General features: G+C 45.6%; 39 protein-coding genes (1 of these 39 running past the window's edge). 15 read left to right on the top strand and 24 right to left on the bottom strand.

The genetic code is table 11. The annotated features are described in order from the left end of the window. Positions 1-255, bottom strand: the 5' portion of a protein-coding gene (locus tag R7F67_RS16975) for an FKBP-type peptidyl-prolyl cis-trans isomerase (protein WP_318057283.1). Its footprint begins 219 nt before the window's first position; the window shows 255 of its 474 coding nt (coding positions 1-255); the start codon lies at positions 253-255; its stop codon lies off the left edge, out of view. Positions 256-268: 13 nt separating this feature from the next. Next, a complete protein-coding gene (locus R7F67_RS16970) occupies positions 269-901 on the bottom strand; it encodes a thiol:disulfide interchange protein DsbA/DsbL (RefSeq protein ID WP_054574392.1) in 633 nt (210 codons plus the stop codon). 282 nt (positions 902-1,183) lie between these two features. Between R7F67_RS16970 and R7F67_RS16965 the strand changes: the two genes are divergently transcribed. Beyond that, positions 1,184-1,810 carry an OmpA family protein gene (locus tag R7F67_RS16965; RefSeq protein WP_025768460.1) on the top strand — a complete coding sequence of 209 codons (627 nt, stop codon included), beginning with the start codon at positions 1,184-1,186 and terminating at the stop codon, positions 1,808-1,810. A 191-nt stretch (positions 1,811-2,001) separates the two neighbouring features. Here R7F67_RS16965 and R7F67_RS16960 read toward each other — a convergent pair whose 3' ends face one another. From R7F67_RS16960 to R7F67_RS16945, 4 genes are all read right to left on the bottom strand, one after another. Continuing rightward, a complete protein-coding gene (locus R7F67_RS16960; protein ID WP_054574391.1) occupies positions 2,002-2,361 on the bottom strand; it encodes a glutaredoxin family protein in 360 nt (119 codons plus the stop codon). A gap of 111 nt (positions 2,362-2,472) precedes the next feature. Beyond that, positions 2,473-3,015: a hypothetical protein gene (locus tag R7F67_RS16955; RefSeq protein ID WP_017635869.1), complete on the bottom strand. Its 543-nt coding sequence runs from the start codon at positions 3,013-3,015 to the stop codon at positions 2,473-2,475. Further along, positions 3,002-3,547 carry a YaeQ family protein gene (locus tag R7F67_RS16950; RefSeq protein WP_005375627.1) on the bottom strand — a complete coding sequence of 182 codons (546 nt, stop codon included), beginning with the start codon at positions 3,545-3,547 and terminating at the stop codon, positions 3,002-3,004. Before R7F67_RS16950 ends, R7F67_RS16955 begins: the two co-directional genes overlap by 14 nt. Positions 3,548-3,636: 89 nt before the next feature. Next, complete coding sequence (locus R7F67_RS16945) at positions 3,637-3,846, bottom strand: cold-shock protein (RefSeq protein WP_005375625.1); 210 nt, start codon at positions 3,844-3,846, stop codon at positions 3,637-3,639. 365 nt (positions 3,847-4,211) lie between these two features. On the opposite strand from R7F67_RS16945, the gene R7F67_RS16940 reads away from it, so the two are divergent. The 3 genes from R7F67_RS16940 (at position 4,212) to R7F67_RS16930 (ending at position 7,443) form a co-directional block, all read left to right on the top strand. Continuing rightward, the gene (locus R7F67_RS16940) at positions 4,212-4,499 is read left to right on the top strand and encodes an alternative ribosome-rescue factor A (RefSeq protein WP_017821594.1); all 288 of its coding nucleotides are present in this window, start codon (positions 4,212-4,214) and stop codon (positions 4,497-4,499) included. A 282-nt stretch (positions 4,500-4,781) separates the two neighbouring features. Continuing rightward, positions 4,782-6,224 (top strand): diguanylate cyclase domain-containing protein, encoded by a 1,443-nt coding sequence (locus R7F67_RS16935; RefSeq protein ID WP_017635871.1) that lies wholly within the window; start codon positions 4,782-4,784, stop codon positions 6,222-6,224. Positions 6,225-6,552: 328 nt separating this feature from the next. Beyond that, complete coding sequence (locus R7F67_RS16930; RefSeq protein ID WP_017635872.1) at positions 6,553-7,443, top strand: RNA polymerase sigma factor RpoD/SigA; 891 nt, start codon at positions 6,553-6,555, stop codon at positions 7,441-7,443. A 26-nt stretch (positions 7,444-7,469) separates the two neighbouring features. Here the strand turns inward: R7F67_RS16930 and R7F67_RS16925 are convergent, their stop codons facing one another. The 7 genes from R7F67_RS16925 to R7F67_RS16895 all read right to left on the bottom strand — a co-directional run bounded on the left by R7F67_RS16925 (position 7,470) and on the right by R7F67_RS16895 (position 17,022). Beyond that, on the bottom strand, positions 7,470-7,844 hold the full coding sequence (locus R7F67_RS16925) for a hypothetical protein (RefSeq protein ID WP_054865870.1): 375 nt from the start codon (positions 7,842-7,844) through the stop codon (positions 7,470-7,472). 105 nt (positions 7,845-7,949) lie between these two features. Further along, positions 7,950-10,088, bottom strand: coding sequence for an ATP-binding cassette domain-containing protein (locus tag R7F67_RS16920; protein WP_318057282.1), 2,139 nt, complete (start codon positions 10,086-10,088; stop codon positions 7,950-7,952). Further along, positions 10,085-11,671 carry an ATP-binding cassette domain-containing protein gene (locus tag R7F67_RS16915; RefSeq protein ID WP_041053448.1) on the bottom strand — a complete coding sequence of 529 codons (1,587 nt, stop codon included), beginning with the start codon at positions 11,669-11,671 and terminating at the stop codon, positions 10,085-10,087. Before R7F67_RS16915 ends, R7F67_RS16920 begins: the two co-directional genes overlap by 4 nt. Further along, positions 11,661-13,085 carry a TolC family protein gene (locus R7F67_RS16910; RefSeq protein ID WP_258476143.1) on the bottom strand — a complete coding sequence of 475 codons (1,425 nt, stop codon included), beginning with the start codon at positions 13,083-13,085 and terminating at the stop codon, positions 11,661-11,663. The genes R7F67_RS16915 and R7F67_RS16910 overlap by 11 nt, the downstream gene beginning before the upstream one ends. Further along, positions 13,060-15,291: a response regulator gene (locus tag R7F67_RS16905; RefSeq protein ID WP_258476142.1), complete on the bottom strand. Its 2,232-nt coding sequence runs from the start codon at positions 15,289-15,291 to the stop codon at positions 13,060-13,062. Before R7F67_RS16905 ends, R7F67_RS16910 begins: the two co-directional genes overlap by 26 nt. Positions 15,292-15,294: 3 nt before the next feature. Next, positions 15,295-16,644 (bottom strand): HlyD family type I secretion periplasmic adaptor subunit, encoded by a 1,350-nt coding sequence (locus R7F67_RS16900; RefSeq protein ID WP_005375593.1) that lies wholly within the window; start codon positions 16,642-16,644, stop codon positions 15,295-15,297. 9 nt (positions 16,645-16,653) lie between these two features. Next, positions 16,654-17,022, bottom strand: coding sequence for a hypothetical protein (locus tag R7F67_RS16895; RefSeq protein WP_373921097.1), 369 nt, complete (start codon positions 17,020-17,022; stop codon positions 16,654-16,656). Positions 17,023-17,204: 182 nt separating this feature from the next. On the opposite strand from R7F67_RS16895, the gene R7F67_RS16890 reads away from it, so the two are divergent. The 4 genes from R7F67_RS16890 (at position 17,205) to R7F67_RS16875 (ending at position 40,142) form a co-directional block, all read left to right on the top strand. Then, positions 17,205-36,455, top strand: coding sequence for a tandem-95 repeat protein (locus R7F67_RS16890; protein WP_318057281.1), 19,251 nt, complete (start codon positions 17,205-17,207; stop codon positions 36,453-36,455). A gap of 432 nt (positions 36,456-36,887) precedes the next feature. Further along, positions 36,888-37,241, top strand: a complete 354-nt coding sequence (locus R7F67_RS16885; protein WP_033906832.1) for a hypothetical protein — start codon at positions 36,888-36,890, stop codon at positions 37,239-37,241. 121 nt (positions 37,242-37,362) lie between these two features. Continuing rightward, positions 37,363-39,363 (top strand): methyl-accepting chemotaxis protein, encoded by a 2,001-nt coding sequence (locus R7F67_RS16880; protein WP_053303759.1) that lies wholly within the window; start codon positions 37,363-37,365, stop codon positions 39,361-39,363. A 299-nt stretch (positions 39,364-39,662) separates the two neighbouring features. Continuing rightward, positions 39,663-40,142, top strand: a complete 480-nt coding sequence (locus R7F67_RS16875; protein ID WP_005388254.1) for a Dps family protein — start codon at positions 39,663-39,665, stop codon at positions 40,140-40,142. A gap of 108 nt (positions 40,143-40,250) precedes the next feature. On the opposite strand, the gene R7F67_RS16870 is transcribed toward R7F67_RS16875, so the two are convergent. The 5 genes from R7F67_RS16870 to R7F67_RS16850 form a co-directional block, all read right to left on the bottom strand. Continuing rightward, a complete protein-coding gene (locus tag R7F67_RS16870) occupies positions 40,251-40,865 on the bottom strand; it encodes an HAD family hydrolase (protein WP_005375585.1) in 615 nt (204 codons plus the stop codon). 142 nt (positions 40,866-41,007) lie between these two features. Further along, positions 41,008-42,084 carry a PQQ-dependent sugar dehydrogenase gene (locus tag R7F67_RS16865; RefSeq protein WP_186585193.1) on the bottom strand — a complete coding sequence of 359 codons (1,077 nt, stop codon included), beginning with the start codon at positions 42,082-42,084 and terminating at the stop codon, positions 41,008-41,010. A gap of 149 nt (positions 42,085-42,233) precedes the next feature. After that, positions 42,234-43,382 carry an L-threonine dehydrogenase gene (gene yiaY / locus R7F67_RS16860; RefSeq protein WP_042521463.1) on the bottom strand — a complete coding sequence of 383 codons (1,149 nt, stop codon included), beginning with the start codon at positions 43,380-43,382 and terminating at the stop codon, positions 42,234-42,236. A gap of 333 nt (positions 43,383-43,715) precedes the next feature. Further along, the gene (gene elbB, locus R7F67_RS16855; protein WP_170893319.1) at positions 43,716-44,366 is read right to left on the bottom strand and encodes an isoprenoid biosynthesis glyoxalase ElbB; all 651 of its coding nucleotides are present in this window, start codon (positions 44,364-44,366) and stop codon (positions 43,716-43,718) included. Positions 44,367-44,378: 12 nt separating this feature from the next. After that, on the bottom strand, positions 44,379-44,528 hold the full coding sequence (locus R7F67_RS16850; RefSeq protein WP_017634379.1) for a hypothetical protein: 150 nt from the start codon (positions 44,526-44,528) through the stop codon (positions 44,379-44,381). 120 nt (positions 44,529-44,648) lie between these two features. Between R7F67_RS16850 and yddG the strand changes: the two genes are divergently transcribed. Continuing rightward, positions 44,649-45,551 carry an aromatic amino acid DMT transporter YddG gene (gene yddG, locus R7F67_RS16845; RefSeq protein WP_176311616.1) on the top strand — a complete coding sequence of 301 codons (903 nt, stop codon included), beginning with the start codon at positions 44,649-44,651 and terminating at the stop codon, positions 45,549-45,551. A 151-nt stretch (positions 45,552-45,702) separates the two neighbouring features. Here yddG and R7F67_RS16840 read toward each other — a convergent pair whose 3' ends face one another. Next, positions 45,703-46,596 (bottom strand): cation diffusion facilitator family transporter, encoded by an 894-nt coding sequence (locus R7F67_RS16840; RefSeq protein ID WP_053303754.1) that lies wholly within the window; start codon positions 46,594-46,596, stop codon positions 45,703-45,705. Between the two features lie 176 nt (positions 46,597-46,772). After that, positions 46,773-47,651: a LysR family transcriptional regulator gene (locus R7F67_RS16835; protein WP_005375568.1), complete on the bottom strand. Its 879-nt coding sequence runs from the start codon at positions 47,649-47,651 to the stop codon at positions 46,773-46,775. A gap of 171 nt (positions 47,652-47,822) precedes the next feature. Between R7F67_RS16835 and R7F67_RS16830 the strand changes: the two genes are divergently transcribed. Next, complete coding sequence (locus tag R7F67_RS16830) at positions 47,823-48,398, top strand: class I SAM-dependent DNA methyltransferase (RefSeq protein WP_017821100.1); 576 nt, start codon at positions 47,823-47,825, stop codon at positions 48,396-48,398. Positions 48,399-48,546: 148 nt separating this feature from the next. Here R7F67_RS16830 and R7F67_RS16825 read toward each other — a convergent pair whose 3' ends face one another. Continuing rightward, complete coding sequence (locus R7F67_RS16825; RefSeq protein WP_318057280.1) at positions 48,547-50,520, bottom strand: acetoacetate--CoA ligase; 1,974 nt, start codon at positions 50,518-50,520, stop codon at positions 48,547-48,549. 222 nt (positions 50,521-50,742) lie between these two features. On the opposite strand from R7F67_RS16825, the gene phhA reads away from it, so the two are divergent. Together phhA and R7F67_RS16815 are read left to right on the top strand one after the other, a co-directional pair. After that, positions 50,743-51,537: a phenylalanine 4-monooxygenase gene (gene phhA / locus R7F67_RS16820; RefSeq protein WP_318057279.1), complete on the top strand. Its 795-nt coding sequence runs from the start codon at positions 50,743-50,745 to the stop codon at positions 51,535-51,537. Further along, entirely contained in the window at positions 51,527-51,865 is a 339-nt protein-coding gene (locus tag R7F67_RS16815) for a 4a-hydroxytetrahydrobiopterin dehydratase (protein WP_054577129.1), read from the top strand. The genes phhA and R7F67_RS16815 overlap by 11 nt, the downstream gene beginning before the upstream one ends. A gap of 71 nt (positions 51,866-51,936) precedes the next feature. Here R7F67_RS16815 and R7F67_RS16810 read toward each other — a convergent pair whose 3' ends face one another. After that, the gene (locus tag R7F67_RS16810; protein WP_017634381.1) at positions 51,937-53,706 is read right to left on the bottom strand and encodes a choice-of-anchor I family protein; all 1,770 of its coding nucleotides are present in this window, start codon (positions 53,704-53,706) and stop codon (positions 51,937-51,939) included. 199 nt (positions 53,707-53,905) lie between these two features. Here R7F67_RS16810 and R7F67_RS16805 point away from each other — a divergent pair, with 199 nt between their 5' ends. Further along, on the top strand, positions 53,906-54,250 hold the full coding sequence (locus R7F67_RS16805; RefSeq protein ID WP_017634382.1) for a HopJ type III effector protein: 345 nt from the start codon (positions 53,906-53,908) through the stop codon (positions 54,248-54,250). Between the two features lie 37 nt (positions 54,251-54,287). Here the strand turns inward: R7F67_RS16805 and R7F67_RS16800 are convergent, their stop codons facing one another. Continuing rightward, positions 54,288-54,596 (bottom strand): cysteine-rich CWC family protein, encoded by a 309-nt coding sequence (locus tag R7F67_RS16800; RefSeq protein ID WP_080276966.1) that lies wholly within the window; start codon positions 54,594-54,596, stop codon positions 54,288-54,290. Positions 54,597-54,740: 144 nt separating this feature from the next. Here R7F67_RS16800 and R7F67_RS16795 point away from each other — a divergent pair, with 144 nt between their 5' ends. Both R7F67_RS16795 and R7F67_RS16790 read left to right on the top strand, forming a co-directional pair. Further along, positions 54,741-54,956, top strand: coding sequence for a DUF3820 family protein (locus R7F67_RS16795; RefSeq protein WP_005375557.1), 216 nt, complete (start codon positions 54,741-54,743; stop codon positions 54,954-54,956). Between the two features lie 40 nt (positions 54,957-54,996). Beyond that, positions 54,997-55,242, top strand: coding sequence for a hypothetical protein (locus R7F67_RS16790; RefSeq protein WP_005375556.1), 246 nt, complete (start codon positions 54,997-54,999; stop codon positions 55,240-55,242). Positions 55,243-55,482: 240 nt separating this feature from the next. Here R7F67_RS16790 and R7F67_RS16785 read toward each other — a convergent pair whose 3' ends face one another. Beyond that, positions 55,483-56,877, bottom strand: coding sequence for a BspA family leucine-rich repeat surface protein (locus tag R7F67_RS16785; RefSeq protein WP_053303747.1), 1,395 nt, complete (start codon positions 56,875-56,877; stop codon positions 55,483-55,485). Positions 56,878-57,671 lie beyond the last annotated feature (794 nt).

Below are 57,671 nucleotides of genomic sequence, written 5' to 3'. Positions count from 1 at the left end.
ATCAATCAAGGTGCCGTGGTAGTGTACTTTTACTTTACTTGTTGCAGTTGGGTGAATCTCACCTTCGCCTTTTTCAAGAACCATGTATTGAAGGCCACTTTCTGTTGTGATGACGCCTTCTTTTTTCGCATTTTCTAGTAAGAATGCTTGGCCTTTGGCAAAGTTTTCATCTGCTACTTTATGGTTTGTCCAAGTACGGTAAATGAAAAAGCCCGCCAAAATAAAAATAATAAGAGGAAACAAAAATTTAGACACGTAATCTCCTTGTCTATTTAGGTTGTTTTAGCAAAAATTTGATGGTTTCTGCCATGGCTTCAACGCTGTCATGACCACCAGTAATCACTTGATATTTTCCGTTTACGATAAAGGCTGGAACGGAGTTCATTTGGCCGCGAGTCGTGATCGCTTCTGCCTTAGTGATGTACTCAAACAGCGCTTTTTGCTGTGCTTCATCTAAATGGTAAGGGCTGATAAGGTTGCGAGACTCAAAGGCTTTCTCTACGGCGATTTGGCGTTCCTCAGCCGTTGCATCGGCACCCATTTGCACAGCAGTAAAAAGATCCGCCATAAACGCTTTATCTGGTGTTGATTCAAGCTGCATTACGGCAGTATAGAAGATGATGGCGCTCACTTGTGCACTTTCATTGAACGTTACATGCATTTTTTCAACGCTTTGATCGGTCAATGATTCAATTTGAGGGACAAACTCTTCCATTGAGCGGCAGTGGCCACAAGTTAAAGAGAATGCTTCAGTCAGGGGAGCTAAATCATACTCTTCAAGGGATACTGGCAAAACTTCGTATTGTTTGCCTTGCTGAGGCTGACTCTTGCCGCTATCGCATGCCGACAAAGCCATTACGGCAACAACAACAGCAAAGCCTTTCGATATGGTTTTTAACATAGTAGTGCTCTAAATGAGAAATTTGCGTTAGTTTATCGGTTAACGATAGTGACTAAAACCATTAAATAACAATAAAGTGAGACCATTGGTAACAGACTTTGCCTGACGTATGGACTGTAAGGGTAGGGTATTTTAGTGTTGCGTTTTATTTGAGAGATGATTTTGCATTGACTCCAGTGGCATGAACGCTGCATAGACAAACCAATCGGTGGACAAAAGCGCTAAAGATTCGGCGTGTTTTGTCGACACAATGAACAAGAGTTTTTCTACGTTGGTAATGGTATGAAGCATTGGTTTTTAATTGTTTGTGGCATTCTGGCCGGGTGCAGCAGCCTCGATCAAGATATGGTCCCTGGTGGGAACATTTTAGATACAGCTCCTAAATCAAACACTGAGCTGAGACACCCAGAGTGGGGATACCCGAGCGCATCCAATGTGGCTTCTTCCCCTCGTTCATATCAAACGGCGAGGGCGTCAGTAAAAAAGTCGCAAAACGTGACCTCTCTGGAAATGTTCCTGAGCAGGCATAACATTCCTCACGAGACGCTCAGTGGTGGTCACCTGATGATACGTTTGAAAGAGCAAGTGCATTTTCAAACGGGTTCTGCACGGTTATCTGCTCAATCTCAAGACTGGATTCGAAACATTGGTCACTATCTGGCTGGAAGAACTGATGTTGATGTCGTGATTGATGGTCATGCGGATAGCACGGGAGCTGAAAGCTTTAATGACACGCTATCTGAAAAGCGAGCTCGTGAAGTAGAAAAACAACTATTGGCGACGAGTATTCCACGTCAACGAGTGTTTTCTAGAGGCTTCGGGGAGTATGTACCGAAGTGCAGCAATGCGACAGCGAGTGGTAAAGCTTGCAATCGGCGCGTAGAGCTAACATTGATCGTGGATGAATAACGCAGACGTTAGGCGGTAATCTTCGTTGTGTTGTTCTTGCATACCCGTTATTTGCTTAGTGGAGTTTAAGTTCGGAGTTGAGCAAGAAGACTGAATAAGGAAAGCTCGCACGGCAACATCTAGCTAGAAAAAATAGAAAAGAGGCACCGTTAGGTGCCTCTTTTACATCCGCCAATGTTCATAGGGGGAACTTAGGCAAATTCTTTTTCAACGTAAGCGACGATGTCAGATGACTCGTATAACCACTGTGTCTCGCCATCTTTTTCGATACGAAGACAAGGGACTTTAACTCGCCCACCACATTGCTCTAGTTCAGCTCGATGAGTCGGGTTATTTTTTGCATCACGTAGCTCAATGTTCACCGATTGACGCTTCATTGCACGGCGGACCTTTACACAAAAAGGGCAGGCTTCAAATTGGTAAAGTGCGTATTGTTTCGCTTTTTCATCAATACGTTGCTGTTCTTCTGCGGTGCGCTTAATACCACGAGGTGAGAACACCGCGTTCAGCAATAAGATAACCTTGCCTAAAATCCAACGGATAAACTTCATAATGATCCCTTGATGTTCATTGGGTAATTGTCCTTTAAGAATGCAATCATGATGCTTGTTGCACTGGACGTGAAGTCTATCAGTTGTTTGAAATGGATAAAACCATGTATTTTATGCGGAAAATAGACGTTTAAACCAACCCCAAAAGCCACTTGCTGAAGCCGGACGGGCTTCTTTACCTTGATAAAAACTTTGCATGAGTTCGGTTCTGAATGCATCAACGTCCATGCGTTTCATGACAAGTTCGTGCTGCAATGTATTTTGAGTCTGCTCGGCATGATCGTGCGCCAAGCTGAAATCCATATTTAAATAGCCTTGCGTGTATAACCAAAGGTGGGTGACTAAGATTAGGTCTTCAGCAGATTGGTTAGTAAACTTATCCGCGTGCTCATTACCCAAGGAGTCAGTCAGAACTTGCTGCATACGCTGGGTAGAGTGAGCATGTTGCTCGTAGTTAGCACTTGCTTCAATATGTGATTTGGTCAAAAGGCCAAGCAGGTGAAGAGTAGGTGCTGTTGTGGGTTTGTTCTCACAAACTTTTGTAAATAGTTGTGACTGTTCTTTTAACCAACGCCGCTTTGCTGCTTTATGTTCTTTAACAAAGGGGATTTCTTCAAATCCCATCTCTTGACTCAGTTCACTAAGAGACGTCATGGTTTTTTAGTTCCTTCACCGTTACTTCGATATGTTGATCATTGATATCAACAAAAATTGAGCTGCCAGTAATCATAACAGAAAGGCTAGTACCTCGGTCAAGATGCTGACAAATCAAGTCGATAGCGTCATAGTCAAAGCTCTCTACGTTGACGGGAAGCATTGAGAACTTTCCTGACATTTTGTCCCACCAGACAGCCGCTTTGGTGTTATAAGTGTAAACTTTTACATGCTTTGCGAGGCGAGAAGCTTTCTTAATTCTGTCTGGTTCTGGTTCGCCAATTTCAATCCAGTGAGTAATGCTTTGATCATCGCCAACATGCCATAAATCAGGCTCTTCAATCGTAGAGAGTCCTTTTGTAAACTCCAGATTGCTTTGAGCATTTAAACAGTAAGCTAGAATGCGAGCCAACATTCGTTGCGGCTTTTCAGAAGGATGAAGGGCGATAGTTAGATTTTTAGAATCGTAATAGTCATTATTCATATCGGAAATGGCGATACGAAATTTGTAAATGGTTGGTTTAAGAGCCATAGATTTATATCGTTTTGTTGGCAAAATAAGTTTTAGGCAAAAAAATAGCCAGCTTTAAAAGCTGGCTATCGTATCAAATTCTTTAAGAATTAAAGTACTTTGATTTGCTCTGCTTGAGGGCCTTTTTGACCTTGAGAGATAACAAATTCTACTTTCTGGCCTTCAACTAGAGTACGGAAGCCGTCACCAGTGATTGCAGAGAAGTGAGCAAATACGTCAGGACCGTTTTCTTGTTGAATGAAACCGAAGCCTTTAGTTTCGTTGAACCACTTAACTGTGCCAGTAGCTGTGTTAGACATGTCTATTTCCTAAATATCTAAATAATGTAATCTTTCGCCTCAACGGCGCTTATAGCGTGGAAAAATAAATTGCTATTGCGTACCACAGGACGACGGGTTACAAGTAATCCAACGAAATGTGAAAACAAAGAACTTTCTTTCTAGCCGTGTTTGAGTCTAGGTTAATTCCACGAAGAGTCAACATATATTAGTGCTTTATGGACAAATATTTGTATTTAGTCACTATTTAACCAGCATGTTTTTGATTAAATTTCAAATAAATGACGGTGATGTGAAGTTTTTTAGCATAAAATTCAACTAAATCTATAAATTTGACTTATTTATATAATTATTGTCCAATCTGGTTCGACCATTAAGGAGGATTTATGGCAAAGCGTAAAATCAGTCCTCAACCGAGTGGCTCACAACATGAGACCGACTTCGGCAGAGGTGAAATCAAAGACAACGCGCTAAAAGCGGTTGTTACCAGTCAGCTGTTCCAAACACGAGTCGTTAAAGCGAAAAAAGGTAAAGGTAGCTTCAGCCGTAAAATGAAGCATAGAGGCAAAGAGCCCTATTCAAAGTTCTCCCCAAGGTGGATTTTGAATAGGGCTTTTTTATTGGTACTAGGTGTTTGCAAAACTGATGATATTCAATTTTTTAGTACCAGATAAGTTTTCCTAATTTATCATGTACTGCTTCAACTGCTTCAACTGCTTCAACTGCTTCAACTGCTTCAACTGCTTCAACTGCTTCAACTGCTTCAGCGAACCAAGTGCTTCAGCGAACCAAGTGCTTCAGCGAACCAAGCGTTGAAAGTACCAATTAAGTACTAAAACTTACTAAGTTAGATTCATATCAATAAGAGTCACTTCCTGTCTTATGCAACTCTACTATATCTTTAGTCTAATCAAACAGCCGAGATTATGGTTTAAAAAGACTGGTGAGAAGTAGGTATGTCATCGACGAGTTATGGTACTTATGGTTGCAAATGTAAAAAAGCGTGTGCTTCTTTATTACTACTGTGGCTGTCCATTTGTCCGATGGCGCATGCACACAAGTCAGAGTCTCATTCTTTAATTGTTGCTAACTCCAAAGCGTGGAAGCCGTTCTCTTACCTTAGCCCAGATGGTGAACCTAAAGGTATTTTAATCGACTTTTGGAAAGAGTACGCGGCGAACAACCAAATCGACGTTCAGTTTCTCCTTTTGGATTGGGATGCTTCTTTACAAGCCGTAAAAGAGGGTAAGGCTGATTTTCACGGAGGACTTGTCTACTCGCCCGAAAGAGCGAAGTATATGGACTTTGGCGCAGTCATTATGCCTATCCAAACCAAATTGTACGTAAATAAAGATGTACTTTCGGTTGATATCAGGAGTGTTTTAACTGGCGAAATGACGCTGCCAATTGGCGTTGTTAAAGGAAGTTACGAGTCTGAGTTTGTTCAGACGAATTACCCGAATGCACCTATCGCAGAATACATTAACAATGATTCGATGATACAAGCCGCCGTCGATAAAAAGGTGCTGTACTTCGTTGCAGACCTGCAAGTTGCTAACTTTTATATGGCAACCACGCCGGGAGCGGGTATGTTTGTCCCGACAATTAGCTTATATAGTAAAGATCTTCGGATTGCAGCAGGAATGCACAGTGCAACTTCCATTTTAGAGGTATCACGAGCGTTTGAAAAAGTCATCGATACGGATCGTGAGCGGATCCTCACCCGTTGGAGTGTGGTGAAAACGGTTTATCCACTTTATCTTTTCCCTATTGCTATTTTCATTATGGCGGTCGCAACGCTTTATCATATTTTTGCTCTCAAACGTATGGTTGCTCTTCGGACAAGGCAATTAACGATTGCCAATCAGCAATTGCTGGAGATGACGTTGACGGATTCTCTCACAAAGCTATACAACCGTAGACACCTGATTGAGCAATTGGCGCTACTGAATCATTTGAAGCGAAACTTAACGGTGATGGTGTTTGATATTGATGATTTTAAATCAATCAATGATCGATATGGCCACCTTGCTGGAGACCGAGCAATAGTTGCCATCGCAGAAGCCGCTAAGTCGATGACTGATGACCGAATGACATTGGCGAGAATTGGAGGAGAAGAGTTCGCACTCGTTACGTCTTCTCTGTCAGAGCGAGAAGCGCTCAATTTTGCCAATATGCTTTGTAAAGCCGTTTACGATCAGCCTGTTATACTGGGCGGACAAGCAATTCATTTGAGTATCAGTTTGGGCTGTGCTTACTATCCTGAGTTTACCCACATCGTGAGCTTGCAAGATGCTGACGAGTTGATGTATCAAGGTAAGTCTGAAGGAAAGAATCGTGCAGTTTTCCAAGTTATAACAGACTGTCAGCTTCAACCTGCGCTTCGTCAAGTGAATTAGGCTAATTCAACTGATACTTCAAACCATCCTCAAGCCTCAAAGTTTTAGTCAGAGTAAGGTGGTAAGCGTTGACGATCACGTTGCGTTGTTTTCTTTGAGGCCAATTTGCGTACAAATACTATCACTTTCATATATATAAACCCCCGCCTGCTCACGTTTTTATCATAGAAGCAGTAATTGTTTTAAAGTGATAAGTGATTTCTTGGTAAAGATCAGAACCCCTGTCTACACTCAGTGTAAAGTAATGCATATAAATCATGATGCATAAAGTGTTGTACAAAAACAATTAAAGAAGATAAGAAATAAGTTGGCTTGAGAAGGACGGGGAATGAACAACGAATGCTTTGCTAGGTTCCGAGCTGTCACGGATGAACTGTCAATGAAAGAATCGTTGTCAGTTGGGAAAGACCCTTATGCTCACTATCTCAAAGATATTGTGGGCATTGATTTGTTGTCTCGTGAAGAGGAGTTGCATTACGCCAAACTTAATCGAGCTGGTGATGAAGAAGCGCGCGAAATGTTGATTGAGTCTAATCTTCGACTTGTTGTGAAAATCGCAAAAGGCTACCTCAAACGGCCAGGCAATAACTTTACTCTGCTCGATTTAATAGAAGAAGGTAACATTGGTTTGATAAAAGCGGTCGATAAGTTCGATCCTGAGCCAGGCTACCGTTTTTCTACTTATGCGGTATGGTGGATTCGCGAGAATATAGAAGCGGCATTAATGAACAATGGCCGCACGGTACGTTTACCTGCTCATGTGTGCAAAGAGATAAATAGCCTGGCTTTAAAAAAGCTCGATGCGTCAAAAAGTGAGAGCAAGGAGTTGTCTATTTCTGAACTCTCACGCTGCTCAGGGGTGAAAGCAGAGCGTATAGATGAACTTGTTGCTCTTAGTGGTTTTATTGATGTATCGACCACTGCGGACCTTCATCGTGTTCCATTTGTTCTTGAACTGTGTGAAAGTGAGTATACGCCAGATCCACAACAAGACTGTGAAAACCAGTGCTTTACTCAAGCTATTGAAAATATTATTAAAACCTTGCCAACTAAGTTGCAGAAAGTCTTAATCCATCGATTCGGATTATTTGACCAGAGAGTGAAAACCTTGTCGGAAATAGGCCTGTTGTTAAACGTGTCTAACGAGCGTGTTCGTCAGATGCAGATAGAGGCGGTTGAACGCGTGCAGAAACGTCTCCGATTCGATGGTTGGGTTTAAGGTTTTTGGCCCCTTATCCTAGCCGATTAATTTACTGGCTTGCTACTCTGTTCTTCCGTAAGTAACAGCAGCTCAAGCTGTGCTTTAGCTGCTGACTCCAATCTCCATACACTCAATAATCGGTTAAGTGCTGCGCGATAAGCACGACTTTTGAGTAAAAAAGCGAGCGTACTTGTGTAGTTGTTTACGACTTGCGCTTGTGTCTCGACTAATGCGGTTTTGTTTTCGATGTCGATGTGTTGAAGGTTAAAGTCAGGAAGAAACGCACACTCATACCATACCTCTACAATTTCACGAATTTCGAGTTCTTCTTCAGGCACGTCGAAGTCTTGTAACTGGTAGTTTTCTGGTATCGTTGATAAATAAACCACATCCAATTTGTCTGCAACAAATGTATACATCGGATTCCTTAGTGTACGCGCTTACAGAGTAAATAGTCTCATCGTTTACATTTTTGTCAATGACCGTGCTCAAGTATGAATGATGAACCACACCACATTCCGAACTTAACTTAGACTTTTTAAGTACTTATCGGTTAACCCGAAATATTTCAGGTTGCCATCTGGCTCCAAGACTAAGCTCATGTTGGATGTAGAGATCATGCCCGGATCATTCGTTGAGAAAATAACGGTCTTATTGAGTAGTTTGTCGCTGAATAACCGCTTGAAGTAGTGCGAGTTTTCTTGCTCAGCACCATTAAATGGCTCGTCAATGATAATCAAAGATTGTTCGCAGTTACCTAGCCCTAATGCGAGCCGCAGTCTTTGTTGAATACCATTTGGTAAACTTTTACAGATATCAACGCTCAATTGAGTGTCCAGGCCTTGTGGCAACCATGTATCGAGCTCAAAGAAACTCACCATTTCACGCATTTTTTCTGTTGGGATTAACCCATTATGCAAGATGAAGTTAGTCTTCAAGGAGCCTTCAAAAATATGCAGGTTAAACGGGATGTAGTTAATCGAGGTTCGATAGCGGTAACTGTTGAATTGTTTGATGTTATAACCGTCCACCGAAACTGAGCCTTGATAGCGTTCCTCTAGCCCAGCGATAATAGAAATGAGCGTCGTTTTACCGCAACCTGTTGGTCCACAAATCACAACTTTTGCGCCCGGTGGAATTTTAAAACCAAGATTAGTTAAGCCTGTTGCCGCACCACTATAACGATGGCTCACACCAGAGCCGACGATACTACCTTGAAATAGGCGAATAGGGGGGCTTTTCTCTAACGTTAGCTTATCGTCATTCATCGCCATAAGGTTGTTGATTTGCGCAGAAGACGCCTTAATGGATTGGAACTTAGAAATAGAGTTGTAGATGCCCATAATAGGCCCCAACGCCTTCCAGACTAAAATTACGGTAGCAAGCATTGCACCTGCATCGGAGGTGCCGTCCATCACGCCGATAACGGCCGCGACGATACTTGCGGTACCAATAACCTGAATCAAACTCCCGCCTGCTGCCTGAACCCTGCTATTAGTCACTGAAACATGTTCTGCATCGTTGGTGCTTTGTAAATGCGATGCGCTAAAGCGGGACTGGATAACACGCAACAATGGCAAGCCTTGGATGGTTTTTATACCACGAAGAATCTCATTCCATTGGTAAGAAACCATGGCGTTGGCGCGAGAGCTCTTGGACGTGGCTTGCGAGTAGATGTAACGAGAATAAACACAGAACACCAACATTAGAATCAACCCCGCCATAACGACTAGCGCTGCGGTACCAGACATAAGAGCAATGGCAATAATGAATACGATAACAAACGGCATGTCGAAGTAGCTTAATGTTGACTCTGCGGTTACCAAACGGCGGAACGTGTCGATGTCTTTCAAACGCGCTAACTGAGAAGAGACACCTGCGGTGGATGTCATCGAATACGGAAGCCACAACAGTTTGGATATCACGTTTTGAGAAATATGCACCGCCAAATCCTTCCCTGATGTGGCGATGATGTTGACCCGCATTTTCTTGAAAAAGTATTCCGAGAACCCAACAATCACAGCAAATAACGTGAGCCAATAAAGCGTGGCTTGCGAGCTAGAGGTTAAGGCGAAGTTGTACACACTCATAATAAAAAAGGGCTGGAGTGCGCCGAGAATGCTGACCACGAAGCTGATAATAATCAGGCTTTTGAGTTCATTGTTGTAGCGATAAAACGCGTATTTAATCCAGTTGCTGCGGTCTTGAGATTCAGGTGGCGGTTCTCGGAATAAGCGGGAGTATTCGCTGATCGAGACCAACAAGCACGGCTTCTTGCAGAGCGGGTATTCAATGGTGTTGTTATTTGTGTAATCAAACAGGATCAGTTTGCCGTCTTTAGTGCCCAAGAAAATCGCAGTGAGGTTTTCTATCTCGATAAAACAAGGATGAGGATGCCCCTCGATGTGCTCCAACGTTTTTAGTTTGGTGACGTCACAACGGTAACCAAGGCGTTCAATCGTAGCGATAAAACTGTCGCTGTCTTTTGGTTTAGGGATAAAAGCGTCGCTGAGGATAGAAGGTGTGCCTTCCCATTCAAGCGCTATGAGGGTGTAAGCTAAACCACGAATCAAAGGTGACTCATTGTATCGCTCGTCATAACTGCGAGCCTCAAAGTCCAACAAGCGCTGAGGGACATTATTAAAATCAACCAAAATACTCATTGGTCACCTCCGGTAAGTTTGACGCGTTTGAGGCGATGATTGAGTTTGTCCATCTTGTTGCTGACGATGATGAGGATTTTGTCGTTGGCGCGATAGGCGGTGCTGGTCAAAACCAATCGAGCAAAGTCGTCATCATAAACACAGTCGATGTCGTCGAAGATCAACACACGTTTGTTCGCGAGTAAGGCACGCACTAACAACAAGGCATAAGCGACTTGGCGCGAGAATGGGTTGCGTAAATGTCCTTTAAGCTCGGTGTAAAAACCAGCGGGAAGGGCATCGATTTGTGCCTTGATGTTCATGGTTTCGCAAAGCGCAAATGCCGTGTTATTTAAGCTCGGGCGGAAACAAGTCAAGTTGTCGATGATGGTGCCTTCGACGAACGAACTGGTTTTGTCGACCATGAGCACGCTATTACGCCAGACGTTGTAGTTGACGTCATCGAGCGGTGTCTCGTTGATTTGGATATCGAGCTTGCTGTCGGTGTTTTGCCGCGTAATGCAATTGGCAAGATGGGTTTTACCTGCGCCGCTTTTCCCCGTTAGCAAGTAAGCCTGACCGCGTTCAAACTCGATGCGTTGTTTTTCCGAATACTTCACCGAGATGCGCTCGACTTCTGTCGTGTCATTTTGTTGTTCTACAGATGCAGCAAGTTCAAGCAACTCGGCGATACGTTGAATATGAAGCTTGTTCAACTCCCAGCGGCTTACTGTGCGCATCACTTGTTGGTATGGGGCGAAGTAGCGGTTGGTAAGCATGATGATGGCTGCCATGATGCCTTGGCTAGATTGCATGTTGATAACGGCCGTTGCCAAAACTACCACCACACAAGCGATGGAGAGCTGTTGTATGAGCGACAAGATAAGGCTGAAGTTTGATTCGATCTGCTCGTATTTGATGTTCTCGACTTCACGCTCTTCCACCATTTGTGTCATCAAGCTCTCAACGCGATATTCCATATTGCGTGCTTTGATATCGAGTGGGCTAGAGATGATCTCGATGATTTTTGAGGTGGTTAAGCCCTCGATGTCGGATTTGTTTTCTAGGCTGTTGATTTTTTGCTTGGAAAGACTGAGTGCGAATACCGCCAAAACGATGGAGGCGAGCAAGATGGTCACCCCTGCCCAGATGTTGATCAGACCGATAATCAGAATGGTCAGTATGCTGACGGCAAGGTTGATCAATGCCCGTACAGATTCTCCGCCAAAGAAGGATTTAATCTCAGGAATGGTGGCAATACGCTCTAGGTATTCACCGGGTTCTAGGCGACGAAATTTTGATATCTCAGCCAAACAGATGGATTGAAACACTTTGTTGGTTAAGTTGGTTTCGAACTGCTTCATGATCACCGACGAAATCTTCTCTTCCTGATTCTTTAAGTGATAGTCGAGGAAGATGGTGATCAAGATAATGGCAAACAGAAGAAACAGCGTGTCTTTAGCTTGGTTAGGTAAAACACGGTCAAAGATAATCAAAATCGAAAAGGGCAACACTAAACCAAACAGTGTTGAGATGACCGTTGAGAAAGTCAGATAACACTTGTCAGCAAAGTTAATCTTCTGGGAAAAATGCTCAGTTTGCATTGCGACCTCCTTTCTTAATCGATGGTTTGGAGAGAAGGTGTTTTGGAACTAAGTCTTGATTGCTTCTGCCTTCGATATCACTCATCAACTGCATGATGCTTTCGATGGATTGCACCGAAAGCATGCCTTTGATTTGCTCTAGATTGATCGATTCAATGATGTAGTCATAGCGCGCGCTCTCGTAATCACGTAGTGCGCTAAACAGTTTACTTTCCGCTGCCAGTAAGTCGGTAATGGTTCGCGTACCAAGCTGGTAAGCGCGTTGAATGCCTTTGTAGGAAGCGTAGTTGGCTCGGATGATGTTCTCGTAACTGCTAATAGCACGGGAGAAGTCATTAATGTTGAGCACCGAGGTGTTAACGCTATTGCGAGTCGTGAACAACGAATCTTGGTAAAGTAGCTCCGTTCGCTCGATAGCCGTCGACGATTTTTGATAACCGTAGTAATCCGAACCACCGGAGAAAATAGGCACATTCAAGTTCAAGCCGACGCTGGTGGAGTTACTGTCCCCTGTCGCGGTTGGGTCGGTTCGGTCATAGTTGTTCGCATCATCGTAACGGTAACTGGCAGAGAGCGATACAGTCGGCACAAAGTTTGAACCGCTTTCTTTCAAGCCTCTTCGGCTGCGTTCTACGGTTTTCTTCGCAACCAATAAATCGTTATTGAGCTTCAAAGCTTGTTCAAGAATCGCACGTTGTTCGGATTCGCTGATTTCCGCCAAGGGCACGCTTTCGTAGATGTCCTGTGATGGGGTGACTGGGTATTGAACTTGAATCTCTAAACCGTTCAAAATTACGCGCCGGTCTTTCTCTAAGGTTCTTAAGCGATTGGCAATGCCTTCTTTCTGGGCAATTACCTCATACAACTCGCTCGCCGCAGTGTTGCCAAGTTCCACGTTGCGACGCATTTGGCGCTCACGTGTTTCAGACGATTTAAGTTCTACTTGGGTAGCTTTGATTTGCGCGTTGTTTTTGAGGTATTCGAAATATTGCGTCGCGATTTCAGAAATGGTGCTCTGGATTTTGTTCTCGTGTTTGATTTCTTCAATGTTGAAATCAAGCTTCGCGGTGCCGTATTTAAAGATGTCACCAAGGTTAAACACCGATTGGGATAAAGACACGCTGTAGCTGTTCGAGTTGTAGCTAGAACGTGTATCCGGTGTTCCCGTTAATATGGTCTCGTTTTCATTCCATGTAGTATCAGCGGCACCGTTTAAAGAGGGTAGAAACTTAGAACGGCTAATGTCGATGTTGTATTCGTTTTCCTCCACGCCTTTGTCACTAGCGCGCAGAGATAAATTGTTTTCCAAGCCGAGCTTGACTGCCTCAAGCAAGGTGGTCGCCATTGCCGAAGGAGCATTGCTCAATGTAAGCGCTGCCAATACGCAGCTAGTTAAGTTTCTGTACCGCAACATACTTGTTGATCACCTTGATGATTTCGTCGTTTTTATAAGGTTTGCTGATCACATAATCCATTCCAGCTTCGATACAAGCTTGGTGTTCATTACTGCTGGTCAATGCTGTCGCACCTATAATGGTGCAAGGGTGTTGTCCGCTCTCTTGTTCGTATTGTCGAATGCGTTTGGTTGCTTCAATACCGCCCATGCCCGGCATGATGCAGTCCATAAAAATGATGTCTGAGCGCTGATTCATGAAATGCTGAACGGCGTCTGCGCCATCGCCAACGGTGTCGGCTTCGTATTCTTGCTTGCTCAAAATACGTTTGAGTAGAATCTGTTGAACACGGTCATCCTCCACAATCAGGAATGAGCTGTTCTCCATCTGTTCTTCAGAGGCTTCCGCTTCCATGATTGCTAATAGGTTAGGGATGAACTCATACGGAATCGCAGGGGAGTTCAGAATCTTGTCGACAAAGGTATGGCTCTCTTGTGCTTGCTGAGTGCTCGTGACTGAAAGCAACAACTTCGTGTTCGGGTGATTGCGCAGTTGCGATTTCACCGTTTTGCTCAGTGAGGGCAGCTTGTTTGGCTCGAACGTGTCGGTCAGCATGATGGCATCGTATTCGCCAAAGGTTTTTGCCGCAGAGAAGAGTTCGTTCGGCGTTCGAATTGGCGTAATCTCTAAGCCCAAGTTGACGAGCATTTTGTTTATCACATCAATGCGCAGCTGAGAGTTGGCACACAGTAATAGGCGCTTATTGTCGAAGCGAGTTTTCTCGGTGTGGAAGCTCTTGGCTTTCAAATCGAGCTGAATTTGAAAACGTTCCTGATTGCCCGATTGATACCAATGGCTCTCGTAATAGCCGTAATCTTTCAGTACGCTTTTCGCCAAATCGTCTTTGGTTGCAGTGTGCTGTTTATGGTCGCTCCAGTGTAGAGTATTGAGCTTGGCAAACGGCACATCCAGTGTGGTTAAGAAGTTTAGATTGATGGTCAGGCGAGTGTTTTCAATGTCTGACGCCGCGCCCGATTCAATGGTGACAAACAGTTTCTTATCGGCTTTGAGTTGGATGGCATTCGATAGCTGTAGGAACAACACCCAGAATAAGCTGGTGGGCTGTCCTTCAACACGATTTGGTAGGTTATCCGAGATAAAGCAGTCTAGTTCACCTTCATTCCGCTGTACTTTTGAACTGATGTGAATCATCAATTCAGACAGCACATTAAGCAGTGAAAACTCTTTCGATTTGCTCTCGGTCCCTTGTGAAATGAGTCGGTTGTAGTTCTCTGCCAATTCAGACAGGGTATTGGCAGCCGAGGTTATATCTTGCGCCATCAACACGCCGCTCTCATCGGTCTCTTGTACAAGATATTGCACACCGCCGTTAATGGTGTTGGTGATGCCTCGAATCTCGTAACCAATAAGAGCATAGAGCTGTTTGTAGAGATCGTTATTGCGTTTTTGCTCTTCGAGTTTGCTGAAAATCAGTTTTAAGTGAGAGTAGATCTGACGCTGCTTCGGATTGATGCTCACTTCATTCAGCAACTCTTCTAACCTTTGTAAATCCAGTTGTTTGAGCTCTTGATAAAGCCCATCGAATTCTTGGTCAATGTCTCGCTCATTCGAACTGGATTTTTTCAGTTTTAGGATTGCCACTAAATTCGATAGAACGGCGATACCAACCAACACAACAACGACCATAAACAACCAAATGAAGAACTCGTTTTTCTCCATCATTAGGTCGCTCGCGTGGTTGTTAAACATGGTGCGATAGTTGTCGTCCATTTGTAGGTAGTTATTGGTGAGCGAGAGATACAGTGCCAACACATCGTCACGCGTTTTTGAGCTGTCCGAGAAGCGATTAATCGCCAGTTCAAGCTGCGTATATTCGGTCGCGCCTACCAAGCTAAACTCGGTTTTGTTGAGTGACGCGAGAGACTTAAACTGGTCAATTTCGTCTTTCAGAACCTCAAAATCAAGCTCTGTTGTACTGCAATAACGCGCGCTTAAACAGCGTTGAAGCGTTTGAATATCAAACTCGATAGTTTGGTTGAGCTGTTGAGCTTGAACCAACAGAGGCGCGTTTTGCACTTTCTCGACTGAATCCACTTTTTCCCAAGAGATATACAAATAAAAGGCGAGGGCAGCCAGCATCAAGCTGAAAGCGATGCTTAGGCGCATAACAGGAACGGAAATATTGTAAGAAGGTTTGCTACTCATCCATCACCTCTCATCGAATGCGTCTTCGATAGCCGACATAACCGGCTTCGCTGCGTATTCGATCACCCGGCGTGAACCTGTTTTCACGTCTGCGGTAAACTCCATATAAGGGGACAGCTTGTATTGTGTGCCTCCGCGCTCTAGATAGTTTTGACTGATTTGGATTTCCGCGAGATAGAATTCAGCGTCTTCTTCTTCATAAGAAGAACGGCTGATCGATGCAATTCGACCTTCCAAAAATCCGTATTTGGCAAAGTTGTAGGTATCCATCTTCACTTTGACCGCTTGTCCGATTTCTACAAAACCCATGTCTTTACGCGGGATCTTCGCCTCTCCGTGAAGGGCGTTATTGATCGGTGCAATGTCCGCGATGCTTTCACCTGGCGGTATCACAGCGGAGCGGAAATTGAAGTGCACTTTATCTACTACACCGTCAATAGGAGCGTAAACCACGAGGCGATCCACTTTATCTGAGTGTTGAGGACGTAATATACGTTTCAACTTTAAGTCCTTGTTTGCTTGAATGATTTGTGCTTGATACTCGGCATTACGATTCTCCACCAAGTCTCGGTACTGCTTCTCTAGTTTGTCGAGTTGGAAGCGCTCATTCATGACCGACTCATCAAGGTTTTCAATCTCACGCACCATGTTTGACTCTTGAACCTGCATATTCAGAACATCGACGTAAGACGCCATTTCCTCTTTGTACAAGGTGTTCTTAATATTGAGCTGCTTGCGTATTAAGGAGAGCTGGTTCTCGGAGCTTTTACGGCGCTTGAGCATTGAATCAATAAGCGAATTCTTATGTTGGATATCGTGAGTGATCAACTCTTCATTGGAACGGTTTTTAGAAAATTCTTGCTGCCAGGTATTCATGTTGACTTGCACTAATTCTGGGTACTTTTCGATGTAGGCAGAAAAATCGGGTTCCACCATATCGCGCAGGCTTTCGTAACGAATCTTGTCTAGCTCAAGCTGAATGATCTCTGTGTTTACCGTATCAAGTTGAGTGTTTCTATCCAGAGAGCGAAGGCGTGCAATAGGTTGACCTTCATAAACCACTTCGCCTTTGCGCACTAGCATTTCTTCTAGAATACCGCCTTCAAGGTGTTGCACTTTTTCGATGTCAGATTCGAGCAATAGCTCACCGCGCACCGACACCACAATGTCGATACGAGCCTGAGATGCCACGGCGATAGCCACCATGGAAAGCAAAAAGATAACCAGCAAGGTTTTGTGTACGCTGGTCATTGCACTGGCTAGCACGATTGTATCGTCTGTTGTTACCTTCGAAGCTTCGTTGTTCGAAACGAGCGCCTTTTTGAGGTGATGTTCTATTTGCTTATTACTCATGAGCCACCCCTACGATTCACTACCTGTGCGGCTATCGATTGAATTTTCGATTTTTAACAGCTGGCTAATTTGTTTGTTTACGTTGTTAAGCTCGGTTTTAACGTCCTCAATCAATTCATTAGGAGCAGGGAAATGGTGTTTGTTTAAGTGTTCAAGCTTTGCCAATTTTGGTGGTAAGTCGTCATCACATAACAAGACGAGAATGGTCTTTAGTCTTTTTGAATAACATCTGAGTGCTTCAAAACGGTTTTGTTTATGCAGCATCTCAATATCAATCCCTGCGTCAATGAAATCTTGGTAAAAATCGCCTAATAGCAATTGCAGCCCTTTATGGCTATTGTCGACTGAGCGCAACAGATTTGTCATATTTATCATTATCCCACCGCACTAATTGCTTTAATGACAACAAGTAAGGATCTTTATACTGGGTTTTCAAATTTTTTTGTTTTTATGGAACTCGAAAGGTATGAAAAAAGTTGTATAAAAAAGTTGGTTTCTAAAAATGGTGTCCTTTACTGCCTCTAAATACGATCAGTTAGCTAAAAGCAACGGAGGCTGTAATGGCAGGCGACACTAATCAAGAAAAAGACAATGAAAAGCTTAACGATGCGGTAGAGCAAACAGAAACGAAGGATACGGGGACAAAGGAAGAAAAACAGCAGTCGACCGTCTCTTCGACTGTAGCGACCGGTGCTGAAAGTGCAGATGCTGTTGATGAAGCCAATCGTGCGATGGAAGAAAATCCTAGTGGCGCGGGTACGGAAGAAGAAGCAGTGAGCTCGGGTGGCGCAGTTCAAGAAGAGGATACTGAAAGTAGCAGCGACTCTGACGCTGCACAATCCAATGTTGTTGATAGTGTAGCTTCTAGCGGAGAATCAGGTGACGAGGCTCTGGGCAGCGGTGGTTCGGATTCTGGGGCGGGTGCCCAAGCGGTCGGTGGTGGTGATGCCTCTGGCTCTGAAGGTGGTTCGGACGCAGAAGGCAATGAAGCGCAAGGACAAGCGGTACAAACTTCATCTGCGCCAAGTGCTTCTTCAGACTCTGAAGGTTCTCAAGGTGGTGACGAGCTAGATTCAGAAACCACTGAAGAGAGCTTCGCGGTGGATGTACAAGACACCAGCGAAGAAACCACGACGCAAGTAGAAGACGATTTCGACTCCGAAACTACGAGCGAGACGTTCCAAATTAAAGTCGAAGGTGAAAATGACGCGCCAGAAGTAGGGCAAGATCTGGCATACATCATGGATGAAGATGGCACTATTACCTTCACTCAAGAACAACTTCTCGGGTACGCGAGTGATGTTGATGGCGATGATCTTGCCGCATTTAACGTGCAAGTGGGTGCTAATGCATCCGTTGTGGATAATGGTGATGGCACTTATACCGTCACACCTGAAGCTGATTTTAATGGTGAACTCGACTTAACGTTTGATATCAGTGATGGTCAAGAAACCATTTCTAGTTCGATTGATTTAACTGTTCGTCCAATCAATGACGCACCAGTGCCTGAAGATAAAACCTTTGAGATTGAAGAGGATGGCACTCTGATCTTCACCGATGCTGACCTGCTTGCTGGCGCAACGGATATTGAAGGCGATAACCTCACAGTTGAAGGTGTAAGTTACGATGGTGGCGACGGCATCCTGACCGATAACGGTAATGGGACTTACACTTTCGCGCCAAATGAAAACTTCAATGGCGATGTGAACTTCAGCTTTGATGTGTCCGACGGTACAGATACGGTTTCTGCCAACATTGATGTAAGCGTCACACCAGTCGATGATGCGCCAGTGTCTGGCAATCTTGCTTACTCGGTGGACGAAGATGGCTCGATTCGTTTGAGCCAAGAGCAGTTGTTGTCGCAAGCTTCCGATGTGGAAGGCGATGCACTGACGGCTTCTAACCTTTCGGTAGATGGCAATGCGACGGTGACTCAAAATGACGATGGTAGCTTCACCATCACGCCGGACGCAGATTTCAACGGTGATATCGACATCAGCTTCGATATTTCCGATGGCACGAACACCGTTCAAGCAACCGCTGATCTAACCGTTAACCCAATCAACGATTTGCCGGTTCCTCAAGACCAGCAGTTCAGCGTGGAAGAAGATGGCACGCTGATCTTTACGGACGCAGACCTGCTTACTGGCGCAACGGATATTGAAGGCGATAACCTAACAGTTGAAGGTGTGAGCTACGACGGTAGCGATGGCATCCTGACCGACAACGGCAATGGGACTTACACTTTTGCGCCAAATGAAAATTTCAATGGTGATGTGAACTTCAGCTTTGATGTATCCGATGGCACAGATACGGTTTCTGCCAACATTGATGTAAGCGTCACACCAGTCGATGATGCGCCAGTGTCTGGCAATCTTGCTTACTCGGTGGACGAAGATGGCTCGATTCGTTTGAGCCAAGAGCAGTTGTTGTCGCAAGCTTCCGATGTGGAAGGCGATGCACTGACGGCTTCTAACCTTTCGGTAGATGGCAACGCGACGGTGACTCAAAATGACGATGGTAGCTTCACCATCACGCCGGACGCAGATTTCAACGGTGATATCGACATTAGCTTTGATATCTCAGATGGCACGAATACCGTTCAAGCAACCGCTGACCTAACCGTTAATCCAATCAACGATCTGCCTGTTCCTCAAGATCAACAATTCAGTGTGGAAGAGGACGGCACACTGCAATTTACTGATGCGGATCTGCTTGCAGGTGCTACCGACATTGAAGGCGATGACCTTTCTGTAACGGGAATCAGCTATGAAGGCACCGACGGCGTTCTAACTGACAATGGCGATGGCACGTATAGCTTTGCGCCAAATGAGAACTTCAACGGTGATTTAAACTTCAGCTTCGACGTGTCTGATGGCACAGATACAGTTTCAGCGAATGTAGATGTGAGCGTTACGCCGGTGAATGATCCTCCGGTGGCTGGTTCAACGTCTTACACGGTTCACGAAGATAACTCTATTACCATTTCTGACGCGCAACTGTTGGCAAACTCTTCGGATTTAGAAGGGGATGTCTCGATTGATAGCTTGAGCTACTTTGGCAGCGATGGTGTGTTGCAAATCAATGGAGACGGTACGTACACCTTCTCTCCAAATGAAAACTTTAATGGTGAAGTGACGCTTGATGTTGTCGTCGCTGATGAAGAAGGCTCAACGGATGTCACCACTGCTGGCATTACGGTGCTGGAAGTGAATGATCCACCAGTCGCAGGACCAACTTCTTACACCATTGATGAAGATTCTGTTCTGACCTTTAGTGAGTCGCAAGTGCTGCTGAATGCCTCTGATGTGGAAGGCGACGTAGAGCTTGTTGGTATTAGATACGATGGTCCGGATGGCATTTTCACCGTTAACGATGATGGTACGTGCAGCTTCGCGCCAAACGAGAACTTTAACGGACAAGTTCAACTTGATGTGACCATTCGAGATGAGGATGGGGCAGAAGTTGATACCGTCATCAATGTGAATGTATTGCCAATCAATGATGCGCCAGTATCGGGTGATTTGGCTTACAGCGTTGATGAAGACGGTGCGATTACACTCAGCCAAGAGCAGCTTCTTTCTCAAGCGTCTGATATTGAGGGCGATGACCTGACTGCTAGCGATTTGACTGTCGATGGAAACGCAACCGTTACAGCGAACGATGATGGCAGCTTCACGATTACGCCAGATGCGGACTTTAATGGTGACATTGATATCCAATTCAACATTACGGACGGCACAGACACTATCCAAGCAACGGCGGATCTAACGGTTAATCCGGTTAACGATCTTCCTGTTCCTCAAGACCAGCAGTTTAGTGTTGAAGAAGACGGCACGCTTCAGTTTACTGACGCAGACTTGCTTGCTGGCGCGACCGACATCGATGGCGATAACTTAACGGTTGATGGCATTAGCTACACAGGCAGCGATGGTGTGCTGACTGACCACGGTGATGGTACTTACACCTTTGCACCAAACGAAAACTTCAACGGTGATGTCAGCTTTAGCTTTGGTGTTTCTGACGGCACTGAGACCGTACCAGCAAATGTGGACGTGAGCGTCACTCCAGTCAATGATCCTCCGGTTGCGGGTGCAACGTCTTACATGGTTGATGAAGACAACGCGATTACCATTTCTGACGAGCAGCTTCTGGCTAACTCTTCGGATGTGGAAGGCGCAGTGTCCATCGATAGCGTGACCTATTCAGGCACCGATGGCGTATTCCAAGACAACGGTGACGGCACTTACACCTTCATGCCGAATGAGAACTTCAGCGGTGATATCAGCCTTGATGTGATTGTGGCGGATGAGCAAGGTGCGATTGACGAAACGACCGCAGGCATTACGGTCATTGAAGTGAATGACCCTCCAGTTGCCGGTCCAACGTCTTACTCGATTGATGAAGATTCAGTACTGACATTCAGTGAGTCACAAATTCTTGCCAACGCATCTGATATCGAGGGCGATGTAGAGCTTGTTGGTATCAGCTATGAAGGCTCGGATGGTATCTTTACCGTCAATGGCGATGGTACTTGTAGCTTTGCGCCAAACGAGAACTTCAATGGTCAAGTTCAGTTGGATGTGACCATTCAAGATGAGAATGGGGCAACCGTTGATACGCACATCAATGTCGATGTCTTACCAATCAACGATCCACCAGTATCGGGTGATTTGGCTTACACTATCAACGAAGACAGCTCAATCACGTTAAGCCAAGAGCAGTTGCTTGCCAAAGCGGGCGATATTGATAGCGAGAACCTTGAAGCTATCAATCTATCGACAGATGACAACGCGACGATTCAATACAACGATGATGGCAGCTACACCATCACTCCGGATGAAAACTACGATGGCGACCTAGATCTGACCTTCGATATCATTGATAACGATGGCGGCTCGGTACAAGTTGGTCTGGATATTACGGTTAATCCTGTGAATGACTTGCCACAAGCGCAAGATCAACAGTTCACGGTAGAAGAAGACGGCACCTTGCTGTTCACGGATGCAGACCTATTGGAAGGCGCATCGGATATTGACGGCGATGATCTGTCTATCGAAAATGTTCTCTACACAGGTGCGGACGGCGTGCTTACCGATAATGGTGATGGCACTTACAGCTTCGCGCCGAATGAGAACTTCAACGGTGATGTTCAGTTCACATTCGATGTGTCTGACGGCACAGGTTCAACACCTGCATTTATTAATGTCAGCGTGACACCAGTGAACGATCCACCTGTGGCAGGTTCTACGTCTTACACGGTTCAAGAAGACGGTCAAATCACCATTAGTGACGAGCAATTGTTAGCTAACTCTTCTGATGTGGAAGGCGATGTAGCCTTGGCGAATGTTAGCTACTCTGGTAACGACGGTAGCTTCGTGGACAATGGCGACGGCACATATACCTTCACGCCAAATGAGAACTTTGACGGTAACATTTCGCTCGACGTTACAGTTATCGACCAAGATGGTGCAACGGATACAACAACCGCAGGCATCGATGTTATCGCGGTGAACGACGCACCAGAAACGTCAGGCATTCAAGCTGAGGTGGATGAAGATAGCGCCATCACCATTACACAAGAACAGTTGCTTGCGAATGCGACAGACATTGAAGGTGATGACCTTGTTGCCAGCAATCTACAAACCAATGACCCGGATGCGACGATCGTAGCCAACGATGATGGTTCATTCACGATTACGCATACGGAAAACTTCAATGGTGAGTTGGACTTCACTTACAACATAAGCGATGGCGAAAATGATGTTCTGACCACGTTGGATCTGACCGTTAATCCTGTCAACGATGCGCCAGAAGCGGGCGACGAGATCTTTATTCAAGCAGAAGAAGACCAAACAGTGGGTGTTTCTCTACGTGAAGAGCCTGCGTTACGTCTCGACCAAGCCCCTGAAAACGGCATCATTGAAGCAAATCTAAATGACGAATGGGTACAGCTAGAAGTCGGGCAGGAGGTGCCTGCAGACACGGAAGTGCGCTTCATTCCAAACGATGATGCATTGGCAAACGGTACGCATACGAGTCAAATTGGTACCTTTGATGACAACGCTAGCCTCGATGATTGGGGTACAGCTGTTGACCCTTACACACGTGAGTTTGTTGATGGTGATTTGAAAGTTACCGTTCAAAGTAATGATGACCCACTCGGTGCGTGGAATGGTAAAACACACATCGGTCACGGTATTGGCGATATTGACCGCCAAGGCTTGAGCGGTGATGAAAAACTGACTGTGACCGTTGAAGGCCAAGACATCAACGAAATCAGCTTCCACCTAGATGGTCTAGGCGGCTGGTTTATGGAAGAGTCTCGCCACTTTACGGAAGTCGAAATTCGCGCCTTTAACTCTGATGGTGACTTGATCGACTCGATGACTTACCACAAAGAAGATCGTGGTAGCTATGAGACGGATTACACCCTAACGGTGAACGAACCGGTATCTTACTTTGAGCTAGGTACGATTCAAGGTAACGGTACTTACGTGGTTCAAAACATGACGGTTTCGCAAACTTGTCATGATGAAGCGGTGTTCACATCTATTGGCGTGGACGGCACGGAAATCACGGAAACGGTAGAACTGAATATCCGTGAAGGTGACAGTGAAATCGAACTGACGGCTGATCTGCCAAATGTGACCATCGATACCGAAGGTTCTACGCAGTTTGCCTCTGTGGTTATCACTGAAGAGCAGCTTCTCGCACAAGCGAGTGATATCGATAGTGACGTTCTTGATATTCAAAACCTAGAGCTGGTGGGGGATAACGCGGAGCACGCTACGTTAACCGACAACGGCGATGGCACATGGACAGTCACACCGGATGAGAACTTCTATGGTGAGATTGAGCTTGGTTACCAAGTTACGGATGGTGAACTCACCGACGACAACATCATCAACATCAACTTCGAAGCAGTAAACGATGCGCCAATCGTTTCTGGTCCGATTGTGTTGTCGACTGATGAGGATGTAGGCATTACGTTTAGCGCGGATGATTTGCTTGCCAATGCAAGTGACGTGGAAGGCGATGCGCTGTCTATCTCTGATATCTCTTACAGCGGTGACAACGGTGAGCTTGTCGACAATGGCGACGGCACTTACACCTTTATGCCGAATGAAAACTTCAATGGTGAAGTCGACATCGATTACAAAGTCTTCGATGGCACCGATGAAGTCGATACCCATCTAGATCTGACCGTTATTCCAGTCAACGATGTGCCAGTTCCTGGTGCGCCGCTGCATACTCAAATGCTAGAAAACGGCACGATCATCATCGAAGCAAAAGACCTACTATCAGGTGCGACCGATGTGGATGGCGACATTCTGCATATCGAGAATCTACTGCTTGTTGACCAGTCACAAGGTACGTTGACAGACAACGGCGACAACACCTTTACCTTCGAGCCAACTTCGAACTTCTACGGTGAAGTGAACTTGACCTTCGACATCAGCGATGGTCAAGCAAGTGCACCAAGCACTGCGAAGATCGATGTTGAGATCGTCAACGAAGGTCCAGAGGTCAGCGGTCCAGTTGATGCGGTCGTTGATGAAGATGGCTCAATTACCATCACTCAAGAAGACTTGTTAGCGAACGCGACGGACGTGGATGGTGACAACCTTGAAGCGGTGAACCTGTCGACCAACGATCCTAATGCAACCATCGTTGAGAACGCTGATGGTAGCTTCACGATTACACCGAGCGAAAACTTCTTTGGTGAAATCGAATTTACTTATGACGTAACTGACGCGATTGAAACCGTCGCTGCGGATCTAAACCTCACCGTTAACCCAGTGAACGACCTGCCAGATGTACCTGATTTGTCCTTCACCACAGAAGACGGCGAAGCCATCACGATTACTGAAGCAGAGCTGCTGGCTCAAGCGACGGACATCGAAGGCGATGACTTATCTGTTGTGAACGTGACGAGCTTAAGCGATACGGTTCAAGTGACAGACAATGGCGATGGCACCTACACGTTAACGCCAGAGCAGGGCTTCTTTGGTAATGTTGACCTCACGTTTGATGTGAGTGATGGCACCGATGTGGTGGCGGCAAACATCGACTTGAAAGTTGAGTTCGTCAACGACGCACCAGAAGCAGCGCCAATCGTGGCAGACGTGGACGAGGATGGCTCTATTCTCGTGACACAAGAAATGCTGCTTGAAAATGCCAGCGATCAAGATGGTGATGACCTATACGCAACGGCACTAGAAACCAATGATCCTAATGCCTCTATCGTGGATAACGGCGACGGCACCTTTACCGTTACGCCTTCACAGAACTTCAACGGAGACATCGAGTTTACTTATGAAGTGAGCGACGGTGAATTGAGTGTTGCCAATGAAATGACATTGACGGTGAACCCAGTCAATGACATTCCAATTGTTGCGCCTGGCATGTACCACATTGAAGAGGATGGCAGCATCCTGTTCACGCAAGAAGATCTGCTAAGTGGCGCGATTGATATTGATGGTGATGACCTCACTGTTACGAGCATTAACTACTCGGGTGATGAAGGTACTGTAACGGACAACGGTGACGGTACATTTAGCTTCGTACCAGAAGAGCACTTCAGTGGTGACTTACAGTTCAGCTTTACGGTTTCTGACGGTACGGATGAAGTTGAGCAAGACATTAATGTCCATATCGAAGCCGTGGCAGATGCGCCAGACCTAGTCATCACTGATGGCGATGGTCGAAATGTGGATGATCAAGCAATCTTGGTTGAGCCAGGCGGTATTGTTGAAGTGAACATCGCCGCAGCATTGGTTGACCAAGACTTGTCAGAAACGCTGACTGTGACCGTTGATGGCGTTCCAGAAGGTTCGGTGATCAGCTACGACAACGAAGGGGTACTTAACGATCAAGACAACGGTATCACCAGTTTTAACGATACTGAAATCACGGTTACCTTTGAAGGTGAAACCGCGGGTTACCAAAACGCAGCTGGCTATTACAAAGTTGATGAAGACGGCAATATCACGGGCGTTGAAGTGGTGTACGAAAACGCCTCTCAAGTTGGCGGAGGCGGTGACCTCATTCCGGGACAAGATCAGTTCAGCTTCCAAATCTCGGAAGGGGAAAGCTTCAACCTATTCTTGATTCCTAACGGTCATAACTTCAATGACTTTGCGTCCATGCAAGATGGTCAGTATGAGTTCCGTGCGGCAGATGGCTCTCCTGCGAACATGGATACGGTCGACCCACAACTCGTGTTTGTGGGTGCTGATGGTTCTGAAACCGTGATTCAAAGCCAATTTGGTGATGCAGTCTTCCATGGCGGCACAAGCTCAGAGCTCAACCAAGATGGCATTGAACATACTCGAACTACTGTGAACGAAGACGGTGAACTGGTTTACGGCTTTGAAGATCTCTACGGTGGCGGCGATGCCGATTATAGTGACTTCAACTTCACCATTGATGTAGGTGAAGTGAACAGCCAGATCTACAGCGGTGAAGTAACAGTCGGTCCAGATGGTTCTGTAACGCTTCCAACCACAGCAATTGAACAAGAGCTACAGATTCAATTGCCAGAAGACTTTAACCAACAGCTAGAAATCAATGTAACGGCAACGGCGACAGAGCTATCAAATAATGATTCTGAAACCGTTTCTCAAACCATCTACGTCAATGCAACGGGTGCTCACATTGAACATACGCCTGAAGCATTGCCTGTTTCTGCTGTGGTTGAAGAAGATGGTTCAATCCTAATCACGCAAGAAGATTTGCTCGCTAATGCGCGTGACTTGGATGGAGACCAACTGACAGCACTGAACTTGGCAACGGATGATGAAAACATCACCATCACAGACAATGGTGACGGTACTTACACCTTAACGCCAGATGCGGACTTTAATGGTGACATCACCTTTACGTTCGATGTGTCTGACGGCGATGATGTTGTCTCAACCAACCTTGAGTTATTGGTGTCACCAGTTAACGATGCGCCTGAACCACAAGATCAAGCGTTCACCATTGGTGAAGATGGTGTGCTGACCTTTACTGATGCGGATCTCCTAACAGGCGCTACCGATATTGAAGGGGATGACTTATCTGTTGAGGGCGTCACTTACACAGGCGCGGACGGTGTTCTTACTGACAATGGTGATGGCACATATAGCTTCGCACCAAACGAGAACTTTAATGGCGACGTGAACTTCACTTTCGATGTTTCCGATGGCACGGATACCGTGACGGCGAATATCGACGTAAGCGTGACGCCGGAGAACGATCCACCGGTTGCAGGCAGCACGGCTTACACCGTTCATGAAGACAATTCGATTACCATTAGTAACGAACAGCTGTTGGCTAACTCGTCTGATATAGAAGGCGAAGTGGCGATTGATAGCGTGAGCTACAGCGGTAACGATGGTGTGTTAGAAATCAACGGTGATGGTACTTACACCTTCTCACCAAACGAGAACTTCAGCGGCGAGGTGAGCCTAGATGTTGTCGTTGTCGATGAAGATGGTGCAACGGACTCTACCACTGCTGGCATTACTGTGATTGAGGTAAATGACCCACCAATCGCAGGTCCTACCGCATACACTATCGATGAAGACCAAGTCCTAACGTTTAGTGAATCGCAAGTGCTACTGAATGCTTCGGATGTTGAAGGGGATGTTGAGCTAGTTGGCATCAGCTACGACGGTCCAGATGGCATCTTCTCAGTAAACGGCGATGGTACTTGTAGCTTTGCACCGAATCAAAACTTCAATGGTCAAGTGCAGTTGGATGTGACCATTCGTGATGAAGACGGCGCAGAGGTCGATACTTACATCACAGTCGATGTTTTACCAATCAATGATGCACCAATTTCGGGTAACTTGGCGTACAGCGTCGACGAAGACAACTCAATCACACTGAGCCAAGAGCAGCTACTTGCTCAAGCATCGGATGTAGAAGGTGATGCGCTGACTGCGTCTAACCTAGTGGTTGACGGTGATGCAACGGTTACGGCAAACGACGATGGTAGCTTCACTATCACGCCAGATGCGAACTTTAATGGCGACATTGATATCACGTTCGATATCAACGACGGCAGCGACACTATTGTTGCAACGGCGGACCTAACCGTTAACCCAGTTAATGATTTGCCGCAGCCACAAGATCAAGCGTTCACCATTGGTGAAGATGGTGTGTTGACCTTCACTGATCAAGACCTGTTGGATGGTGCAACGGACATCGATGGCGATGACCTATCGGTAGAAGGTGTCACTTACACAGGCGCAGATGGTGTCCTAACTGACAATGGAGATGGTACCTATAGCTTCGCACCGAATGAGAACTTCAATGGCGACGTGAACTTTACCTTCGATGTTTCCGATGGCACGGACACCGTGACCGCGAATATCGATGTGAGTGTGACGCCAGAGAACGATCCACCGGTTGCGGGCAGCACGGCTTACACCGTTCATGAAGACAATTCGATTACCATTAGTAACGAACAGCTGTTGGCTAACTCGTCTGATATAGAAGGCGAAGTGGCGATTGATAGCGTGAGCTACAGCGGCACAGATGGTGTGTTCCAAGACAATGGTGACGGTACGTACACCTTCTCGCCAAACGAGAACTTCAATGGTGAAGTGAGTCTAGATGTTGTCGTGGTCGATGAAGACGGTGCGACGGATTCAACCACCGCAGGTATCACGGTACTTGAGGTGAACGATCCACCAATCGCAGGCGCGACCAGCTACTCAGTGAACGAAGACGAAGTCATCATTATTAGCTCTGAGCAGTTATTGGTGAACGCTTCTGACGTTGAAGGTGAAGTTGCGATTGATAGCGTCAGCTACAGCGGTTCCGACGGTATCTTTACTGACAACGGTGACGGCACATTCAGCTTCGCACCAAACGCCAACTTTGATGGCGATGTGAGCCTAGATGTTGTGGTTGTTGATGAAGACGGTGCAACTGCGGCAACTAACGCAAACATCGATGTATTGCCAATCAACGATGCGCCAGTATCGGGCAACTTGGCTTACAGTGTCGATGAAGACAATTCAATTACGCTTAGCCAAGAGCAGCTTCTTGCTCAAGCATCGGATGTAGAAGGCGACGCGCTAACCGCGACTAACCTAGTGGTTGACGGTGATGCAACGGTCACGGCAAACGACGATGGTAGCTTCACTATCACGCCAGATGCGAATTTCAATGGCGACATTGATATCACGTTCGACATCAACGACGGCACCGACGCTATTGTTGCAACAGCTGACCTGACGGTTAATCCAGTTAACGACCTACCACAGCCAGAAGATCAAGCGTTCACCATTGGTGAAGATGGCGTCTTGTTGTTCACTGATGAAGATCTGCTTGATGGCGCAACAGATATCGATGGCGATGACCTATCGGTTGAAGGCGTGAGCTACACAGGCGCTGATGGTGTTCTAACCGACAATGGTGATGGCACTTACAGCTTCGCGCCAAACGAGAACTTCAATGGCGACGTAAACTTTACCTTCGATGTTTCTGACGGTACGGATACCGTGACCGCAAATATCGACGTAAGCGTGACGCCAGAGAACGATCCACCGGTTGCGGGCAGCACGTCTTACACGGTGCATGAAGATAATTCGATCACCATCAGTAACGAACAACTATTGGCTAACTCATCTGACGTAGAAGGCGAAGTAGCAATCGACAGCGTGAGCTACAGTGGCGCAGATGGCGTGTTCCAAGACAATGGTGATGGTACTTACACCTTCTCGCCAAACGAGAACTTCAATGGTGAAGTGAGCCTTGACGTTGTGGTTGTCGATGAAGACGGTGCGACGGATTCAACCACCGCAGGTATTACGGTACTTGAGGTGAACGACCCACCAATCGCAGGCGCGACCAGCTACTCCGTTAACGAAGATGAAGTCATCACCATTAGCTCTGAGCAGCTATTGGCGAATGCTTCTGATGTTGAAGGTGAGGTGGCGATTGATAGCGTCAGCTACAGCGGCTCCGACGGTATCTTTACTGACAACGGCGATGGCACATTCAGCTTCGCACCAAACGAAAACTTCAACGGTGATGTCAGCCTAGATGTTGTCGTGACCGATGAAGATGGCGCAACTGCGACAACCAACGCGAACATTGATGTATTGCCAGTCAATGATGCTCCGGTATCAGGTGATTTGGCTTACAGCGTGGATGAAGATGGTTCTATCACTCTCAGCCAAGAGCAACTTCTTGCACAAGCAGGCGACGTGGATGGTGATGACCTAACTGCATCCAACCTGACTGTTGACGGCAATGCGACCGTTGTTGCAAACGATGACGGCAGCTTCACAATCACACCGGATGCAGACTTCAATGGCGACATTGATCTGAGCTTCGACATTACGGACGGCGATGCGACCATTCAAGCGACTGCCGATCTGACTGTGAACCCAGTGAACGACCTACCAACGGTTGGTCAGCCACAGTTTGTTACGCAAGAAGACACCAGCTTCACCTTCACCGAAGAGCAATTGCTGCAAAATGCAGGTGATATCGATGGTGATAACCTAACCGTAGAAAACGTTGCTTCTGACAGTGGTACGTTAGTCGATAACGGTGACGGCACGTACACCTTCGCGCCAAACGAAAACTTCGATGGCAACGTGAACGTGACGTTTGACGTCAACGATGGCACTGCAACGGTTCCTGCTGAAGCGAACATTGATGTTCAATCTGTGGTTGATATGCCAGAGCTTTCGATTGCTTCGGACTTGGTGATTGCGTCTGATAACTTCGAGTCTGGCTCGAACGGTTGGAACGCGAACACTGAAAGCTCTCAAGGCTTCGAAACGGGCGATATGCTGGGTCGTATTGGTGGCACTGGCGGTGATGAAGCGGTCAGCAAAACCTACGAGATCCCAAGCGATGTCAATGAAGTGAATATCTCATTTAGCTTCTACGAAATCGATTCTTGGGATGGCGAGTCGTTCCAAATCTTTGTCGGCGGCGAACAACTAACCACCTTGGAAAACTCCGCGTTCCGTACTCAAGATGGTACGACAACGCTTTACGACTCAGATGGTAATGAAGTGGGTGAAGTGATCCACGGAGCCTCTCAACGTGAAGGCTTCAGTGGTTGGAACGACCAAGCTCACCAAATCAATCTGACGGTTCCTGTCGAGGATGGTGAACTTCAACTCGGCTTCGGTTCAACCTTGAATCAAGACGTTTGGGATGAATCGTTTGGTATCGACAATATCGAAATCACGGTAGCGGACGCGGATTACCAAATCATTGGTACCGAAGATACACCAGTGCCGCTTGATATCGATGCAGCATTGACCGATACCGATGGTTCAGAAAACCTCGCTATCTTGATTGAAGATGTGCCAGAAGGCAGCTCGCTATCAGCGGGTGTTGATAATGGTGATGGTACTTGGTCACTACAACCAGGCGAGCTAGAAGGGCTAGAGTTTATTCCTTCTGCAGACTTCAATGGCGATGTGACGCTAACCGTGAATGCAACCTCTACGGATGTGGATACAGGTACAACGGCGACAGCGACGCAAGATGTGACGATTCATATCTCGCCAACCAATGATGCACCAGAAGTGACGGGTGATATCAGCGCAGTCACTGCCGAAGACAACAGCATCACGCTGACTCAAGAGCAGTTACTGGAGCACGCTGTTGATATCGATGGCGATGACTTAAGTGCAATCAACCTGAGCACCAATGATGAAAATGCAACGGTTGAAATGAACGAGGATGGTAGCTTCACCATTACTCTGAGCGAGAACTTCTACGGTGACATTGAGTTTAGTTACGATGTCACAGATGGCGAAGAGGTGGTTGCTGCTGGTCTCGACCTAACGGTAACGCCAGTCAATGACGCGCCAGAGCCACAAGATCAAGCGTTCACCGTGGGTGAGGACGGTCTTCTTACCTTTACAGATGCAGACCTGTTAACAGGCGCAACGGATGTAGAAGGTGACAACCTAACAGTTGAAGGCGTGACTTACACTGGCGCGGACGGTGTCCTAACCGACAATGGTGATGGCACGTACAGCTTCGCACCAAACGAAAACTTCAATGGCGACGTGAACTTCACCTTTGATGTTTCTGATGGCACGGATACCGTGACCGCAAATATCGATGTAAGCGTGACGCCAGAGAACGATCCACCGGTGGCAGGCAGCACGTCTTACACTGTGCATGAAGACAACTCGATCACCATCAGTGATGAGCAACTACTGGCTAATTCGTCTGATATCGAGGGTGATGTTGCGATCAGTAGCGTGAGTTACAGCGGTAACGACGGTGTGCTAGAAATTAATGGCGATGGTACTTACACCTTCTCACCAAACGAAAACTTTACAGGCGATGTTAGCCTAGATGTTGTCGTGGTTGACGAGGACGGCGCGGTTGATACAACAACAGCGGGTATTACGGTACTTGAGGTGAACGATCCACCAATCGCAGGCGCGACCAGCTACTCAGTTAATGAAGACGAAGTTATCACCATTAGCTCTGAGCAGCTATTGGCGAATGCTTCCGATATTGAAGGTGAGGTAGCACTAGATAGCGTGAGCTACAGTGGCAGCGAAGGTATCTTTACCGACAATGGTGATGGTACGTTTAGCTTTGCACCAAACCAAAACTTCAATGGTGAAGTGAATCTTGATGTTGTAGTCGTGGACGAAGATGGTGCGACCGCATCGACGACGGCAAACATTGATGTTCTGCCAATCAATGATGCTCCAGTATCGGGTGGCTTGGCTTACAGCGTCGATGAAGACAACTCAATCACGCTAAGCCAAGAACAATTGTTGGTACAAGCAACGGATGTAGAAGGTGATGCACTAACTGCATCTAACCTAGTGGTTGACGGTGATGCGACGGTTACGGCTAATGACGATGGTAGCTTTACTATCACGCCTGACGCGAACTTCAATGGCGACATTGATATCACGTTCGATATCAATGATGGCAGCGATACTATCGTTGCAACGGCTGACCTAACGGTTAACCCAGTCAATGACTTGCCGCAGCCGGAAGATCAAGCGTTCACAGTGGGTGAGGACGGTCTTCTTACCTTCACAGACGCAGACTTGTTAACAGGCGCGACGGATGTAGAAGGTGACAACCTAACTGTTGAAGGCGTGACTTACACAGGTGCTGACGGTGTCCTAACTGACAATGGTGATGGCACATACAGCTTCGCGCCAAACGAAAACTTCAATGGCGACGTGAACTTTACCTTCGATGTTTCTGATGGCACGGATACCGTGACCGCAAATATTGACGTAAGCGTGACGCCAGAGAACGATCCACCAGTAGCAGGCAGCACGTCTTACACGGTGCATGAAGATAATTCGATCACCATCAGTAACGAACAACTATTGGCTAACTCATCTGACGTCGAAGGCGAAGTAGCAATCGACAGCGTCAGCTACAGCGGCGTAGATGGCGTGTTCCAAGACAACGGTGACGGTACTTACACCTTCTCGCCAAACGAGAACTTCAATGGTGAAGTGAGCCTAGATGTTGTTGTGGTAGATGAAGACGGTGCGACGGATTCAACCACCGCGGGTATTACGGTACTTGAGGTGAACGATCCACCAATCGCAGGTGCGACAAGTTACTCTGTCAATGAAGACGAAGTTATTATCTTCACGGAAGAGCAACTGCTAGCGCAATCAAGCGATGTGGAAGGTGGCGTAAGCCTAGAAAGCGTCTCTTACAGTGGTAGCGACGGCATTCTAACGGCGAATGACGATGGCACTTACAGCTTCGCGCCAAATGAAAACTTCAACGGTGGCGTAAGTCTCGATGTAGTCGTCGCTGATGAAGACGGTGCAACTGCGACAACCAACGCGAACATTGATGTATTGCCAGTCAACGATGCTCCGGTATCTGGAGACTTGGCTTACAGCGTCGATGAAGACGGTTCAATCACATTGAGTCAAGAGCAGTTACTGGCTCAAGCGGGTGACGTCGACAGCGATAATCTAGAAGCAGTGAACTTAACCGCGGTAGCCAATGCAACCGTTGTTGAGAACCAAGATGGTAGCTTTACGATTACGCCTGATGCGAACTTCAATGGCGATATCGACCTAAGTTTCGACTTGATTGATAACGATGGTGCGAGCGTGGAAGTGGGCGTTGACCTAACGGTGAACCCAATTAACGATGCGCCGCAATCAACGCCAGTGAATATTGCTGGCACCGAAGATACCACCATTCTTATCACGCAGGACATGTTGCTTGCTAACGCGACAGACATCGACAACACCTACGACGAATTGTCTGCTGTCGACCTAGTGATTGATGAGCAATACGGTGACTTGCTAGACAACGGTGATGGTACTTGGTCATTCACTCCGGCTGAGAACTTCAATGGTGATGTGCCAATGTCGTTCGGCGTCAGCGATGGTGATTTAGTGACGCCGGTTGAAGGCAATCTAAACGTCGAAGCGGTTAACGATGCACCAGAAGCGCCAACCATCCAGATGCAAGGCGAAGAAGATGTGGTCATGGTGATTGACCCAGCTTACATTGCTAATCAAGTTACGGATCTTGATGGTGACGAAATCAGCGTAGAAAGCATCACGATTCGTGCTCCTGCAAACGCGACATTAACCCAGCAACCAGATGGTATGTACCACTTGGTGACCACTCAAGACTTCAATGGTTTGGTGGAACTGGGCTACACCGCGACGGATGGTGAAGAAGTGGTTGAAGGCTCGTTGAATGTGGATGTTATTCCAGTCAACGATGCTCCATTCAATGTGGGTAATGCCTTTATGGCAACCGACGAGGATGGCGCATTCACCTTCGACGCGGGCGACCTGATGAACTTGTTCGGCGATATCGACACTGAAAACCTAGTCGTATCACGCATTATCACCGCAGAAGGTGAAGATGGTGGTGAGGTAACAGACAACGGTGACGGTACTTGGACATTCACACCGACTGGCGATTTTGCAGGGGTTTCTGACTTGCAAGTTGTGGTAAGTGACGGTGAGTTTGAGACGGTACTTGATGTACCAGTGTTTGTTCGCCCTGTTGCCGATGGCGCAGTCATCACAACCGACCATGATGGTCCGTTAGTGTTCGGTGAGGACGAAACGGGTCACCTAGGCTTGAATGTCGGTCTAATCGACGATTCAGAAACGCTAAGTAACCTAGTGATGACTGGTTTCCCTGTTGGCTTCGAAGTTACGGATGGTGTGAACACCATTACCATTACGGAGCCGGGTCAATACATCGACTTGAACGAGTGGGATATTTCAGACCTGCAAATGACGCCTCCGGCTGACTTTAATGGCGAGTTCTTCGTAACCGTGACCGCAACCACGGTGGATTACGGTGACGAGCCAGAAGAGTTCGAAGATGGCATCGATTCAGGTGACTTCGAAACCCTAGCGGGTGAGCCAGTTATCCTAACCGCAGATGACCTAATCGGATTGGCAGAGAATGTGGACGCTGACGCGGGTGATGAAGTGAAATTCGTTCACCTAGCTGATCGCAGCCAAGGTGAGATTGTCGATAACGGTGATGGCACATGGACATTCAATCCAGCACCAGGCTTTACTGGTGAAGCGGATATCGCTTACGTGATTGATAAAGACGGTGTGCTTCATGATGAGCAAACAGGTGTGGTCGTGAAAGAAGACGCACCACAAGAGAATGCTTCTCCAGAGATCGACAGTATTTCTACCACAGAAATGGCAGCGGATGGCACCTTGTCGTTCACCAATGATGACATGCTATCGACCTTGAGCGATGCAGAAGGCGACAGCTTGAGCATTGAGTCAGTGAGCCTAATGGAAGGTCAAGGTGTGATAGAGACCGATAACCAAGGTAACTACCAATTCACACCAGCAGAAGGCTACACCGGAGATGTTCAAGTTGGCTTCATTGCAACTGACGGTGAAAACCGCATTGAGAGCTTCTTTAATGTCGACATCCAAGGTGAAGGTGAAACCACAACCAGCGAAGGCTACGCACTGGCTGATGATGGTTCACTAACACTAACGGAAGCACAGTTGATTGATGAACTTGGCATTAGCCCTTCAGCAGAAGTGTTGGATGTAGCCGATGCAAACGATGCTGGTTTCTTTGCGAAATCAGGTGATGAAGAGTGGACATACTGGCCGAACGATGACTTCGATGGCAATTTGGCTATGGATGTTCAGGTCAACGACAATGGTGAAGTATTGACTCAGAATCTGAGCATCCAAGTTGCGGACGATTCAGCGCAAAGCGACGAGCCACAAATCCAAACTGCTCAAGCATCAGCAGAGCAGCAAGTTGGCGAAGCGCAACAGCCTGAAGAGCAAGCAGCAAACGGTGCAGACAGTGAAGAGGAGAGCGCAGCTGATGTGACTGCAGCACCAGGCGATACTATTTCTATCTCGGTTCCAGATGAGGTCAGTGGTAACGAATCGGTGGATTATGCAGAAATGTCCGGTCTACCTGATGGTGCATCGGTAAGCAACGCACTGGATAATGGCGATGGTAGCTTCACATTAAGTGGCAACCTCAACCAACCAGTATCAGTTGACCTACCAGAAGGTTACGAAGGTACGAGCGAAATCCAATTCCAAGGTTACGACGAATTGGGCAGCGCAGTAGAAGGTGCGAGTGGCACAGTTGAAGTTGAAGTCGATGATCAATACACCATGCAAGGTTCTGCTCAAGATCAGCAACCAGATATGGCGGGTATGGAATCTGGCGGCAGCGACTGGACAAGTGCAGGAGGTCAAGATCAAGGTGTTGACTTCACGGATGACTCTGGCAGCTTCGACTCGGATACTCAAACGGGTACTGACCAAGGCAACGATTTCGATCAAAGCTCAATGTAACCAGTCCTAGACGAGGGCAGTGTCATTGCTGCCCAAACCAAAGCCATGCAGAGCCTACTTTGCATGGCTTTTTTGTTGGGCTTCTTTCTATGAGCTCTAGAAAAAAACTTGGAAATTGAAAAAAGTATTCTTAGCTAGTTTATACCCAAGTAACCTCGAGATGTTAGGTTCAGCGAGAATGGCTTGGTTTGTAGACGCGGCGGCGATTTAAAGGTCTAGTGGGTCTAAATCAAGAATCGACAACAAAGTATACAAACCAAGACAGCTCGCCCTTCGGGAGCGTGTCATTGACTCGGTTTCTGTGTCAAACAACTTGGAAAGAGCTGACTATTACGCTGCGTTGTTTTCCTTGACCCCGAATCAATGACAACGCTCTGAATCCTGCATCTTGAAGTCACTTGGGTATAAGAGTCATTTACAAGGAGGAGCGACATGTACCGTTATGTCAGTTCACCAAAAGCGTCAAAGTACATAGTACCGCCACCACAGCATCGCGAGTTGTCGAGTATCGATGTACCGGAGTCAGAACTTGAGATGCGTGAAATTCTGAACAATTGGTTTGCCGATGGATTGGCGCCCATCATTGAAAATGAGGACAATGACATCTCTGCTAATGAGCAACAGCGCTTTGAGCAGCTCAGTCGCACGGTGGGCGTGTTACTGCGTAATAAAGATTACTACTTCGCCACTAAGCGGATTCTTTCGTTGTGGGAGCAAGACTGCTTAGAAACGACTTACGTTAATTATCTGATTTTACGTAGTGAGCGCATACCATACTTCGAATAAGCCCTATTTATAGGCTTAAAATAGTGGTTTACATGGTTTTCTTAGTAACTTTTGACACCTGTATTTAACATTTTTGTAAACATCGTTATATTTAAGGCTCATCGTTGTCAGGAGTTTATGGATGAACCTTACGATATCAGGGAAGTTGCAGCTCAGTTTTGTGCTGCTAGCCGTACTTTTTATGGCATCAGCGGTATTCACGTATCGCAACGTCACTACCGTAGAGCAATACGCCTCTTCGTTACTTAAATCCGATTTACCGACCGTCGACACCAGTCGCGGTATCCAACAGTCCGTTCAAGCGTCGCTGTCCTCGATTCGAGCCTACATGTTGCTAGGTGGCGATGAAGAGGCGAGCGCACGTCTGAGTGAGGACGTGCGTAATATCATGGCATCTACAGACGAGTCGCTTCCAACGTTGCAGGCGTTGATCTCTGAACAGGATTTTCAAGCGATCCAAAGCCAGTGGGACGCGGTAAAAGTTTCTCTAAACAAGCTGATTGAACTTAGCCACAGTGATGAGAACTTACCCGCACACAACCTCTTTATTAACGAAGCGGCACCCATTGCAGAAGTGGCACTTGACCAGCTTCAAAGCTTAATCAACGAAGAGTCAGGAAACCCATTCGGTGGAGACAGAAAACGTCTGTTCAAAGTTTATGCCGACAGCTATACCTCGCTCGCCAATGCACTGTCTGCACTGCGAGATTTCCTGTTATACGGGCAGCAAGATCACCTAGACAAATACCACGACTTGATTAAATACCACAATCAATCTGTGGCGGAAATCGATAGCAAACTCGACAGACTTACTGATAACGACCAATCTTTGTGGTCACTGTTTAAAGAAATGCAGCAACTGTACTTTCCTTTAGCAGAGCAGGTAATTGCATTGCGTCAATCGCCAGAGTGGAACGAATCAAACTTGTTAATGGCGAATGAACTGTTGCCAGCAGCGGATGCACTAGACCAAAGCTTAGAAACGATCGTATTGGCTCAGCAAAGTCGTGCAGATCAAAGTGGACAGGGCATTAATCAGTCGATCAAAAACGTACTCACCACCATGCTGATTGCCGCGGCATTGGTTTTGTTTGCCGCAGTAGCGATTTCAAAATACATGGGCAACACCATTGGTCGCCGAGTGAAAAACTTATCGGAGCGTGCAAAGACGATCGCTTCAGGGGACGTTTCTCAGCCTCCGTTAACTGTTGTTGGGAAAGATGAATTGGCAGACCTTACCGATTCGATTAACCGCATGAACCAATCGTTAGCGAGCATCGTGGCAGGGGTGAGTGAGAAAGCGCACCAAGTGGATACCAGTATGGGGGCTTTGTTGGAATCGGCGCAAGTCACTTCATCGAATGTAGAACAGCAACAGACCAGCATTGTTGAAATGGGAAGCCAATTGGATGAAATCGCTTTAGCCGCGCGTAACACCCTAGATCAAGCCAACCAATCAGTGCAGAAGCTTTCTGATTCAAAAGGCGAGATTGAACAAGGTCGTGATGCTTTAGAGCAAAACAAAGTCACTATGGAAAGTTTGCACGGCAGCATTGAAACCGCGAGTACGCAGGTGACGCAGTTAAGCAAAGAGAGCGAAGCCATTGGCCGAGTTACAGAGGTGATTGAAGGCTTAGCAGAACAAACTAACTTACTGGCATTGAATGCCGCGATAGAAGCAGCGCGTGCGGGTGACCAAGGACGAGGCTTTGCGGTTGTGGCGGATGAAGTACGTATGTTAGCGACTCGCACTACTCAATCGACGACAGAAATCAACGGTATCATCAATGCGATTCAACGCTCGACCAATTCGGTGGTAGAGGAGATTGAACACAGTCAATCACTTGCGGAGCAGGGCGCTGAGCACATTGAAAAAGCGGTAACTCGTTTGCTTGTTACTACTGAGCAAATAGGTTCCTTGAATGAGCAAATGGCAGAACTTGCAGCAGCGGCAGAGCAGCAATCTCATGCGACCAATTCGATCACTGGATTGATGTCCGGTATTACTCAATCAGTGGATGAAGTTTCGAATAACAGCCAACGTGCATCAGAGACATCATTGCAAGTAAAAGAGCAAGTTACTGAGCTGAATCAACAGATGGCAACTTTCAAAACGGCGTAGATAAGGTTTACATCTTTCATCGACTTTTGAACGTTAACCAAATAGTAAAAAAGCCCCAATCCTTTTTACACAAAAAGGGTTGGGGCTTTTTGTTGGATGATACGCCGATATTCGTCTGCTTGCTCATTGGATTTGGCTATTTAAATCATAGCTAAAACCAAATTCTCTTCGCCGAGCCGGAGTCGTAATATGACTCCATCGGCAGCAAATACTGCAAAAGAATTTTTAAACTTTATACCAATCCCGGTAAGAGAATCGTTCGTTACTACGATTGGTATCATCCTTCTAGGAGCAAGATTATGAACAAACAAGTAAGCCTAATTGGTCTAGACAGCGAACAATCAGCACAACTAGCTCAACAGCTCAATCAACTGTTAGCGCATTACCAAGTGTTGTACATGAACTCTCGCGGTTACCACTGGAACATTAAAGGTGCGCAATTCTTCGAACTGCACGTAAAATTTGAAGAGATCTACACTGATCTACAAACAAAAATCGATGAGCTTGCAGAGCGTATTCTAACTTTGGGTCACACGCCAGCGCACGCATTCAGCAACTACTTGGAAGCAAGTGAAATTAAAGAACATCAAAACGCTACTTCTGGTGAGGAGTGTGTACAAGGTCTGGTTCAAGGCTTTAGCGTTCTGCTTCTAAAACAGCGTGAGATTCTACAAAACGCGGGTGAAGCAGATGACGAAGGTACAGCGGCATTGATGGGTGACTACATCCGTGAGCAAGAAAAATTAATGTGGATGCTTAACGCTTACCTACAAGGCTAAGCAGCGCATCACCCAAGCAATCCTTGGGAACGCATGAAACAATCGGGAATAAGTCATAAGGGGCACGCTGGTGCCCCTTTTTTTGTTTGCGTGTTTTATGTGTGCGCTTTATTTGCGTGGTAAGGATTGGAAATGGCTCAGTAAATCGCTGAGTTCATTAAGCGCCAACGAGGCTGAGTCATTGAAGGTTTCTTGATTCCCATGGTGCACAAGGCAAGAGGGCATCTGCGCGTTATACGCTGCCTGCAAGTCGTAAAGGTAATCGCCGACATAAAGCACTTCATCAGGCATCAAACGCCACTCTTTCGCCAATACCTGCAGAGACAAAGGGTCTGGCTTGGGCGGGAAGCATTCACGAGTGATGACTCGTTCTACTGAGATTTGGTTGTGCTCTAGTTTGCGCTGAGTGGCGATTTGGCAGTTGCGCGTCACGATAGCGGTTTTGATTTCATTTTGATGCAAGTGGGCGAGCAATTCATGGCAGCCAATCATTGGAGCAGACTGCTCAGCATCAGAAATCTCGTAATCAAATATCACGTTATGAGCGTGCTCTCGATGATGAGGATGCTCAAGTGCGTCGACAAAATCCAATAGATCTTCACTCTGCGGACAGCCAAGCTGTTGTCGCAATTCGCCGAAGTTCATATCAGAACTCACCAAGGTGTTGTCCAAATCAAACACCACGGCTTTAATTTTATCGAGCTGTAAAGGGAATGGAATCATAATGACCTCGTACAACTTAACCGAACTATCGTTTTAAAAAACAAAAGGTTATTGTTAAGTTTAGATTCTTCTGCTTAGATTGTACGAAAATAAATCACTAGTACGTCACAAATTAAATAGTCTTAACGATTTTAGTGTTTGATTACCTTTCCTCAAGACGAAAGATTTTGCCGCTGTCGGTAGAAAAGTAGATATAACCATCGGGGCTGATGGTTATATCTCTTACTCGCTCACCAAGATTCTCCATCAATCTTTTTGATTCGGTGAGCTTGCCATTCTCAATAGAAACCACGTTGATGTGCGCCAGCTTCAAGGCACCGGCGAGGATTTTTCCGTCCAACTCTGGGTATTTATCACCACGGTACAAAATCATATTACTGGGTGCGATAGAAGGGACGTATACCAGCTTGGGATCTTCCATTCCCGGTAACGACTTAGCTTCACCGACGTCCAACGGACCCCAATATTCTTTACCATGAGAGACTTTTGCCCAGCCGTAGTTCGCGCCTTTCTTGATTAGATTAATTTCATCGCCGCCGCGTGGTCCATGTTCAATAGACCACAGCTGTTTTGTTGCTTCGTCGTAAAACATACCTTGTGGGTTGCGGTGCCCGTAACTCCATATCTCAGGACGAGCTTGGGAAGGTTTGAATGGGTTGTCTTGCGGAACCGAACCATCAAGGTTAAGGCGCAGAATACTGCCAGCATGGGTTTGAGTGTCTTGCCCATTATCACGTTCGCCACGGTCACCGATTGAGAAATAAACTTTGTCGTCTACAAATGAAAGTCGACTGCCGTAGTGACGCCCTGTGTCGGTGATGGCATCAGCAACAAAGAGATCGTTCCAACCCACAAGTTGATTGTTTTGCAATTGCGCCGTCGCTAACGCCACCGTATTGCCTTTACTCGTGCGCTTGCTGTAGGTAAAGAAGAGTTGCGGGTTTTGCGTATCGGCATTCGGTGCGAGTGCAACATCCAATAAACCAGCTTGTCCACTGGTGTTCACATTGGGGACGTTAAACAGCTTTTGAGGTTTGCCTGATGTGATATCCAGCAACGAAACCGTACCGTTCTTTTCATTGACGATAACGCGTTGGTTATCTAAAAACTCGATCCCCCAAGGGATCTGAAATCCATTCGCCACCTCGTTCGCGCGGTATTCGGCAGCGTTGGCAGAAAAGGATAAACAAGTGAGTAGGGCAGCAGCAATCGTTCTCATGGTTCCTTCCAATATGAATCGTGTTAATACTTAAAAGCTAACACTAAAAGACTATGTTTGGCAGAGATTCACTTGTATATGAATGTAAAAAATCCCCGATACGAGATCGGGGATTGAATTAAGGCTAGAGAACTGTTTAGTTAGCGAGATTACATCGCTTCTTCGAAGATCTTAGAAATTTCTTCGTGAGTTGCTTGTTTAGGGTTAGTGAAACCACAAGCGTCTTTCAGTGCGTTGTCTGCTAGTGTTGGGATGTCTTCCAGTTTCGCACCAAGCTCTTTGATACCTGCTGGGATACCCACATCTTTCGCTAGAGTAACGATAGCGTCGATTGCTGCCGCTGCACCTGCTTCAGCAGACATGCCTTCTACGTTTACGCCCATTGCTTTTGCTACGTCACGTAGACGCTCAGGACATACTTGCGCGTTGTAACGCTGTACGTGAGGTAGAAGAATCGCGTTACAAACACCGTGTGGAAGGTCATAGAAACCACCTAGCTGGTGTGCCATTGCGTGTACGTAACCTAGAGACGCGTTGTTGAATGCCATACCCGCCATGAACTGCGCGTATGCCATTTGTTCACGAGCTTCTAGATCTTCACCGTTTTTCACTGCTGTGCGTAGATAAGCCTGGATAAGCTCAATCGCTTTAATTGCTACCGCATCAGTGATTGGTGTTGCTGCGATAGATACGTAAGCTTCAATCGCGTGAGTTAGGGCATCCATACCTGTTGCCGCAGTTAGCGAAGCAGGTTTAGCGAGCATTAGCTCTGGATCGTTTACCGAGATAAGCGGTGTTGTGTGCTTATCAACGATAGCCATCTTGATGTGACGCTCTTCGTCAGTGATGATGCAGAAACGCGTCATTTCAGATGCAGTACCTGCCGTCGTGTTGATTGCGATAAGTGGCATCATTGGTTTTGCAGACTGGTCTACGCCTTCGTAATCTGCGATTTTGCCGCCGTTAGAAGCAACAAGCGCGATACCTTTCGCACAGTCGTGTGGTGAACCACCACCTAGAGAGACAACGAAGTCACATTCGTTATCAGTAAGAAGTGCTAAGCCGTCGTTAACGTTGCTGATAGTTGGATTTGGTTGAGTGCCATCAAACACAACGGTTGCTACATCGCGCTCAGTGAGAAGGTCTTGAACTTGTTTGACTACACCGATTTGGTTAAGGATCTTATCCGTAACGATCAAACCTTTTTTAAAGCCTTGAGATTGGATGCTGTCTGCTGCGTCTTTCAAACAACCAGCGCCCATTAGGTTTACCGTAGGGATAAAAAATGCACTTGTCATATTGGATAGCTCCGTCGTTATTTTTAATAATCTTTCTTAATTTGCCATTTACTGTCGCACATTCGTTTCCAGATTGAAGTTGATCTGAAGCAAGTTTACCTACTTAGAGGTACTTGCAAGAGAAAAACTGTGACAGTGATCTTGTTGCACTGCGTATAAGTGCAACACTGATATAAAGTAGAACAAATATGAAACTATGGACGCAAACGATTGGCAGAAATTGACTTCTGACGCGGATATATCTCTAAATTCGACTAAAGTATAAAAAATCCCCATTAATAACTTAATTATCAATGGGGATAGAGAAGTGTTTTATAAGATAACTACTAATAATTAAGCTATTTTAATCAGCTTTGATACTAACTTTTCGATACCTGAAGCCGCTTGAGAGATATTTTCTGCCAACATGTAAGCAGGGGTTGAAAGTACGAGGTGTTTTTCATCAAAAACGATGTCTTCGACAGAGCACGTGGTGTGTTCACCGCCCATTTGATTAAATGCTATTGAGACTGCCTCATCGTTGCCTACCGTTCCTTTCACGCCTTGCTCATAAATCATCGGGATAATGGTTGGTGCGATGCATAGATAGCCAGCTGGTTTTTTCGCATTAGCAAACGCGCGACAAGCTTGAGCTACGTGTGTGTTAATGGAGCACTCTGCACCTGAAACGGCGAAGTCGGTTAAGTTTTTCGCAGCACCAAATCCACCTGGAAGCAGTAGGGCATCGTATTCATCAACGTTAAGTTTGGCAACATCGTCAATGTTTCCGCGTGCGATACGAGCTGATTCGATCAAGACGTTACGGGTTTCATCCATTTCGTCACCAGTTAGGTGATTGATGACATGGAGTTGGTCAATGTTAGGTGCAAAGCAGTGCCAAGTTGCCCCTGCTTTCTCGATGGCGTAGAGCGCCAACACTGCTTCGTGGATCTCAGAACCGTCGTAAACGCCTGAACCACTTAAAATGACTGCGACTTTTTTCATGTTTGGATTCCTTTACTCTGAACGTTCCTTAGATTGCTCTTCGCTATCTAGACCATGCGTTTCCGAGTGTGTTTTAACGTTTTCACTCTCGTTGTCATCTTCATCATAGTAGCGCACAACAAAGGGTGTAAGCATAACACTAGAGGGCAGAAAATGTTTCATATCAACTCCAACGGCTTAATAGAATGATTTTTATACTGATTTTTATAAAACAGTACGTTGAACCTGATCATTTTTGAGTTAAGCTGACGTTTCCTTTGGCATTCGTGAGTGGTAGGTCACATGAAATCAGTGCAATTTCGTTTCACACTTTATGGTTGTATCGCGATTCTCTCTTGGAGTTGTCTGCTTGGCATCGCGAGGTTGGTTACGGAGAGTTTAGGTCCTGTAGGCGGGGCAGCCATGTTGTACTCTCTTAGCTCTGTTTTCCTTCTTATCGTGGTCGGTATTCCAAAGTTGTCTTACTTTTCTCCCAAGTATCTTGTGCTTGGTGGTGCGATGTTCGTTTGTTATGAAATATTTCTCGCTCTATCTTTGGGATATTCCAACTCGCGCGCGCAGGCAATTGAGGTGTCGATTGTCAACTACCTTTGGCCCGCACTGACGGTTTTATTTGCGGTCCTTGGCAGCAATAAAAAAACAAACTGGTTGCTTTATCCAGCAGTTACGCTGGCGTTTGTTGGGGTTGCTTGGACTGTGAGCGGTGAGAATGGCTTATCCATAACTCAGATCATGTCCAATGTTAGTAGTAACCCTCTGGTGTATTTTATGGCTTTCGCTGGCGCGGTTATATGGGCTTTTTATTGCAACTTAACCCAAAGGCAGCAATCTAAACATAATGCGATTACCCTGTTTTTCATTGCAACAGCTGTTTCGCTTTGGGGCAAATATGCGTTTACGGATGAGCCACCAATGACATTCAGTTGGGAAGCGATGGGGTACTTAGTGGCTTCTGCGGCTTTAATGGCTGGTGGTTATGGTTTATGGAACATCGCGATCGTTGGCGGCAATATGGTTTTTCTCGCCACCCTGTCTTACTTCACGCCCATTTTTTCCGCTTTGTTTTCTTCCATTATTCTTGGCGTAACTCTGAGCCATAGCTTTTGGCAGGGCGTTGTGATGGTAACGGTGGGCTCGCTGATGTGTTGGTTAGTCACCAAAGAGAAGCGCGAAGCGGCTGGGTAAGTTACCAACGAGATCAGAGAGTTTAAGTGAGCAACGAACAGATCTCCTTTGCGAGCTGTATTCGAATACGAAGCAACTAAATCGAAAAAATTAAAAAAGCTCCCGAGATTGGGAGCTTTTTATTGAGTTTTAACGGCTCTTTGGTGGCACTCTAATAAGCGACGTTCAAGTGTAGTTGAAGCTTGAATCTGTGCTTCGACAGTCGCTTGATAAGCTGCTTACGAGTGTGCTCTAGTGTATCAAGCTCCAATGTGTCGTCATCAATATGTACATCCACATTTACTCGTAGCTCTTGGCCCACCTTCGTTACGCCAGCCAGTTTCAATTGATGCTCAGTTACTTTTTCAATCTCAAGAACATCTTTGCCAACGCTCTGACACAGCTCTTTGCTTGGTGCCATCATTAGTAGTTCACGTAAGGCACCTACTAGCATATCGAACGGTACTTTGAGGAAGTAAAAGCCCATCAAAACCATCATCATGGGGTCGGCATATACCGCATACTCAGAGAATGGCGTTAGTGAAACAGCCCAAGCCGAGATAAATCCTACGGTCACCGCCACACTCAACAAAGTATCCATTTGCCACTGTTTTTTCTCCGCTTCAATCAAGCCTGATGAGAAGCGGCGGCTGCGTTTCGCCATAAACCACCAAGCGTAACCACAACCGATAACATTCACGATGCCGAATAAGGTCGCAATAGAAGCATCGACCTCGCGACCTCCAGACATCAATGCTGATATCGCAGAGTAGAGAGAGAAGCTTACAACCACTAAAATGACGGCTGCTTTTATCGCAATAACGATTGGTTCTAAGACCGCTTTTCCAAATGGGAATACAGATTTTGAAGGCTTGTTAATATAGTAAGAAGCGGCCAGTGACAATAAAGTTAACAGTAAGCTGACCAAAGAGTAAACACCGTCAAACACGATGACAATTGATCCTACAAGCAAGCCAAGTACCATACCACCAGCAGCGAACCCAGATGCCAAAAGGGCTGAAATGGTTAGAATACGGTTTTCGTTTTTGCTTGTCCTGTCACACATAAAAGATGCCTTTGAATTTTAATACCTTACTATTCTTCGCTCATAAGGTAATTTAGGCAACCACAAAGTGACCAGTAACTAATCTAAAAAATTGCGTTTTTATTTATATTCCTATAAAACAATGGCTTACTGTGATTTTTTGGTGTCAGTAAAATTGACGCTCACTGATAAAATGTTTAGAAGTCAAATAAATACTCGCTCAATTTATCTGCTAACCACGTCATTGCTGGATGCTCAGTATGGCCGTTAGGTGAAAACATACAGTAGTCTTCTTGCGTCAATCCGTATGTGTGTTTGATAACGGCGAGCTTCTGCTGACGAAGGTAATGGCGGATTAATGGTTCTGGAAGCACGCCCCAAGCGTCTTCTTCTAAGATGGTGTTCAGCATGTAGTCAAAACTCGAAAAACCAATATATCGAGTCGAGAAAGGTTGCAGTTCAGGGTTGTCTTTCTCATTTAGGTACACCATTAGTGCTTGCATCTGACTACGTAGATCTTCGTCTGAGACACGGCGCATCTTACTTAGGCGGTGTTCTACACTGCATACTGACATCATACGTATCTTGCCTAATGGGTTATATACGATACGAGGATCGTCTACTCGCTCATAATCAACGCCGAAAGCAAAATCTACTTGGTGGGTACTGACCAAGTTGGCTAAGTCGCCACTGGATGCCAAGATTAAGTTGAAGGTTGTTGAAGGAAAGCGGTTATTCAATGTATGAGATAACTCTTGCCAGAGATCATCAGGTAAGGAGTCGTCACGTGCTACCCAAACTTCCGCGTTAAACCCTTCCGAGATTTGAGCGCAGGTCTTTCTGACCCGTTGTGCGATGATAAGTAGGTGTTCGCAATCTTTGTAAATGGCTTTCCCAGCTTCAGAGAGGGTGAGCTGGTTGCCAGTTCGGTTAAACAATTCAACGTCGAGATCTTTCTCTAATGCCTTAATCGACATACTGAGTTTGGTACGATTGCAGTCGAGTTGCCTTGCCGCTTCAGAAACAGAACCACACTCAGCGATGGTGCAGAAGGCTTCTACTTGAGTTAAGTTCATGATTTGACACAACCAATAAATGAATTCAAATAATTTGGGTATTATGCAGATGCGCTCCCAAAGCCATGAAAGATTATCGAAAAAAACGCGAATCCGCCAGATAAGTCTATGGTCTTTTAACGGTTTTGCGGTAATCTATGTGGGTTACAAAAAGTGAACATGGAGGCCACGATGGCACAAGATTGGGACGGCTTAGCAAAAAACTGGGAATCAAATCCAGCAACAGAGCAATTTGCGCAGTCGGTGTTTGAGCAGTTACAACAGCTAACTCAGCTTGATGGCATTAAAGTACTAGATTTTGGATGCGGAACAGGGCAGTTAAGTCAACGATTGTCACCGATGGTTAAAGACATCGTAGCATTAGACGCATCGGAAGCCATGATTGAGGAACTCGATAAAAAAGAGCTCGTCAACGTAGAACCTGTGGTAGATGCATTATCTCGCGGCTTGGTCGCTCAGCATCCGGCCTTTCGTGGACAGTTCGACTTGGTGGTTGCATCATCAGTTTTAGCGTTTGTGGAAGACTTAGACGCGTCATTAACGATCTCGCATTCTCTACTTAACCACGGCGGCTATTTTGTTCATTTTGATTGGATTGCAGAATGTGAACAAGACGGTTTTACCCTTGCGAAGTCTGAGCGTGCACTGAAAGAAGCGGGTTTTACTGAAGTTGAATCGCAACACGTTTTTGACATTACATCTGATGGTAAAACAATGTCGGTATTAATGGGGCTTGGTCGTCGCTAATACCGCTGAATAAAGAACAAAAAATGACAAAAGCGAGCTAACAAGCTCGCTTTTTTCTTATCTGCTGAGGATATATGTAACTTCACTTGCTCTAAACAAGCGTCGTGGTGCAGGCAAGGACATACTCGAACAACTTAGTCTTCGGAGGTTATTTTGAGACGACTATCCTGCGTATCTCCTCCAGCACTTCAGGGTTGGCTATTGCGCCTAAATTTTCGACGCTTCGGTTGTTAACGACTTGCTTAACGGCTAACTCGACCAGCTTTCCTGAGCGTGTCTTAGGTATATCGCTTATTGCGTAAATTGCACTAGGTACATGCCTTGGAGAACATGCAGACTTTAGCTGTGCTTTGATGGAAGCGATCATCTCGTCATTGAGCTCTACCCCTTTGACTAATTGGACAAACAGCCATATTTGTTCGTTGCGATCGACTTCTTTTCCTACTGCGATCGAATCTAGAATACCGTCTATACAGTTCACTTGCTGATAGATTTCGGCCGTGCCGATTCTTACGCCACCAGGATTCAACGTGGTATCACTTCGACCATAAAATACGTATCCCCCAACGCGGGTCTGTTCAACATCATCGCCGTGGTGCCAAATATTGTCGAATTTATCCCAATAAGCACGATGATATCTCTCACCGGTGTCGTTCCAAAAGCCAGCAGGGAAGTTGGGTAATGAATTGGCACAAACCAACTCACCGCGCGCTCCCATTACGCTACTACCTTGTGGGTTAAAGACTCGGACATCGACCCCTAACCCTGCTGATTGGCACTCTCCCCGATAAACGGGAGAAATAGGGTTGCCCAATACAAAGCAGCCACAAATGTCTGTTCCGCCAGAAATCGAGGCGAGGTGTACATCTTCTTTAATGCGCTGATAGACATAATCAAACTGTTCTGGATACAGAACAGAGCCCGTTGAGCAAATGGTTTTCAGACTTGGAAATGCATCACTTTTCTGCGGAGAAAAAGGTGCTTTTTCCAGCGCCTCTAGGTATTTTGCTGAGGTTCCAAACAGCGTCACTTCGGCTCGTTCTGCGAGGTCCCAGAGCACATTATGAGTGGGGTAAACAGGGCTACCATCAAAAATCACCAAACATGCACCGCTCGCGAGTGAAGAAACGTGCCAGTTCCACATCATCCAACCGCAGGTCGTGTAATAAAACACTCGGTCGTTCGGTTGGATATCGCAATGCAGTTGATGCTCTTTCAAGTGATTAAGCACCGTTCCGCCGACGGAATGAACGATGCATTTCGGTTTGCCTGTTGTGCCTGAAGAATAGAGCACAAATAGCGGATCGTTAAAATTCACACGAGTAAAAGTCAGCGCTTCGGGGGTGTATTGATTCAGGACATTTTGCCAATCTTGGGTGCAGACATCGCATTCAAAAATGTGTGGTTTAAGGTAGCTAATTTGGCAAACTTGTTTAAGACCATCAAGATGATCCGCAATATGCTGGTTTTTCTTAGACATATCGAAAGTTTTGCCATTGAATGTATAGCCATCACAAGTAAACAGGATTTTGGGTTTCACTTGACCAAAGCGCTCCAAAACGCTTTCGACGCCAAAATCAGGTGAGGTGGAAGTCCAGGTCGCCCCTAAACTGGTGGTTGCTAGCATAGCTATTACCGTTTGAGGTAGGTGAGGTAAATAACCAGCGACGACATCACCTTGCTTAATTCCACATTCTTTCAACCATTGCTGCACACTCGAAACTTCTTCGCACAATTGTTTCCAGGTGTAGGTCTGTTTTTCTTCACGTTCATTTTCAAACCAAATCGCGAGATCATCGGGTTGGTGACACGCGTAGGTTAGCAAATTTTCGGCGTAGTTAATTTGCGCGTTTGGGAACCATTTTATATCCCTATTTTCAACAGGTTGCTGCCAGCGACTTTCTGCTCGCTCTTTTATGGTCTCTCCCTGAGTGCCAATGACGTCGCAGAATAGCCAAACTTCCTGCCAAAATTTTTCTACATGATCGAGTGACCATTGATGCAGATCAGCGAAGCTTTCAAGGGTATTTCCTTGTCGATTAATGTGTTCAATAAACTGTGTAATGTTGGCTTCTTCGATACGACTTTCGCTCGGTTGCCATACTTTGCTGCTCTCGCGCATAGGTCCCTCTATAACAAAGTGATAACAGGTTTTAGTTTGAGAGGAATACACGATAAAGTCAAACAAGCCAGATATTATATCGTGTCATAAAAATCATGCAGTTACGATGAGTTGTAAACAATATGTTACATCGGGATGATGCTGAGAAAATCGCGCAGGGATTGGAAGCTCTTAAGACTACAGATAGGCTTAATGTAAAGGATTTGTTAATGGAGATGAGCCATGACCCAGTATCGTTCTAAACCCGTAAACCAGGAAGGCAGGGTTGAATGGAGCCGTGAAGAAGACGCCATTTGGCGAGATTTGGTAACACGACAAATGGGTGTGATCCAAAACAGAGCTTGTGAGGCTTATTTACACGGTTTGACGCTGCTTGATTTACCTCAAGACCGCGTTCCTCAGTTACCAGAAATTAATCGTGTCTTGATGGAGACAACAGGTTGGCAAGTGGAGCCCGTTCCCGCGCTTATTGATTTCGACCGATTTTTTAATCTACTCGGTAATAAGCGCTTTCCAGTCGCCACATTCTTGCGTACAAGAGATGAGTTCGATTACTTACAGGAGCCAGATTTCTTCCACGAAATATTTGGTCATTGCGCGATGTTAACCAACCCAGACTTTGCTGCATTTACCGAGCATTATGGTCAACTAGGGCAAGCCGCTACCCCAAAACAAAGAGCCTATCTCGCTCGTCTCTACTGGTTTACCGTAGAGTTTGGTTTGGTGAAAGAAGGGGACAAAACCAAAATTTACGGTGGTGGTATTCTTTCATCTCCTGGCGAAACCCTCTACGCATTAGAGAGTGATGCAGCAATTCGCGACCCATTTGAATTACAAACTGTGCTGAGAACGCCTTATCGTATCGACATCATGCAACCGAAGTACTACGTGATTGTTGACTTTTCTCAGCTTTTTAAAATCAGTCAGTTGAATTTATTGAAACAAGCCGATCTAGCGATTGAAGCTGGACTGCTTCCTCCACTTTTTGAACCAAAGGAACCTGCTCATGTTGAATGAACAAAAATGCGAAGCTTGTAGTATCGATGCCATTGCACTAAGCAAAGAAGAACAACAATCTCTGCTGCTGCAATTGTCTGATTGGCAGATCATTGAAAGAGAAGACATACCTCAACTAGAAAAGGTGTATAAATTTAAGAACTTCAAACAAGCATGGGCTTTCAGTAACAAAATCGCGGAACTGGCAGAAGATGAGTTCCACCATCCTTCTATTTTGTTGGAATGGGGTATGGTTACCGTAACGTGGTGGAGTCACTCCATCAAAGGTCTGCATAAAAACGATTTTATCTGCGCATCAAAGTGTGACGCGCTAGCATCGGCAGAGTAGGACATTACCTCATACAAAAAAACGCCCGGCTTACGTCGGGCGTTTTGGTTCTAAATGACTTTTACATTACTTTATAGATTGATTCGGAAGACGGATGTCGTGCCCGATACCTCATTGCCAACGACGATAAAATGACCACCGTTACGGGTAAAGTAATTAATGGACTCTGGACCTAAATCGCCTGCTTTTGGATTGTATGTGTCGTTCATGCATTCGCCATCTTCGACTTCTGTACATACTGGCTGATTGTAATCACGGCGGTTTACGTAATGCATAAACTGCGCTTGTTTCGGGTCTGTGATGTCATAAATCATGATACCGCCTTGACGCTCCAAGCCGATAAACGCGTAATGGCGACCGTTAATTTGTGCTACTTCAATCGCCTCTGGCTCAATACCTTTATCATCACTTCGGTCATTGCCACTATTATTGTTATCGTTGGTGCTGTTGAAGTTCTTGCCTTCATTCAGCAGCGCGATAGTCGCGAAATCGTCACCACTATCGAAGACCAACTTGCCGTTTTCATCCCAAATCGAGAATGAACGCGCGCCAAATGATTGAACATTCTCTTGTGCAGAAAGCGTTTGTTCCGGCTTAATCACTTTTAAACGCGCGAGTTGTTTGTTGTCTTTTAGTGCCTCTGCCAATGGGTGTTCTGCTGCTACTTTCAGCTTCTTACCGCGCACTTCATCAATATGGCTTAAACAGGTTCCTTGCTCAGATGTATATTCATCTGTACCGAGGTAATCGTCTTCATCCCACATAAAGCCAGCTTTGTCGCACAGTTCTTGAGTGGTTTTGAATCCGTACTCACGCCCGTCGCCTTCATTTGCAGATACGATGTAAGTACTCCCATTCACTGAGTAGCTGTCGATAGTGTCAGGCATAAATAAGCCAACCAGTTGTGGGTAGCTTTTCAAGTTCCCAATGATTTTGTCTTTGTTGGATGCATCGAGTTTAGCGCCCGACCAAGACTTCTCACCTAAGCCAACAATTTTTTCTACCGATTTGCTCTCTGGATTGACGATTGCCATGGCGTTATTTTCTTGTAGCGCGACATAGATTTTACCGTTATCTGCAAAAGTGAGGTATTCAGGCTCTAGATCTTGTGCGACGGTGGCGTTTGGCCCCGAAATACGCACATTCATTGGGAGCTCTGCTTTTCGTGAACCATCAAATTCGTTAAAGCCAATTTGTGTCACTTCTGCTTGAGTAACACCAAGGCTCAGATCGATCAAAGTGATACTACCTTCAGGGTCAATGCTGTAATCGCTGTTTGGTTCTCCTTCATTAGCGGTTGCGATGTATCGGCCATCTTTTGAGAAGCCAACCATGTCTGGCAATGCGCCTGTTGGGAAAGTCGTGACTAATGACAAATCGTCGGAGCGGTACAAGCCAACAATACCATTCGCTTGTTTATTACTGTTTTCAATCGCAACAGCTACCAAACCATTGAATACAGCGACACTGTTTGCTGCGCCAATTTCAATGCCCGCTGCTTCGCCAGCGCTGTTGAGATCGATGAATGCGCTTTGCGTTGGTACGCCGTTGTCATCCATAGACCTTACATCGACACGTTTTTCTTGAGCATTAACCACATAGAGCTTATCTGTACAGGCGTCATAACTGACGATTTCAGCTGCCGATGTATCGAATGGAGCATCAGCAACGGATGTCCCGATAAACGTTAACCCTTGAATTGAAGTTTCCCCAGTAACGGGTGCAGTGGTAGGTTTGCATTGTGTAGCGAATGAAGCCACGGTATCTTCGGGTTGTGATGAACACGCGATGGCAAGTGATGACAATGCGAGTGCACCGATTGCCTTTAAAGGGGTGATCATGATATCTCCTTATCAATCCGATAGGTTGTCAATCAGCATGGGTTTTATGCTGCTGTCCATTTCCGCAACTGGAATGATAGAGCGCTGAATGACGTGTGATTTGGTAAGGCTCTGAATATATGTATGATTGATGACTCTTATATTGGCTTTTTATGAAACTAATGTGTCATCAATATGATGAAGTAGGGATAGAGGAATAATGGAATTAAAATCGTTTTTAGATTTATTGGCAGCGTCACCAGAGCAGGTCGAATTTGAAGCAACGATGGCGGTGATCGAAGATAACTATACGTTTGAGCCAACCGCTTTTGTAAATGGTGAGACACAAAACAATGCAGGCGAGAACAACGGTTCGTGTAAGATCTTCGCTTTCGGTTTGCTAAACAACCTAGACAAAGAAGCGACGCTAGCCTGCTTTGGCCGTTTTTATCGTGAAGATGTATTGCAGTATCCAGAGAACAGCGATCACCAGAATATTCGTAATTTTATGGTGACAGGGTGGGAAGGCATTAAGTTTGAAGCGTCCGCTTTAACCGCTAAATAAACACCAGTCAGAAAACGATGTCAGTAAGCCAGTCGTATTACGCGACTGGCTTTTTTTCTAGACATTTTCGGCACAAACACAGCTGGTTGGCGCTTGGCTTGGGTAAATCACGGGTTTCTATAGTAAAGCACCAGCATGTCTCTTTGCCTGCGGCGATATCACAATGGGCTTGAGTCCCGCACTCAGGACAACTGTGCGTTGAATCTTCTCCTGCGATTTGTTCGATAATCGCATCTCGTTGGAGATCGGTTTTGTCTTTCCATTGGATGATTTCATCCATCGTTCGGTGACAACCAGAGCATATTCCGGCGTTATTTTTACATGCAGCTCGACAAGGTGACTTCATTGCTTTCTCGTTCTCATTTTTTATGCCGCGTACTCTAGCATAAAGCGAGTCAAGGCCGCCAAAAATAAACGTGACTGCGATTTGCTGGTGAGGAGGGAGAACCAGTGTTACCCTTGGACGAGTTACCTTAACTCTCTGTCACTTATGTTAGAAAAAGAAAACCTCATTAAACTCGCTAGAATGCAAATGCCATTTGGGAAATATGCAGGGCGAGTGTTAATCGACCTGCCTGAAGAATACTTACTGTGGTTTGATAAAAAGGGCTGGCCAAGCGGCGAGCTAGGGGATTTGCTCAAGCTATGTTTAGCGCTCAAAATTGAAGGCTTAGATAGTGTCGTGAAGCCTTTGAAGCGTATGTAACTAGCCACAGAAACTCCCACTCTTAATGAAAAGACTTATTATGAATTTTGATATCGATGCACTGAAACATCACCAATTGGTCGAAGATGGTAAACTAGAGGGATGTTACATTCATCAGCCAGCTCAAGGTAGCCAACACAATGACAAAGCTGTTTTGGCAGAGCGCCAAGCGTTGGAAAAGTTGGGATATAAGGTAATACAGGTTAAAGCTAAAGGCGGGACAACAACGTTTGCTGAGGCGATGCAAAAGCTTGCGAAGGAAACTGGTCACCTGCCTAAGGAGTAAGTGAGTGTAACCTGCCACAGCCTTACAAGTTCTCCCACCAGACTATTTTTTCATTCAAAAGAGCCAGACCGTTAGGCTGACTCTTTTTGGGCCATTCAGTCCTAGCACTGTATCCTTTTGGTGTGTGTACCAATTAGATTATACCGTTTACAATTGAGAACGCTTATTTAGAGAAATAAGTATCCACGCAAATGTACATGCTTTATCAGTGATTTAACTATAGGAAATCTAGAGAAAGGATTAAAGAGTAGATTCTTCAGGATCTGCGTATAAAATAGAATCAAGAGCCCAATCGGATAAATCATAAGAGAAGGACTCTGTACCATGAAGCATTCCCCACATTGAGTTAATATTTCTTATATCCCAATTGCTTATGTCCTGATTAAAAGATTTGGCTCCGTAGAACATAATATAAGTACTATTCACTCCAGTAACATCCCAGTTGGAGATGTCTTGATTAAAATTCTCTGCTTGATAAAACATACCTTTCATGTAGTGCACAGAACCCGTGTTCCAAGATGAGATATCTCCATTAAATTTACTCGCTCCATGAAACATATACGACATATATCGTACACTAGTTGTATCCCATTCTGATAAGTCTTGGTTGAATTTTCTCGCCAGATAAAACATGTAGGACATATTTTCAACATTACTTACATCCCAGAGATTTATGCTATGATCGAATGATACAGCATTAGCAAACATACCTTCCATAGTCTTGACTTTGCTTACATTCCAGCTTGAGATATCCTGATCGAAAGACTTTGCCTTAGCAAACATTCCATTCATATCCTCAACCTTGCCAACGTTCCAGTTTGAAATATCTTGGTTAAAAGAGCTAGCACCACCGAACATAGTTCTCATATTGGTCACATTGGAGACATTCCATTTTGATAGGTCTTGATTAAAAGAGTCTGCTTTCCAAAACATTCCCGCCATGTTGGTTACATTACTAACATCCCAATTAGAAATATCCTGGTTAAAGGAATGCATTTCATAAAAAAGCTTACTCATATCTGTTATTTCAGAAGTATCAACGTTTGATATATCCTCCTTGAAGTAGAGCATCGCCTTAATATCATCGACAGTAACCTTCATTGGAAGAAATTTGGGTCTATGCTCATCCGTCAGCGCTGAAGTCATTTCATCATCATCGTAATTGAAAGTCATATAGTTGGCCACATTCAAGACATTCCAAGCACTCAAGTCCTGATTAAAGGTCCTAGCCGCAAAGAACATGGCTGTCATATCCGTCACATTACTAACATTCCACCCCGATATGTTCTGGTTGAAAGAATGAGTATGGCTAAACATATTGGTCATATTGGTAACGTTACTAACATCCCATCCAGAGATATCCTGATTAAACGCTTTAGCATCATGAAACATATAGGACATGTTAGTAACGTTACTAACATCCCATCTAGAGATATCTTGGTTAAATGTATGCCTATGAGCAAAAAGTCTACTCATATCTTTAATTTTAGAAACATCTACCTGAGTTACATCTCTACCTGCTTTGATCATTTCAACCAATTCTTGCCGCATAAGCGGATGTGTTGGGGTAGCTTCTTTTTCGCAGCCTGCCAGTAAAAATAATCCTATCAAAAGAATTGGCTGTAACTTCTGCATTATCTTCCCTTATTCAATAAAACTTAACCTGTTGTATATTATGTCTATTCTACTATAAAAAACAGACGAAGCTTTCCATATACAAGGTGCCCCTCTAAATTTTAGTTGACCACTACAACACAACTGTTCAGCATATGTTTTATTTTTAAACTCCATATCAGCAATGGCTAACATACTTACAGTATCTGTTTATATTAGCCTCAATGTTGTTTCTAATGACTTATCCCCAATCATCAAATGAATGATTGGTACGTTCACGTCATTATGTTCCAGTCATACTGCAAAAGTGCTTCTACCGATTAGTATGCTAGGATGCTCACCATCTTTTAACCGCAAAGAATTTTGTTAACTGTCCATTCTTCTTCACAATATCACGAACTTGGATGCGGTATATCTCTAGTGTTGTCATTCCACTATCCAAGAATAACCTCATTAGACAAGCATTTAGCTCTGGTATTTAGGTAATGACCTTGAAGAGTCAAGCTTTGCCTTTATCCTCGGTGAGCGTGGGTAGTGCCATGTGTGTTATTTCCTGTTTTACATCAAGAAACACACACGCTAGCAGTGGCAAGCTAAGAAATCAGTGATCTAGATATTGGTGTGATTGGCTTTAAGGGAAAACTGAATGATTGTCATTGCTCATTCATTTGCAATGAATAAAAATTTTTTATAGGCCAAAATTAAGTAACGTCAGGCGGAGCATGTGAACTAAAACGCTAATAAGATGGTACGCCCCACACCTGCACTACACTCAGCTATGTCGCTGAATATTGGGAGGTGCCATCATGTCGGCA

This window comes from Vibrio sp. YT-17, from assembly GCF_033337375.1.
Taxonomy (GTDB): Bacteria; Pseudomonadota; Gammaproteobacteria; order Enterobacterales; family Vibrionaceae; genus Vibrio; species Vibrio alginolyticus.
Note: the sequence above shows the minus strand (reverse complement) of the source record. Positions and strands in the feature narration are given on the sequence as shown.

Coding starts and splice junctions, on each gene's coding strand:
- R7F67_RS16970 (WP_054574392.1), bottom strand. CDS start 901: ATGTTAAAAACCATATCGAAAGGCTTTGCTGTTGTTGTTGCCGTAATG.
- R7F67_RS16965 (WP_025768460.1), top strand. CDS start 1,184: ATGAAGCATTGGTTTTTAATTGTTTGTGGCATTCTGGCCGGGTGCAGC.
- R7F67_RS16960 (WP_054574391.1), bottom strand. CDS start 2,361: ATGAAGTTTATCCGTTGGATTTTAGGCAAGGTTATCTTATTGCTGAAC.
- R7F67_RS16955 (WP_017635869.1), bottom strand. CDS start 3,015: ATGACGTCTCTTAGTGAACTGAGTCAAGAGATGGGATTTGAAGAAATC.
- R7F67_RS16950 (WP_005375627.1), bottom strand. CDS start 3,547: ATGGCTCTTAAACCAACCATTTACAAATTTCGTATCGCCATTTCCGAT.
- R7F67_RS16945 (WP_005375625.1), bottom strand. CDS start 3,846: ATGTCTAACACAGCTACTGGCACAGTTAAGTGGTTCAACGAAACTAAA.
- R7F67_RS16940 (WP_017821594.1), top strand. CDS start 4,212: ATGGCAAAGCGTAAAATCAGTCCTCAACCGAGTGGCTCACAACATGAG.
- R7F67_RS16935 (WP_017635871.1), top strand. CDS start 4,782: ATGTCATCGACGAGTTATGGTACTTATGGTTGCAAATGTAAAAAAGCG.
- R7F67_RS16930 (WP_017635872.1), top strand. CDS start 6,553: ATGAACAACGAATGCTTTGCTAGGTTCCGAGCTGTCACGGATGAACTG.
- R7F67_RS16925 (WP_054865870.1), bottom strand. CDS start 7,844: ATGTATACATTTGTTGCAGACAAATTGGATGTGGTTTATTTATCAACG.
- R7F67_RS16920 (WP_318057282.1), bottom strand. CDS start 10,088: ATGAGTATTTTGGTTGATTTTAATAATGTCCCTCAGCGCTTGTTGGAC.
- R7F67_RS16915 (WP_041053448.1), bottom strand. CDS start 11,671: ATGCAAACTGAGCATTTTTCCCAGAAGATTAACTTTGCTGACAAGTGT.
- R7F67_RS16910 (WP_258476143.1), bottom strand. CDS start 13,085: ATGTTGCGGTACAGAAACTTAACTAGCTGCGTATTGGCAGCGCTTACA.
- R7F67_RS16905 (WP_258476142.1), bottom strand. CDS start 15,291: ATGAGTAGCAAACCTTCTTACAATATTTCCGTTCCTGTTATGCGCCTA.
- R7F67_RS16900 (WP_005375593.1), bottom strand. CDS start 16,644: ATGAGTAATAAGCAAATAGAACATCACCTCAAAAAGGCGCTCGTTTCG.
- R7F67_RS16890 (WP_318057281.1), top strand. CDS start 17,205: ATGGCAGGCGACACTAATCAAGAAAAAGACAATGAAAAGCTTAACGAT.
- R7F67_RS16885 (WP_033906832.1), top strand. CDS start 36,888: ATGTACCGTTATGTCAGTTCACCAAAAGCGTCAAAGTACATAGTACCG.
- R7F67_RS16880 (WP_053303759.1), top strand. CDS start 37,363: ATGAACCTTACGATATCAGGGAAGTTGCAGCTCAGTTTTGTGCTGCTA.
- R7F67_RS16875 (WP_005388254.1), top strand. CDS start 39,663: ATGAACAAACAAGTAAGCCTAATTGGTCTAGACAGCGAACAATCAGCA.
- R7F67_RS16870 (WP_005375585.1), bottom strand. CDS start 40,865: ATGATTCCATTCCCTTTACAGCTCGATAAAATTAAAGCCGTGGTGTTT.
- R7F67_RS16865 (WP_186585193.1), bottom strand. CDS start 42,084: ATGAGAACGATTGCTGCTGCCCTACTCACTTGTTTATCCTTTTCTGCC.
- yiaY (WP_042521463.1), bottom strand. CDS start 43,382: ATGACAAGTGCATTTTTTATCCCTACGGTAAACCTAATGGGCGCTGGT.
- elbB (WP_170893319.1), bottom strand. CDS start 44,366: ATGAAAAAAGTCGCAGTCATTTTAAGTGGTTCAGGCGTTTACGACGGT.
- R7F67_RS16850 (WP_017634379.1), bottom strand. CDS start 44,528: ATGAAACATTTTCTGCCCTCTAGTGTTATGCTTACACCCTTTGTTGTG.
- yddG (WP_176311616.1), top strand. CDS start 44,649: ATGAAATCAGTGCAATTTCGTTTCACACTTTATGGTTGTATCGCGATT.
- R7F67_RS16840 (WP_053303754.1), bottom strand. CDS start 46,596: ATGTGTGACAGGACAAGCAAAAACGAAAACCGTATTCTAACCATTTCA.
- R7F67_RS16835 (WP_005375568.1), bottom strand. CDS start 47,651: ATGAACTTAACTCAAGTAGAAGCCTTCTGCACCATCGCTGAGTGTGGT.
- R7F67_RS16830 (WP_017821100.1), top strand. CDS start 47,823: ATGGCACAAGATTGGGACGGCTTAGCAAAAAACTGGGAATCAAATCCA.
- R7F67_RS16825 (WP_318057280.1), bottom strand. CDS start 50,520: ATGCGCGAGAGCAGCAAAGTATGGCAACCGAGCGAAAGTCGTATCGAA.
- phhA (WP_318057279.1), top strand. CDS start 50,743: ATGACCCAGTATCGTTCTAAACCCGTAAACCAGGAAGGCAGGGTTGAA.
- R7F67_RS16815 (WP_054577129.1), top strand. CDS start 51,527: ATGTTGAATGAACAAAAATGCGAAGCTTGTAGTATCGATGCCATTGCA.
- R7F67_RS16810 (WP_017634381.1), bottom strand. CDS start 53,706: ATGATCACCCCTTTAAAGGCAATCGGTGCACTCGCATTGTCATCACTT.
- R7F67_RS16805 (WP_017634382.1), top strand. CDS start 53,906: ATGGAATTAAAATCGTTTTTAGATTTATTGGCAGCGTCACCAGAGCAG.
- R7F67_RS16800 (WP_080276966.1), bottom strand. CDS start 54,596: ATGAAGTCACCTTGTCGAGCTGCATGTAAAAATAACGCCGGAATATGC.
- R7F67_RS16795 (WP_005375557.1), top strand. CDS start 54,741: ATGTTAGAAAAAGAAAACCTCATTAAACTCGCTAGAATGCAAATGCCA.
- R7F67_RS16790 (WP_005375556.1), top strand. CDS start 54,997: ATGAATTTTGATATCGATGCACTGAAACATCACCAATTGGTCGAAGAT.
- R7F67_RS16785 (WP_053303747.1), bottom strand. CDS start 56,877: ATGCAGAAGTTACAGCCAATTCTTTTGATAGGATTATTTTTACTGGCA.